The organism is Pantoea sp. F_5 (genome assembly GCF_008631595.1).
In the GTDB taxonomy this organism is placed as follows: Bacteria; Pseudomonadota; Gammaproteobacteria; order Enterobacterales; family Enterobacteriaceae; genus Pantoea; species Pantoea gossypiicola.
This window is the reverse complement of sequence record NZ_VWUO01000021.1, coordinates 1-54,899: the sequence shown is the minus strand read 5'-3', so window position 1 is coordinate 54,899 and position 54,899 is coordinate 1. Positions and strand designations below refer to the sequence as shown.

General features: G+C 53.2%; 67 protein-coding genes, 1 tRNA gene and 2 pseudogenes (1 of these 70 running past the window's edge). 31 read left to right on the top strand and 39 right to left on the bottom strand.

Going from position 1 to position 54,899, the window contains the following annotated elements; translation table 11 throughout:
• From malT to F3I44_RS20810, 4 genes are all read left to right on the top strand, one after another.
• A protein-coding gene (gene malT / locus F3I44_RS20825; RefSeq protein WP_150011401.1) for an HTH-type transcriptional regulator MalT crosses the window boundary here: on the top strand, positions 1-871 show its final stretch. 1,832 nt of this gene lie to the left of the window's left edge; 871 of the gene's 2,703 nt are visible here — the last part of the coding sequence; the start codon falls outside the window, past its left edge; the stop codon is at positions 869-871.
• Positions 872-1,231: 360 nt separating this feature from the next.
• The gene (locus F3I44_RS20820) at positions 1,232-1,792 is read left to right on the top strand and encodes a YfiR family protein (protein WP_150011403.1); all 561 of its coding nucleotides are present in this window, start codon (positions 1,232-1,234) and stop codon (positions 1,790-1,792) included.
• Between the two features lies 1 nt (position 1,793).
• Entirely contained in the window at positions 1,794-3,002 is a 1,209-nt protein-coding gene (locus tag F3I44_RS20815; protein ID WP_150011405.1) for a diguanylate cyclase domain-containing protein, read from the top strand.
• Positions 3,003-3,004: 2 nt separating this feature from the next.
• Positions 3,005-3,478 carry an OmpA family protein gene (locus F3I44_RS20810; RefSeq protein ID WP_150011407.1) on the top strand — a complete coding sequence of 158 codons (474 nt, stop codon included), beginning with the start codon at positions 3,005-3,007 and terminating at the stop codon, positions 3,476-3,478.
• Positions 3,479-3,612: 134 nt separating this feature from the next.
• Here F3I44_RS20810 and F3I44_RS20805 read toward each other — a convergent pair whose 3' ends face one another.
• The 4 genes from F3I44_RS20805 to F3I44_RS20790 form a co-directional block, all read right to left on the bottom strand.
• Entirely contained in the window at positions 3,613-4,623 is a 1,011-nt protein-coding gene (locus F3I44_RS20805; RefSeq protein ID WP_150011409.1) for a Gfo/Idh/MocA family protein, read from the bottom strand.
• A 10-nt stretch (positions 4,624-4,633) separates the two neighbouring features.
• Positions 4,634-5,461, bottom strand: coding sequence for a TIM barrel protein (locus F3I44_RS20800; protein WP_150011411.1), 828 nt, complete (start codon positions 5,459-5,461; stop codon positions 4,634-4,636).
• A 94-nt stretch (positions 5,462-5,555) separates the two neighbouring features.
• Positions 5,556-6,998 (bottom strand): sugar porter family MFS transporter, encoded by a 1,443-nt coding sequence (locus tag F3I44_RS20795; protein WP_150011413.1) that lies wholly within the window; start codon positions 6,996-6,998, stop codon positions 5,556-5,558.
• 320 nt (positions 6,999-7,318) lie between these two features.
• Entirely contained in the window at positions 7,319-8,221 is a 903-nt protein-coding gene (locus tag F3I44_RS20790) for a LysR family transcriptional regulator (RefSeq protein WP_150011415.1), read from the bottom strand.
• Positions 8,222-8,321: 100 nt separating this feature from the next.
• Between F3I44_RS20790 and F3I44_RS20785 the strand changes: the two genes are divergently transcribed.
• Positions 8,322-9,389: an SDR family oxidoreductase gene (locus F3I44_RS20785; protein ID WP_150011417.1), complete on the top strand. Its 1,068-nt coding sequence runs from the start codon at positions 8,322-8,324 to the stop codon at positions 9,387-9,389.
• An 89-nt stretch (positions 9,390-9,478) separates the two neighbouring features.
• Positions 9,479-10,135, top strand: a complete 657-nt coding sequence (locus F3I44_RS20780) for an NAD(P)-binding oxidoreductase (RefSeq protein ID WP_150011419.1) — start codon at positions 9,479-9,481, stop codon at positions 10,133-10,135.
• Positions 10,136-10,311: 176 nt separating this feature from the next.
• Here the strand turns inward: F3I44_RS20780 and F3I44_RS20775 are convergent, their stop codons facing one another.
• The 4 genes from F3I44_RS20775 to F3I44_RS20760 form a co-directional block, all read right to left on the bottom strand.
• Complete coding sequence (locus tag F3I44_RS20775) at positions 10,312-10,611, bottom strand: helix-turn-helix domain-containing protein (RefSeq protein WP_061060828.1); 300 nt, start codon at positions 10,609-10,611, stop codon at positions 10,312-10,314.
• Entirely contained in the window at positions 10,598-10,969 is a 372-nt protein-coding gene (locus tag F3I44_RS20770) for a type II toxin-antitoxin system RelE/ParE family toxin (protein WP_150011421.1), read from the bottom strand. Before F3I44_RS20770 ends, F3I44_RS20775 begins: the two co-directional genes overlap by 14 nt.
• Before the next feature lie 246 nt (positions 10,970-11,215).
• On the bottom strand, positions 11,216-12,862 hold the full coding sequence (gene fumA / locus F3I44_RS20765) for a class I fumarate hydratase FumA (RefSeq protein ID WP_135910840.1): 1,647 nt from the start codon (positions 12,860-12,862) through the stop codon (positions 11,216-11,218).
• A gap of 156 nt (positions 12,863-13,018) precedes the next feature.
• On the bottom strand, positions 13,019-14,527 hold the full coding sequence (locus tag F3I44_RS20760; protein ID WP_150011423.1) for an anion permease: 1,509 nt from the start codon (positions 14,525-14,527) through the stop codon (positions 13,019-13,021).
• A 589-nt stretch (positions 14,528-15,116) separates the two neighbouring features.
• On the opposite strand from F3I44_RS20760, the gene F3I44_RS20755 reads away from it, so the two are divergent.
• A complete protein-coding gene (locus F3I44_RS20755; protein WP_150011425.1) occupies positions 15,117-17,897 on the top strand; it encodes a flavocytochrome c in 2,781 nt (926 codons plus the stop codon).
• Positions 17,898-17,959: 62 nt separating this feature from the next.
• The gene (locus tag F3I44_RS20750; protein WP_150011427.1) at positions 17,960-18,922 is read left to right on the top strand and encodes an FAD:protein FMN transferase; all 963 of its coding nucleotides are present in this window, start codon (positions 17,960-17,962) and stop codon (positions 18,920-18,922) included.
• On the opposite strand, the gene dcuR is transcribed toward F3I44_RS20750, so the two are convergent.
• Together dcuR and F3I44_RS20740 are read right to left on the bottom strand one after the other, a co-directional pair.
• Positions 18,916-19,635 (bottom strand): two-component system response regulator DcuR, encoded by a 720-nt coding sequence (gene dcuR / locus F3I44_RS20745; RefSeq protein ID WP_033735650.1) that lies wholly within the window; start codon positions 19,633-19,635, stop codon positions 18,916-18,918. The genes F3I44_RS20750 and dcuR overlap by 7 nt on opposite strands.
• Complete coding sequence (locus tag F3I44_RS20740; protein ID WP_223811719.1) at positions 19,632-21,221, bottom strand: sensor histidine kinase; 1,590 nt, start codon at positions 21,219-21,221, stop codon at positions 19,632-19,634. The genes dcuR and F3I44_RS20740 overlap by 4 nt, the downstream gene beginning before the upstream one ends.
• 351 nt (positions 21,222-21,572) lie before the next feature.
• On the opposite strand from F3I44_RS20740, the gene mqo reads away from it, so the two are divergent.
• On the top strand, positions 21,573-23,222 hold the full coding sequence (mqo, locus tag F3I44_RS20735; RefSeq protein WP_150011431.1) for a malate dehydrogenase (quinone): 1,650 nt from the start codon (positions 21,573-21,575) through the stop codon (positions 23,220-23,222).
• Positions 23,223-23,291: 69 nt separating this feature from the next.
• On the opposite strand, the gene F3I44_RS20730 is transcribed toward mqo, so the two are convergent.
• Positions 23,292-23,603 (bottom strand): VF530 family DNA-binding protein, encoded by a 312-nt coding sequence (locus F3I44_RS20730; protein ID WP_150019607.1) that lies wholly within the window; start codon positions 23,601-23,603, stop codon positions 23,292-23,294.
• A 207-nt stretch (positions 23,604-23,810) separates the two neighbouring features.
• On the opposite strand from F3I44_RS20730, the gene F3I44_RS20725 reads away from it, so the two are divergent.
• On the top strand, positions 23,811-25,124 hold the full coding sequence (locus F3I44_RS20725; RefSeq protein ID WP_150011433.1) for an MFS transporter: 1,314 nt from the start codon (positions 23,811-23,813) through the stop codon (positions 25,122-25,124).
• A gap of 510 nt (positions 25,125-25,634) precedes the next feature.
• On the top strand, positions 25,635-25,757 hold the full coding sequence (locus tag F3I44_RS24155) for a hypothetical protein (protein ID WP_255467486.1): 123 nt from the start codon (positions 25,635-25,637) through the stop codon (positions 25,755-25,757).
• 367 nt (positions 25,758-26,124) lie between these two features.
• Here F3I44_RS24155 and F3I44_RS20720 read toward each other — a convergent pair whose 3' ends face one another.
• The 3 genes from F3I44_RS20720 to F3I44_RS20710 form a co-directional block, all read right to left on the bottom strand.
• Positions 26,125-27,591, bottom strand: coding sequence for an aspartate aminotransferase family protein (locus tag F3I44_RS20720; RefSeq protein WP_150011437.1), 1,467 nt, complete (start codon positions 27,589-27,591; stop codon positions 26,125-26,127).
• A gap of 14 nt (positions 27,592-27,605) precedes the next feature.
• The gene (locus F3I44_RS20715; protein WP_150011439.1) at positions 27,606-28,991 is read right to left on the bottom strand and encodes a diaminobutyrate--2-oxoglutarate transaminase; all 1,386 of its coding nucleotides are present in this window, start codon (positions 28,989-28,991) and stop codon (positions 27,606-27,608) included.
• A gap of 463 nt (positions 28,992-29,454) precedes the next feature.
• Entirely contained in the window at positions 29,455-30,039 is a 585-nt protein-coding gene (locus F3I44_RS20710) for a TetR/AcrR family transcriptional regulator (RefSeq protein WP_150011441.1), read from the bottom strand.
• A 104-nt stretch (positions 30,040-30,143) separates the two neighbouring features.
• Here F3I44_RS20710 and F3I44_RS20705 point away from each other — a divergent pair, with 104 nt between their 5' ends.
• Positions 30,144-31,037 (top strand): ABC transporter six-transmembrane domain-containing protein, encoded by an 894-nt coding sequence (locus tag F3I44_RS20705; RefSeq protein ID WP_150011443.1) that lies wholly within the window; start codon positions 30,144-30,146, stop codon positions 31,035-31,037.
• Positions 31,038-31,140: 103 nt separating this feature from the next.
• On the opposite strand, the gene F3I44_RS20700 is transcribed toward F3I44_RS20705, so the two are convergent.
• Positions 31,141-31,458 carry a hypothetical protein gene (locus F3I44_RS20700; RefSeq protein WP_223811717.1) on the bottom strand — a complete coding sequence of 106 codons (318 nt, stop codon included), beginning with the start codon at positions 31,456-31,458 and terminating at the stop codon, positions 31,141-31,143.
• Between the two features lie 311 nt (positions 31,459-31,769).
• On the opposite strand from F3I44_RS20700, the gene F3I44_RS20695 reads away from it, so the two are divergent.
• Together F3I44_RS20695 and cspA are read left to right on the top strand one after the other, a co-directional pair.
• Positions 31,770-32,966 carry an MFS transporter gene (locus F3I44_RS20695; RefSeq protein ID WP_150011445.1) on the top strand — a complete coding sequence of 399 codons (1,197 nt, stop codon included), beginning with the start codon at positions 31,770-31,772 and terminating at the stop codon, positions 32,964-32,966.
• A 423-nt stretch (positions 32,967-33,389) separates the two neighbouring features.
• A complete protein-coding gene (cspA, locus tag F3I44_RS20690; RefSeq protein ID WP_150011447.1) occupies positions 33,390-33,602 on the top strand; it encodes an RNA chaperone/antiterminator CspA in 213 nt (70 codons plus the stop codon).
• Between the two features lie 179 nt (positions 33,603-33,781).
• On the opposite strand, the gene F3I44_RS20685 is transcribed toward cspA, so the two are convergent.
• The 23 genes from F3I44_RS20685 to F3I44_RS20580 form a co-directional block, all read right to left on the bottom strand.
• Positions 33,782-34,798 carry a lipoate--protein ligase A gene (locus F3I44_RS20685; protein WP_150019604.1) on the bottom strand — a complete coding sequence of 339 codons (1,017 nt, stop codon included), beginning with the start codon at positions 34,796-34,798 and terminating at the stop codon, positions 33,782-33,784.
• 213 nt (positions 34,799-35,011) lie between these two features.
• Positions 35,012-36,304, bottom strand: a complete 1,293-nt coding sequence (locus F3I44_RS20680; protein WP_150019603.1) for a site-specific integrase — start codon at positions 36,302-36,304, stop codon at positions 35,012-35,014.
• A 55-nt stretch (positions 36,305-36,359) separates the two neighbouring features.
• Positions 36,360-36,593, bottom strand: a complete 234-nt coding sequence (locus F3I44_RS20675) for an excisionase family protein (RefSeq protein WP_150019606.1) — start codon at positions 36,591-36,593, stop codon at positions 36,360-36,362.
• A 2-nt stretch (positions 36,594-36,595) separates the two neighbouring features.
• The gene (locus F3I44_RS20670; protein WP_150019602.1) at positions 36,596-36,958 is read right to left on the bottom strand and encodes a LexA family transcriptional regulator; all 363 of its coding nucleotides are present in this window, start codon (positions 36,956-36,958) and stop codon (positions 36,596-36,598) included.
• A gap of 123 nt (positions 36,959-37,081) precedes the next feature.
• Positions 37,082-37,276, bottom strand: a complete 195-nt coding sequence (locus F3I44_RS20665; protein WP_150019601.1) for a hypothetical protein — start codon at positions 37,274-37,276, stop codon at positions 37,082-37,084.
• Positions 37,276-37,584 (bottom strand): hypothetical protein, encoded by a 309-nt coding sequence (locus F3I44_RS20660; RefSeq protein WP_223811720.1) that lies wholly within the window; start codon positions 37,582-37,584, stop codon positions 37,276-37,278. The genes F3I44_RS20665 and F3I44_RS20660 overlap by 1 nt, the downstream gene beginning before the upstream one ends.
• An 8-nt stretch (positions 37,585-37,592) precedes the next feature.
• Positions 37,593-37,778 (bottom strand): hypothetical protein, encoded by a 186-nt coding sequence (locus F3I44_RS20655; protein ID WP_150019599.1) that lies wholly within the window; start codon positions 37,776-37,778, stop codon positions 37,593-37,595.
• Complete coding sequence (locus F3I44_RS20650; protein WP_150019598.1) at positions 37,775-37,996, bottom strand: hypothetical protein; 222 nt, start codon at positions 37,994-37,996, stop codon at positions 37,775-37,777. The genes F3I44_RS20655 and F3I44_RS20650 overlap by 4 nt, the downstream gene beginning before the upstream one ends.
• Positions 37,993-38,118: a hypothetical protein gene (locus F3I44_RS24150; protein ID WP_255467316.1), complete on the bottom strand. Its 126-nt coding sequence runs from the start codon at positions 38,116-38,118 to the stop codon at positions 37,993-37,995. Before F3I44_RS24150 ends, F3I44_RS20650 begins: the two co-directional genes overlap by 4 nt.
• A gap of 52 nt (positions 38,119-38,170) precedes the next feature.
• Positions 38,171-38,998 (bottom strand): SPFH domain-containing protein, encoded by an 828-nt coding sequence (locus F3I44_RS20645; protein ID WP_150019597.1) that lies wholly within the window; start codon positions 38,996-38,998, stop codon positions 38,171-38,173.
• The gene (locus F3I44_RS20640) at positions 38,995-39,183 is read right to left on the bottom strand and encodes a hypothetical protein (RefSeq protein WP_150019425.1); all 189 of its coding nucleotides are present in this window, start codon (positions 39,181-39,183) and stop codon (positions 38,995-38,997) included. The genes F3I44_RS20645 and F3I44_RS20640 overlap by 4 nt, the downstream gene beginning before the upstream one ends.
• A 7-nt stretch (positions 39,184-39,190) precedes the next feature.
• Positions 39,191-39,586 carry a hypothetical protein gene (locus F3I44_RS20635; protein ID WP_150019109.1) on the bottom strand — a complete coding sequence of 132 codons (396 nt, stop codon included), beginning with the start codon at positions 39,584-39,586 and terminating at the stop codon, positions 39,191-39,193.
• Positions 39,583-39,801 (bottom strand): hypothetical protein, encoded by a 219-nt coding sequence (locus F3I44_RS20630; RefSeq protein ID WP_150019596.1) that lies wholly within the window; start codon positions 39,799-39,801, stop codon positions 39,583-39,585. The genes F3I44_RS20635 and F3I44_RS20630 overlap by 4 nt, the downstream gene beginning before the upstream one ends.
• A gap of 12 nt (positions 39,802-39,813) precedes the next feature.
• On the bottom strand, positions 39,814-40,032 hold the full coding sequence (locus F3I44_RS20625; RefSeq protein ID WP_150019595.1) for a hypothetical protein: 219 nt from the start codon (positions 40,030-40,032) through the stop codon (positions 39,814-39,816).
• Positions 40,032-40,376, bottom strand: a complete 345-nt coding sequence (locus F3I44_RS20620; protein WP_150019594.1) for a hypothetical protein — start codon at positions 40,374-40,376, stop codon at positions 40,032-40,034. The genes F3I44_RS20625 and F3I44_RS20620 overlap by 1 nt, the downstream gene beginning before the upstream one ends.
• A complete protein-coding gene (locus F3I44_RS20615) occupies positions 40,373-40,555 on the bottom strand; it encodes a hypothetical protein (RefSeq protein ID WP_150019593.1) in 183 nt (60 codons plus the stop codon). Before F3I44_RS20615 ends, F3I44_RS20620 begins: the two co-directional genes overlap by 4 nt.
• Entirely contained in the window at positions 40,548-40,772 is a 225-nt protein-coding gene (locus F3I44_RS20610; RefSeq protein ID WP_150019592.1) for a hypothetical protein, read from the bottom strand. Before F3I44_RS20610 ends, F3I44_RS20615 begins: the two co-directional genes overlap by 8 nt.
• Before the next feature lie 186 nt (positions 40,773-40,958).
• A complete protein-coding gene (locus F3I44_RS20605; RefSeq protein ID WP_150019591.1) occupies positions 40,959-41,345 on the bottom strand; it encodes a hypothetical protein in 387 nt (128 codons plus the stop codon).
• Complete coding sequence (locus tag F3I44_RS20600; RefSeq protein ID WP_150019590.1) at positions 41,342-41,545, bottom strand: hypothetical protein; 204 nt, start codon at positions 41,543-41,545, stop codon at positions 41,342-41,344. The genes F3I44_RS20605 and F3I44_RS20600 overlap by 4 nt, the downstream gene beginning before the upstream one ends.
• The gene (locus tag F3I44_RS20595) at positions 41,542-41,751 is read right to left on the bottom strand and encodes a hypothetical protein (RefSeq protein ID WP_150019589.1); all 210 of its coding nucleotides are present in this window, start codon (positions 41,749-41,751) and stop codon (positions 41,542-41,544) included. The genes F3I44_RS20600 and F3I44_RS20595 overlap by 4 nt, the downstream gene beginning before the upstream one ends.
• Complete coding sequence (locus tag F3I44_RS20590; protein ID WP_150019588.1) at positions 41,744-42,019, bottom strand: hypothetical protein; 276 nt, start codon at positions 42,017-42,019, stop codon at positions 41,744-41,746. Before F3I44_RS20590 ends, F3I44_RS20595 begins: the two co-directional genes overlap by 8 nt.
• Complete coding sequence (locus tag F3I44_RS20585; protein WP_150019587.1) at positions 42,016-42,567, bottom strand: helix-turn-helix domain-containing protein; 552 nt, start codon at positions 42,565-42,567, stop codon at positions 42,016-42,018. Before F3I44_RS20585 ends, F3I44_RS20590 begins: the two co-directional genes overlap by 4 nt.
• Positions 42,568-42,647: 80 nt before the next feature.
• Positions 42,648-43,316, bottom strand: coding sequence for a helix-turn-helix domain-containing protein (locus F3I44_RS20580; protein WP_190286039.1), 669 nt, complete (start codon positions 43,314-43,316; stop codon positions 42,648-42,650).
• A 97-nt stretch (positions 43,317-43,413) separates the two neighbouring features.
• Between F3I44_RS20580 and F3I44_RS20575 the strand changes: the two genes are divergently transcribed.
• The 9 genes and pseudogenes from F3I44_RS20575 (at position 43,414) to F3I44_RS20540 (ending at position 49,575) form a co-directional block, all read left to right on the top strand.
• Positions 43,414-43,656, top strand: coding sequence for a Cro/CI family transcriptional regulator (locus F3I44_RS20575; protein WP_150019585.1), 243 nt, complete (start codon positions 43,414-43,416; stop codon positions 43,654-43,656).
• A gap of 93 nt (positions 43,657-43,749) precedes the next feature.
• The gene (locus F3I44_RS23800) at positions 43,750-43,905 is read left to right on the top strand and encodes a hypothetical protein (protein ID WP_190286038.1); all 156 of its coding nucleotides are present in this window, start codon (positions 43,750-43,752) and stop codon (positions 43,903-43,905) included.
• Positions 43,902-44,610, top strand: a pseudogene (locus tag F3I44_RS20570) (Rha family transcriptional regulator). Before F3I44_RS23800 ends, F3I44_RS20570 begins: the two are co-directional and overlap by 4 nt.
• Positions 44,611-44,856: 246 nt before the next feature.
• On the top strand, positions 44,857-45,069 hold the full coding sequence (locus tag F3I44_RS20565; RefSeq protein WP_190286177.1) for a DUF4222 domain-containing protein: 213 nt from the start codon (positions 44,857-44,859) through the stop codon (positions 45,067-45,069).
• On the top strand, positions 44,987-46,039 hold the full coding sequence (locus F3I44_RS20560; protein WP_190285999.1) for a hypothetical protein: 1,053 nt from the start codon (positions 44,987-44,989) through the stop codon (positions 46,037-46,039). Before F3I44_RS20565 ends, F3I44_RS20560 begins: the two co-directional genes overlap by 83 nt.
• Positions 46,040-46,151: 112 nt before the next feature.
• Positions 46,152-48,026, top strand: a complete 1,875-nt coding sequence (locus F3I44_RS20555) for a toprim domain-containing protein (protein ID WP_150016016.1) — start codon at positions 46,152-46,154, stop codon at positions 48,024-48,026.
• Positions 48,023-48,805 carry an antitermination protein gene (locus F3I44_RS20550; protein WP_150016017.1) on the top strand — a complete coding sequence of 261 codons (783 nt, stop codon included), beginning with the start codon at positions 48,023-48,025 and terminating at the stop codon, positions 48,803-48,805. Before F3I44_RS20555 ends, F3I44_RS20550 begins: the two co-directional genes overlap by 4 nt.
• A 291-nt stretch (positions 48,806-49,096) precedes the next feature.
• Positions 49,097-49,312, top strand: a complete 216-nt coding sequence (locus F3I44_RS20545; RefSeq protein WP_150016018.1) for a hypothetical protein — start codon at positions 49,097-49,099, stop codon at positions 49,310-49,312.
• Positions 49,313-49,500: 188 nt separating this feature from the next.
• Positions 49,501-49,575 (top strand) — tRNA-OTHER (locus tag F3I44_RS20540).
• A gap of 694 nt (positions 49,576-50,269) precedes the next feature.
• Here the strand turns inward: F3I44_RS20540 and F3I44_RS20535 are convergent.
• Complete coding sequence (locus F3I44_RS20535; RefSeq protein WP_150016019.1) at positions 50,270-50,980, bottom strand: DUF4145 domain-containing protein; 711 nt, start codon at positions 50,978-50,980, stop codon at positions 50,270-50,272.
• On the opposite strand from F3I44_RS20535, the gene F3I44_RS20530 reads away from it, so the two are divergent.
• The 8 genes and pseudogenes from F3I44_RS20530 to F3I44_RS20495 form a co-directional block, all read left to right on the top strand.
• Entirely contained in the window at positions 50,979-51,179 is a 201-nt protein-coding gene (locus F3I44_RS20530; protein WP_150016020.1) for a hypothetical protein, read from the top strand. The genes F3I44_RS20535 and F3I44_RS20530 overlap by 2 nt on opposite strands.
• A gap of 96 nt (positions 51,180-51,275) precedes the next feature.
• Complete coding sequence (locus F3I44_RS20525) at positions 51,276-51,623, top strand: hypothetical protein (protein WP_150016021.1); 348 nt, start codon at positions 51,276-51,278, stop codon at positions 51,621-51,623.
• 9 nt (positions 51,624-51,632) lie between these two features.
• Positions 51,633-51,878, top strand: a complete 246-nt coding sequence (locus F3I44_RS20520; protein WP_150019583.1) for a phage holin — start codon at positions 51,633-51,635, stop codon at positions 51,876-51,878.
• Between the two features lies 1 nt (position 51,879).
• Positions 51,880-52,410: a lysozyme gene (locus tag F3I44_RS20515; RefSeq protein ID WP_150019582.1), complete on the top strand. Its 531-nt coding sequence runs from the start codon at positions 51,880-51,882 to the stop codon at positions 52,408-52,410.
• Positions 52,411-52,859: 449 nt separating this feature from the next.
• The gene (locus tag F3I44_RS20510) at positions 52,860-53,321 is read left to right on the top strand and encodes a lysis protein (RefSeq protein ID WP_150019581.1); all 462 of its coding nucleotides are present in this window, start codon (positions 52,860-52,862) and stop codon (positions 53,319-53,321) included.
• Between the two features lie 50 nt (positions 53,322-53,371).
• The gene (locus F3I44_RS20505; protein WP_150019580.1) at positions 53,372-53,887 is read left to right on the top strand and encodes a hypothetical protein; all 516 of its coding nucleotides are present in this window, start codon (positions 53,372-53,374) and stop codon (positions 53,885-53,887) included.
• Between the two features lie 67 nt (positions 53,888-53,954).
• A complete protein-coding gene (locus F3I44_RS20500) occupies positions 53,955-54,497 on the top strand; it encodes a hypothetical protein (RefSeq protein ID WP_150019579.1) in 543 nt (180 codons plus the stop codon).
• Positions 54,494-54,899: pseudogene (locus F3I44_RS20495) on the top strand (hypothetical protein); the annotation flags it as partial. The gene F3I44_RS20500 and the pseudogene F3I44_RS20495, both read left to right, overlap by 4 nt.

The following is a 54,899-nucleotide window of genomic DNA, read 5'->3' as shown; positions in this document are numbered from 1 at the left end:
TCTGGGATTGCTGGTGCAGTGCTCGCTGGCGCGCGGCAATCTGGATAACGCCCGCAGCTATCTGAACCGTCTGGAAAACCTGCTGAATAATGGTAACTGGCACAGCGACTGGATCGCCAATGCCGATAAAGTCCGGGTGATTTACTGGCAGATGACGGGCGAAAGCCAGAATGCCCGCGACTGGATGCGGCAGACGCCCAAGCCCGCCTTCGCCAACAACCATTTTCTGCAGGGACAGTGGCGGAACATTGCCCGCGCGCAGATTCTGCTGGGTGATGTCAGTCAGGCTGAAGTGGTGCTGGAGGAGCTGAATGAAAATGCCCGCGGCCTGCGCCTGATGAGCGACTTAAACCGTAATCTGCTGCTGCTCAATCAGATCTACTGGCAGACCGACCGCAAAGCGGAGGCACAGCGCGTGCTGATTGAAGCACTGAAACTGGCGCGCAGCACCGGCTTTATCAGCCATTTTGTCATTGAAGGCGAGATGATGGCGCAGCAGCTGCGGCAGCTGATACAGCTTAATACCCTGAATGAGCTGGACAGCCACCGCGCCCGCCGCATTCTGCTGGAGATCAACAAATATCACCGTCACAAGTTCGCCCATTTCGATGAAGGCTTTGTCAGCCGGTTGCTTAACCATCCTGACGTGCCGGAGCTGATCCGCACCAGCCCGCTGACGCAGCGCGAATGGCAGGTGCTGGGGTTAATCTATTCGGGCTACAGCAACGATCAGATTGCCGGTGAGCTGGCGGTGGCGTCTACCACGATCAAAACCCATATCCGCAATCTCTATCAGAAACTGGGCGTGTCACATCGCAGCGAAGCGATGAATCAGGTGCAGTCGCTGCTGAAAATGATGGGGTATGTCTGAGGGTATTGGGTGGACAGGTTAATTGCGGAATATCGCTGGCGATGCATTATCAGCATCACGTTATTACAGGCGTCTTAATTCAGTCTGCGCCTTAAAACGAACAGCTGAGCGGATTGCTTCACTAAAAGAGAGACGTAATCACCCACCAGAAAAAGCCGGTGAAGTAAGTTAATCCTCTCTCGGCCTTCGCTATCAAAAGCCGTTACGACCAACGAATATTCCGTGAATGAGCCTGTCTGAAAGTATAAGCAGAATGATCTATAGCTAAGAAAATTCTGTGTGCAAGCGTAACCCGCGCTATGTTAATATTTGCGCGCTTATTCAGCTCTCCTGCCGTGCGTAGTATTACCGGAACGCATTATGACCGATAAATATCACCTTCATCACAACGTAGATGTGCTGCTTCTGCTGCGCCGCATCTGCCAGATCGTCCTGACGCTATTTATTCTGCTGTGTCTTCATCCCACTATTGCGCTGGCCGGAATAAAGGATGACAAAGCTAATCGTATCGTCAGCGGCATCATCAGTTTCGCCCACTGGCAAAATTTAAATAAGCCGCCTGAATTATGTGTTTTTACTTCAGCACGCCATCTCTCTTTGCCGGAAAACAGCACCGCTGCGGCAGCGACATTCACCGTTGTCTATCTTGCGGGCGCAGGTGATTCTGCAATGCATCGATGCGATGCCATTTATTTTGGCGATCAGACACCGCAGCAGCAGGTGGACATTATTGAGAAGTTTAAAGGAAGAGCGGTGCTTACCCTTGCAGAGAACAATGCGGAGTGCACGCTGGGTGCCGCTTTTTGCCTGATTTTTCAACCTGACCATACGCACTTTTCCGTTAATCTCGATTCACTTGCCAGAAGCGGTGTCAGAGTGAATCCGGAAGTACTTTTGCTCTCCCGCGAGGGAAGTGAATGAAATGAAATTCGATAAACTAAAGCACGATAAATCATCCATCCGCAATAAACTGCGCAAAATAAGCACCATCAATTCGGCGGTGATATTACTGTTGTGCTGGCTGTTGCTCTCATCGACGTCGCTGCTTTTTATTAAAAATTATGAGAAACGAAACCTCGAATTAATCGGCTCGACCCTAAGTACTACGCTCACCGCGGCAACCGTTTTTGCCGACAGCTACGATGCGCGTAATAAAATCGAACGGCTTGGCAATGAAGGCATGTACGCTTCTGCGAAGCTGGTTACACGGGATCAGATGGTTCTGGTCCAGTGGATTGCACAGCGGGAACAGACGGGATGGTTTTCGCGGTTGCTGCGTGAGTGGATTTATCACAAACCGCTTAACGTTGATATTCTTCATGCTGACGCGGCTGTTGGCACGCTAATACTGGAAGGCACCGTAACCGGCGCGGTGAGTTTCCTCCAATACTCATTTATGATCCTCTCCGTTGGGATGCTCTGCGTGCTGATTATTTCACTCATGCTGAGTGAATTTCTGCATCGGGGTATCATTGCGTCGCTCCGCACCATTACCAGTTCAATTCACTATGTGATTCATTCAGGTGATTTTTCCCTGCGTATTCCGGGTGGCCCAATCAGAGAATTTCAGCTCTTTTCAGATGACCTCAATTCCCTGCTGATGGAAATGCAATCACTGAAGGCGTCGCTGATGCGTGACAATCGCTCGCTGGCAGCTAAAGCACTGTCCGATCCGCTGACCGGTCTTGCCAACCGCAGCGCCTTCTCTGCTCGCCTGACACAGCGTCTTGATCAGCCAGACAATCACGAGCGTTTTGCGCTGCTGTTTCTGGATGGCGATCGCTTCAAGAGCATCAATGATAACTGGGGCCATGCCGCCGGAGATGAGGTATTAAAAGCGATAGGATCGCGTCTTTTATCGCTGGCGTCTGAACAGGATGTCGTCGCGCGATTAGGGGGCGATGAATTTGCCATGCTGGTCAGCAGCCGGACGAGTGAGGCGCAATTACAGCAGCTCATGCAGGGCATTCATAACGCTCTCAGGGAACACATTCTTATTACAGATAATATGCCTGTTACGACCTCGGTGACCATTGGCTACGCCTGGTCACAGCCTGGTGATACGGTTGAATCGATTCTCGAACGTGCTGATATGAATATGTATAAAAACAAGCGAAAAAATAGGGCGTGAATATGAAAAAAAACCTTTCCCTGCTATTGGTTACGCTGGCGCTGGTCGGTTGTCAGTCAAAAGCGCGTTTTAGCGACGCGCAAATCGCAGCGATGAAAAGCGCCGGATTCACGCAGAACATGGAAGGCTGGGGATTAGGCTTATCTGATAAGATCCTGTTTGGTGTAAATGAATCAGAGCTGACACCCTCCAGTAAGCTCACCATTCAGGGGATGGCGAAAAGTCTGGCGTCGACCGGTATTGAGCATGTCCGCATAGATGGGCACACCGACAATTACGGCAAGACGGATTATAACCAGCAGCTGTCGTTGAAAAGAGCGAACGCGGTCGCGGCTCAGTGGGCGGAAGGGGCGGCAATACCGCGTGAAAATGTTGTGACGCGTGGATTGGGCATGAGTGCACCAGTTGCCAGCAACAATAGTGCGCAGGGGCGTGCGCAGAACCGGCGCGTGGCCATTGTCATCACCGCGCCGTAATTTTCAGCGGTCGCGTAATTTTACGGCCCGCCTTTAACATAGCGGATCGCCTGCTTATCCATAGCGGTTAGCGTCGCTGAAAAGGGGGCCGGGATAGCGGAGTGCACGGTGGGATCCACCGTGCATTTTGCCTGTCAGCGATAAAAGGCGGGTCTGGCTGGCATAGTAACCGGCACGATCCCGCCTGACGTTTGCGCCGCGACGCAGGCATCGGCGGCTACGGCAGCGGCATAGCCATCCCACGCGGAGGGACCGGTCATCTCACCGCTGATGACGTTGTTGATAAAGGCCTGCAACTCCACGTCATAGGCATCAATAAAGCGCTTTTTCCAGTCCGTCAGAATGGTCGTTGAGAGCTTTGCCGCGCTGCGCAGTTGCACCGAAACCGGTTCCGGCAGGCGGGCAATGCCGCTTTCACCCACTACTTCACACTGTATGTCGTAACCATATTCACAGTTCACGAAAATTTCGACATCAATGCGTGCGCCTTTGGTGGTCTCCAGCAGCACGATTTGCGGATCGCGCAGGTGGGACGACGCCTTACGGGTTTTGCGCGGGAAGATCACCTGAACGCTGGCATAGTCATCATTCAGCAGCCAGCGCAGCACGTCCAGTTCATGGATCAATGTGTCAGTGATCGCCATATCGGTGGTGTAGCTGTCGCCCACTTCCGGATTGCGGTGCGCGCAGTGCAGCATTAAAGGCTCACCAATTTCGCCGCTGTCGATCACCGCTTTCAGTGCACGATAGCCGCTGTCATAAGGGCGCATAAAGCCGACCTGCACCAGCTGCCGCCCTGCGTTGATCTCTGCTTCCACAATATTCATGCAGCCCTGTGCGGTAACGGCCAGCGGTTTTTCACAGAACACCGCTTTACCCGCCTCGATACAGGCCAGCACAAAGGCTTCGTGCGTCGGACCCCAGGAAGTAACCAGCACCGCGTTAACCTGCGGGTCGTTGATCAGATCAATCGCATTGTCATAAATGCGCGCTTCCGGCGTCAGTTCGTCAACAATCTGCTGGCAGTTATCGCGGTTGATGTCGTTGAGTGCCACCACGCGTGCATTCTGTAAAACGGTGCTGCAACGGCGGATATGTTCGCGGCCTATTGCGCCGGTGCCGATAACACCAATGTTAATTGTCATGATGATTACCTTACGCTGAGTGATTTAACAGCTGGATGCTGTTGCGAATTTCGCGGCTGATGTCCGCTTCCTGCCAGCTGCTCATCACGGATGAGAACGGCTCAAAGGCATAAAGGCCGGTGTAGCCCATCTTCTCCAGCCGCTCTACCTGTTGTTTGCTGCGCAATCTGTCATCTGCGGTGAGCATGATGCGCTCTTCGTCGGTGAGTTCGCTGACCGGGCGCGGATCGGTGACGCCGGAGAGGTGAACCAGACCGATTTGCTGAATGTCGATTTCCTGCTCAAAGGTCTGCTCCGCATCCTCAAACAGATGATGATGGAAGGTGTCGATCAGCAAGCGGAATGGCACGCCCGCTTCGCGGATTAGCGTCTGCGCCTGGGTTGCTGAACGCAGTGAGCTTTGTGGAAAGCCGAGCGGCTCAACCAGCCCCTGAATGCCTGCGTCTGCGAACAGCGGGGCCAGCGTTTTCAGCGCGCTAATAGTGTCGGCGGCGCTGATGGGCGTACCGTCATTAAGCGGGCAGAGCACCAGTGATTCTGCGCCGACAGCCTGCGCATCGCTTAACAGCTGGCGGGCGCGTTGCAGCACCTCTTCATTCAGTTGGTTAAACGGGTAGAGCGCATTGATGGTGACAATCCGGATGCCTGACTCGCGTGCCAGCGCTTTTACCTCATCACCGCTGAGATCGTCGGTGACGCGTCCGCTGGGCATATCATTGCGCAATTCGACGTTGTGAATGCCGAGCTGGCTGACCAGTTTAAAAAACTGCGGGATACTCAGGCTGGGCGCTATTTTACGATTGACGCAAAAGCGTGCATTGGGAATATTCAGGCTCATAACATTTTCCTTAAATTATGGGTGCAGTGCTAAGGGCGGTCGGGTCGTCATGCCTCATGACGCGGGCCGTTATTTAATACAGAGCAGGCAAAGATTATTTTTTGCCGTTATAGAGCGCATAGAAATAGTGCTCGACCTGCTCAAGACTTCTTCCCCGGGTCTCGGGAATAAGCTTCACAACAAATACAGAACCGCCGATGCCTATCAGGGCGAATATAAAGAAGGCACCGGCCAGACCGAATGCCGCTAATAACAGCGGGAAGGCCATTGAGATGGCAAAATTCGCAATCCACAACGAGAAGACCGCGCCGCCCATGCAGATGCCGCGCATCCTGGCCGGGAAAATTTCCGACAGCAACAGCCAGGTGACCGGTGACAGTGCGCCCTGCTGGAAGCAGAGAAACATCAGCATGCCCGCCAGCACCAGATAAGCCCGCAGCAGGTTGACCGCGCCATTGATGTATTCCGGCATCAGCCAGCAGACCAGCCCGATAAAGAACAGGCAGCAGGTGCAGCCCATTTGCCCGATTAAAACCAGCGGGCGACGTCCCGTTTTGCCGATTAGCCAGATACCCACCAGCGTCATCACCACCGAAATCACACCATTAGCAATGGTGGCAAACAGCGCGGCATCGTTGCTGAGTCCGGCGGCGGTCAGCATGGTGGGCGCGTAATACATGATGGTATTGACGCCGGTCAGCTGCTGAATCGCGGCGATACCCACGCCCAGCAGGAAGATTTTCATCAGCCAGGGCGTCGCGAGGTCGCGCAGGCGGCCTTTACCTTGCTGACGGTTCTCTTCGATGGTTTCTTCAATTTCTTCCAGTTCCCACTCCACATCTTCAGCGGCGCGGGTTTTTTCCAGCACCTCACGCGCAGCCTGACTGCGGCCTTTCATCACATGCCAGCGCGGGGTTTCAGGCATAAATATCATGCCGATCCAGAGCAGAACGGCGGGAACGATCGACAGCGCCAGCATCCAGCGCCAGGTATTTTCACCGCCCCAGATATCGTTAAAGGTGGCGTTTGAGATGTATGCCAGCAGCTGACCGCTGACGATCATCAGCTCCTGCAGGGTGACCAGCTGGCCGCGTTTATTGGCAGGGGCGATCTCTGCGATATAGACTGGCACGGTGGCTGCGGCACCGCCCACGGCAAAGCCCAGGAACAGGCGTGAGGCGATCATCCAGGTGACATCCGGTGCCAGGGCGGAGCCGACAGCGCCAAAGGCGAAAATCAGTGCCAGCGCAATGATGATGCGACGTCTGCCCAGGCCATCTGCCAGGTGACCGGCCGCCAGCGCGCCAAAGGCGGCACCAAACAGCAGGGAGCTGGTGACCAGCCCGGTCGTAAAAGGGGTGAGATGCAAATCGCCACGCATAAACAGTAGCGCGCCCGAGACTACGCCCGTGTCATAACCAAACAGCAATCCACCCAGGGTGGCGACCAGCGCAATAATCTTCACAAAAGGCTCGGTGCGGGTGGCGCTATTCGGACCGGAGGCCGGGTTCGACGAGATATAAAGTTCTTTTTCCATGAATACTCCTGGTAATAACAACAAAGACAAAACGTCAGAACATGAAGAAGCCATCACCCTACTGGTATTTTTATTTCGGGTTAAATTATATTTGAAACTTAGTTTTCATTATGTGAGCTCAAGCCTTCCGCCATTTTTATTTTGATGGGATTCCATCAAATCGAAAATAAACCCTTTAAACTTAAGGGGATTATTTGGGTTAATACCAGATTGAGGTATTTCAGACGGGGAAGAACGGAGAGGAATGCACGTCCGTAAAAAGAAAATAAAAAGGGCCAGAATGAAATATCCTGACCGCAGTAATCAGAAACAGGCCGGTGTCAGCGAATGGCGAGGACACTTAGCGCCGACAAGAGCGCATCGACTTTAGGCAGGAACTGTTTGCGTCGTGGCCACACCACGCTCAGCGTCAGACCGTCGGGCTGCAACGCCGGCAAAATAATCTCCAGTTCACCTGCTGCCACGGCGCGCTGAATCAGCCAGGAGGGCATCTGCGCGACACCCAGCCCGGCAATGACTGCCTGAAGCTGTGCATCGACGTCGCCCAGCGCCAGCCGGTAGGAAACGTCGCGCCAGTGGGGCTGACCATCTTCGGTAGTAAACAGCCAGGGTTTGGTTGTGCCATCCACGCGCTCATAAAGAATGGCGGGATGGTTCAGCAACGCTGACTCATTCTCCGGACGCCCCTCGCGGGTCAGATAAGCGGGAGAGGCGCAGAACTGCATCTTCTCGCGACCCATGTTACGCCAGCCCAGCGACGCGGGAAGGTCGGGCGCACCGCCAATCCGAACCGCCACATCCACGCCTTCCTCAAACAGGTCAACAAAGCGATCGGACAAACTCAGGCTCAGTGCCAGCTCCGGATTTTGCTGGCAGAAGGGCATCAGCAGCGGCATGACGTTGAGGCGGCCATAGGTGGTGGGTACCGCCAGGCGCAGCCGGCCGGAAGGAATGGTGCGCTGAGCCGCCAGTACCGCTTCGGCTTCGGCCAGATCCTCCAGAACCCGCAGACAGGTCTGATAATAGGCGCTGCCCGCGTCGGTCAGATTCAGGCTACGTGTGGTGCGCTCCAGCAGCCGCGAGCCTAAGCGCGTCTCCAGACGGCTGACGCTTTTGCTGACCGCCGAGCCGGTCACGTGCAGACGTTCAGCCGCGGCGGTGAAGCTGCCACACTCCACGCTGGCGACAAACGGCAGAATATCTTTGAGGCGATGATCGTGCATGGATTAGTGAACTCAGGTTGAGAATGCTGTGAATTAATGCCAGAGATAAGAACTGAATTCTCTATTAGGCTTAGCATTACGCAAAACGAGGAGAAATCAAATGAAAAAGCACGCTTTGATTGTGGGCATCAGCGGCGTTATTGGTCGCGCACTGGCAGATAAATTACAGCAGGAAGGCTGGCAGGTCAGTGGCCTGTCACGCGGACGTGGTGCCGTACCTGAAGGCGCAACCAGCCTGACAGCCGATCTGACCGATGCAGACGCTGTCCGTGACGCACTGAAAGAGGTTAAACCGGATGCGCTGTTCTTCAGCGTCTGGGCGCGTCAGGAAAATGAGAAAGAGAACATCCGCGTTAACGGCGGCATGGTTCGCAACGTGATTGAAGCACTGGGCGATCGTCTCAAAGGTTCGCACGTCGCGCTGGTGACCGGACTGAAACACTACCTGGGTCCGTTTGAAGCGTACGGCAAAGGTGCCGTGCCGGTTACGCCGTTCCGTGAAGAGCAGGGGCGTCAGCCGGTCGATAACTTCTACTATGCGCAGGAAGATGAAGTGTTCGCTGGCGCAGAGAAGTATGACTATCGCTGGAGCGTGCACCGTCCGCATACCATCATCGGCTATGCCGTAGGCAACGCGATGAACATGGGGCAGACGCTGGCGGTTTATGCAACATTGTGCAAAGAGAAGGGCTGGCCGTTTATCTTCCCGGGTTCGCCGGAGCAGTGGAACGGGATAGCAGATATGACTGATGCGGGTCTGCTGGCTGAGCAACTGCATTGGGCGGCAACGTCACCGAATGCCGCGAATCAGGATTTCAACGCGGTCAATGGCGATGTGTTCCGCTGGAACTGGATGTGGCCAAAACTGGCTGACTACTTCGGTATCGAAGCCGCAGATTACCCGGCGCAGATGATGCCGCTGGAAAATCGCATGCAGGAAGCTGAGAGCGCATGGCAGGCGATTGCAGAACAGCATCAGCTGCGTGAGGCCGATGTCACTAAGCTGGCGTCGTGGTGGCATACCGATGCCGACCTGGGCCGCCCAATGGAAGCTTTTACCGACATGAGTAAGAGCCGTAAAGCGGGCTTTACCGGCTACCGCAGTACGCTGGACTCCTTTACGCAGCTGTTTGATAAGCTGAAAGCGGAAAAAGTGATTCCGGAATAAACCCAGCAGGCGCCGCATCAGGCGCCTGTTTCGTTTCTGGCAGATAGCTATACTGTGACACCTGATCAGTGAATGGAGGAGTGGATCCTATGGCGACATGTTTCATTATCGGTGCGGCGGGCAAGGTGGGCCAAAAGCTGACCCGTCAGCTCAGCAGCAAAGGTCACACTGTCACGGCATTGCATCGCAAGCCGGAACAGGCTGAGATCCTGCAGGCCGCAGGCGCGAAGCCTGTCGCGGGCGATATTCAACAGCTGAGCGTAACCGCGCTGGCAGAGCTGATGACCGGTCACGACGTGGCGGTCTTTACAGCGGGTGCGGGCGGTGCCGGGATCGCGCTGACCAATGCCATCGACGGTGAAGGGCTGAAGCTGGCGGTTGCCGCCGCAGAGCAGGCTGGCGTGTCGCGCTTTATGCTGGTATCCGCTTTTCCGGATGCGGGCCGCGGTAAAACGCCATCAGAGGGATTTGAGAACTACATGCGGGTGAAACGCCTGGCGGATGCGGAGCTGGTGGCGAGCAAGCTGGAGTGGGTGATCCTGCGGCCGGGAACGCTGACCGATGAAGCTGGTACGGGCCGGGTGCATGCAGATCTGGCGATCCCCTATGGTGAGGTTCCGCGCGAAGATGTGGCAGCGACGCTGGTCGGGCTGATTGAGAATCCGGCGATTAAGTATCAGATCATCGAACTCACCAAAGGTGATCAGCAGATCGATGTGGCGTTGCAGCGGTTGCAGCGCGGTTAACAGGGTCTGATAGCGGCGCTTTCATTTAGTGACTGCAAATGAATGTTAGCGTCGGCTATTTTTAACTCTCTAAATCAAGGACATTTCTGTCGTTAATCTCAGCTTGTCACCTTATGAGGGCAGCCATTATAAACCCCACCGTAGCGGGGTCAGGATGTGGCCTGAAGCAGAGTCTGTTAAAGACTCAGAGCAATACGCTTGCCGTCGGGTAACGTGACATCAAGAGTCAGCTCTCCTCCCAGACCTGCAATATAGCGTCTCAGCGTTGAGAGCTTAGGATCGTTATCAACGTTTTCTATTTTAGCAACAGAAGGTTGTTTGACGCCTAAAACTTCAGCCAGATGTGTCTGCGAAACAGATAATTCCTCACGCAGTCTGGCAAGTGTGATCTCCTGACGGATTTCAGCAGCACGAGATTCTATACGCGCACGGCTCTCCGGGGAGCGTTTAGCCATCATTTCTTTAAGCGTTGCCATCGTGTTTAATCTCCGGTGATTCCAGATGCGAGGTGAACTCAGCATCTGCAATTTTAGTCATACGTTTGTAGAAGAGTTTTTCATCTTCACCTTTTTTATCTCCTGCACACAGGACAATCGCCTTGCGTTCAGGATCAAAGGCGAAGAATGCGCGAAATGGATGTCCGCCAATCTGTATACGCAACTCTTTCATGTTTTTATATTCAGACGCTTTAACCTGATCTACATGCGGACGCCCTAATTGGGGGCCAGTCTCTTCAAGGATCAGGAAGTAGGCTGCAATCTCTTCCTGAACATCGTCGGTTTGCTTTTCATACCAGACATCAAACAGCGTTCTTGTGATGACTTCCCATGTCATTAATCCATCTCCATCTATAACCTGCGAGCTATGATTAGATTATAGCCTGCGAGGTATAATGGCAAGGTATCATGGGTGCTGAATGGAGGGGATAGTGCCAGTTTGTCTGGACTGACAATCAAGTTTGAGCTTCAGACATGTCACCACGATGGGCAGTATGTGCAGGATCTCTGACAGCTCAGTGGCCTGATTTTGCTCATAAAAAAAGCCCCGAAACCGGGGCTTTTTTCTTATCTGACGCAGTTTCTACTTCACGCATTTTGCGCAGTGCGCGCGCTCAATATGCTGGAAGAAGTCATTACCTTTGTCATCGACCAGGATAAACGCAGGGAAGTTCTCGACCTCGATTTTCCAGATCGCTTCCATTCCCAGTTCAGGATACTCCACGCATTCCAGACTCTTGATGCTCTGCTGCGCCAGTACCGCGGCCGGACCACCGATGCTGCCCAGATAAAAGCCACCATGTTTATGACAGGCATCTGTCACCTGCTGGCTGCGGTTACCTTTTGCCAGCATGATCTTGCTGCCGCCGTGAGCCTGTAGCAGATCGACGTAGGAGTCCATGCGGCCTGCGGTGGTCGGGCCGAGTGAACCGGACGCATAACCTTCAGGCGTTTTGGCCGGACCGGCGTAATAGACCGGATGATCTTTAATGTACTGCGGTAATCCTTCGCCGTTATCGATGCGCTCTTTGAGTTTGGCATGAGCAATGTCGCGTGCCACGATAATGGTGCCGGTCAGTGACAGGCGGGTAGAGACGGGATACGCAGAAAGCTGCGCCAGAATCTGCTCCATTGGGCGATTGAGGTCAACCTGTAACACTTCACCTTCGCCCTGCTGACGCAGCGCTTCCGGGATCAGGCGGCCTGGGTTGGCTTCCAGTTTCTCAATCCAGATACCTTCGCGGTTAATTTTCGCCTTAATATTACGGTCAGCCGAGCAGGAGACGCCCATGCCGATTGGGCAGGAGGCGCCGTGACGCGGCAGACGCACCACGCGGATGTCGTGCGCGAAATATTTGCCGCCAAACTGCGCGCCAAGGCCGAGCTGCTGCGCCGCTTCCAGCAGTTCCTGCTCAAGCTGAACGTCGCGGAAAGCCTGACCGTGCTCGTTGCCTTCGGTTGGTAAGCCGTCGTAATAGTGCGTCGAGGCGAGCTTAACGGTTTTCAGTGTGCTTTCAGCCGAGGTGCCGCCGATAACAAACGCAATATGATAAGGCGGGCAGGCTGCGGTGCCGAGGGTACGCATCTTATCCACCAGGTAATTTTTCAGCTTGCCGGGGCTGAGCAGCGCTTTGGTTTCCTGATAGAGATAGGTTTTGTTAGCGGAGCCGCCACCTTTGGCGATACAGAGGAATTTATACTCATCGCCATCGACGCTGTAGAGGTCGATCTGCGCCGGCAGGTTAGTGCCGGTGTTCACCTCTTTGTACATATCCAGCGCGGCATTCTGTGAATAGCGCAGGTTGTCTTCGATGTAGGTGTTGTAGATACCCTGTGACAGCGCGGCTTCATCGCCGCCACCGGTCCAGACGCGCTGGCCCTTTTTGCCCATGATGATCGCGGTGCCGGTATCCTGACAGGTTGGCAGCACGCCTTTGGCGGCAATTTCAGAGTTTCTTAAAAACTGCAGGGCGACATATTTGTCATTGTCGCTGGCTTCCGGGTCATGAAGGATGGAGGCTACCTGCTGCTGATGGGCCGGACGCAGCATGAAAGAGGCGTCGTGAAAAGCCTGCTGGCTCAGCAGGGTCAGCGCCTGCGGGTCGACTTTCAGGATCTCCTGACCCTCAAACTCAGCGACCGAGACATGCTCGCGAGTCAGCAAATAGTATTCAGTATCTTCGTGGGACAGCGGAAAAGGGTTCTGATAGACAAAAGGTTTGTTCGACATTTTTTCTCACTTAATGACCGGCTGAACCTCCGCGGGCAGGCTGCGGGGCGCAACATCATAGGCGAATTCATTGTTTATTATGCTTTCCCGCCGCGGGTGCGGCGGGGAAGTGAAGGAATGGTATCTTATAACGCGTTGATCTGCATGTTGTATCCGTCAGAACATCCACACCATCCACGGATAAGCAATCACCATCATAGAAACCAGGAAGATGGCACCGAAGATGGTACCCAGACGCCAGTAATCTTTTGTCGGCAGATAACCGCTGCCATAATAAATCGGGCTTGGGCCAGTACCGTATGGAGTGATGATGCCCATCACACCCAGAGAGGTACACAGCATCAGACAGAAGACTGGCATATTGATGCCTGGGATTGACGCTGCGATGGTCAGCATGGCCGGTAACAGGGCAGTGGTATGTGCCGTGGTACTGGCAAACAGGTAGTGGAGCAGGAAGAAGGCGATCAACAGCACCACGGCTGAAATCTGCGGGTCATAACCCTGAAGCAGCATGCCACCTTCTTTACCTAACCAGGCGATAAAGCCAACGCGAGCCAGGCCATCAGCCAGCGCCACCAGCGTTGCGAACCAGGCAAAGGTGTTCCAGGCCGGTTTGTTGCTGGTAATGTCGTTCCAGTTCAGGACGCCGGTCCACAGCATCAGTACCACCACCAGCAGCGCAGCCATCGCAGGCTCAATCCACGAGGTGGCGAAGATCCACATCAGCAGGGCACAGACCACAAACACCAGCAGCAGGATTTCGTTACGGGTCAGGCGGCCCAGTTTCTCCAGTTCAGCGATAGCCCATTTCGGCACTTCATCGTTGATTTTGACTTCAGGGGGATAGAACCAGTAAGCCAGCAGCGGCATGGTCAGAATCAGCAGCACGCCCAGCGGCAGGAAGGCCAGGAACCACATACCCCATGAAATATCAAAACCGATGATGCTTTTCACCAGCGCCAGTGCCAGCAGGTTAGGTGCCAGGGCAGAGAGGAACATTGAGCTGGTAATACAGGCTGCGGTGATGGCGACCCACATCAGGTACGAACCGATCTTACGGGCGCTCGGGTCGTTGGGTTTAGAACCGTAAAGCGGAGGCAGGTTAGCGATAATTGGATAGATAGTACCGCCACTGCGCGCGGTATTGGAGGGAGTAAACGGTGCCAGAAGCAGGTCAGCGAAGGTAATGGCATAACCCAGCGTCAGGCTGCGGCGACCCAGATATTTCACCAGAATCAGAGCCAGACGACGACCAAACTGCGTCTTATCATAGCCGGCGGCGAACATAAAGGCACCGAAGATGAGCCAGACCGTGGAGTTACCGAAACCGCTGACTGCCCACTTAAAGGACTCACTGGCGACTTTGAATTTTGGGTTAGCCAGTTCCGCCGGGCTGAAGAGGACAAACTGACTGAACAGCGCAATGGCCACGACGCCGGTCAGACCGATAACGGCACCGGGCAGCGGTTCAAAGATCAAGCCGACAATCACGCCGACAAAGATGGCGAAGAAGTGCCAGGCATAGGGTTCAAGACCGGCCGGTGTTGGCACCAGCAACAGCAGCACGGCAACGATGACTGGCAGAGCCAGCATGATAGCTTTCTTTTTACCCGGAGCCGCAGGAGCGGCTTTAGGGGGTTCAGTTACAGCTGAGAGTGGTTTCATAGTATTTTATCTGCACGTTGAGAAGAATGCGATTTGCGCCCCGGACCTTCACTGATGGCTTTCTTATTTATTCTTAATAGTGTGAATAAACCGCGATGCACTGATTTTTTTAATCTGCTGCTGGACTATTGAGCAGCATTTTTAAATCCATGTAAATATGATGCGATTTTTGCAAATATAGATTTTGATCCAGATCAAAGAAATTTATTCATTATTCCCCGTTTTTAACATTTATTTTTTATTTATATTTCTGACATCGACATTCTGACAGTTTTGTGAAGCTGATCGACAAATCCCAGGAAGACCTCAGCCGAGTTTTTCATCTTAACACCATGATCATGAAGGGTAAATTATTTATGTGAATCAATGGTTGATTTTTAGTTACCTATAGTTAACAATTAATATAGCTTTACTCCCTGAATTCAGCAAATAAAACCTCTGAATCGTTTAAAAGTTAAAAAAGTAAATTTATCGCTTATGTAAGCAAAGAAAAAGGTATATTAGACACATGACATCGGACCACTTAATTAAGCGATAATTTGCGTCCGCTAAAAAATTTCCAGACTTTTAAATCTTGGAGTTTATCGCAATGAAATCTCTCACCCCCATCCTTAATCCACTTACCCTGCCTGGCGGCGCTGTATTAAAAAACCGACTGGTGATGGCCCCCATGACCACCTGTACCGGCTTTTATGACGGAACGGTCACCAGTGAGCTGGTCGAGTATTACCGCGCACGTGCAGGCAGCATCGGAACCGTGATCGTCGAGTGCTGCTTTATTGATAACCGCGGCCCGGCGTTTCCGGGTGCCATTGCTATCGACAGCGACAACAAAATCCCCGGTCTGAAACGCATCGCGGATGCGATTAAATCTGAAGGCTCCACGGCCATTCTGCAGATCTATCACGGTGGCCGCATGGTCGAGCCGGAACTGATCGGCGGGAAAACACCGGTTGCGCCGAGCGCCATTGCCGCACCGCGTGAAGGGGCAACTAAACCCCTGGAAATCAGCGCTGAAGAAGTCGAAACCATGATCACCAAATTTGGTGATGCGGTGAACCGTGCTATCAAAGCCGGTTTCGACGGCGTCGAAATTCATGGTGCTAACACCTATCTGATTCAGCAGTTCTATTCTCCGAACTCGAATCAGCGTGATGACAAGTGGGGCGGCAGCCGCGATAACCGCGCACGCTTCCCGCTGGAAGTGCTGGAAATCACCCACAAGATGGCGGAGCGCTTCGCCCATAATTCGTTCATCATCGGCTATCGCTTCTCGCCAGAGGAGATCGAAGTCCCAGGCATCCGCTTTGATGACACCCTCTATCTGCTGGAAAAACTGGCCGCACGCGGACTTGATTATGTCCACTTCTCTGTGGGGCAGTTGCTGCGCCCGTCCATTGTCGATACGCAGGACCCGACGCCGCTGATCGAGAAGTTCGTTGCGATGCGTTCGCCTGTGCTGGCAAAAGTGCCGGTGATTGGTGTCGGCGGCGTGGTGAATAAAGCCGATGCCGAGCTGGCGCTGGAAAAAGGCTACGACCTGGTGGCGATTGGTAAAGCCTGTATCGCCTATCCGAACTGGGCTGACCGCATCATCAATAACGAACATCTCGAACTCTACATCGACAGCAATAAACGCGAAGAGCTGCAGATCCCGGAACCGCTGTGGCGCTTCTCGCTGGTTGATGCGATGATCCGCGACATGAGCGAATCGGGCCGTAAATACAAAGCGGGTGTTTACCAGGAGAAAGTGGAAGCCGAAGCGCTGAAGCTAAAAATCAACGTCACACTGGATACCGACCGTATTACCGACATCTCGCTGGTGCCGGACGACACGCTGGATGTGGACTTCACCACCACCTTTGAAAGCCTGCGTAACCGCATTCTTGTGGCTAACAGTCCCCACGTTGATGCGATTACCGGCGCGACCACCCAGAGTGAAGCGCTGAAAAAAGCGGTTTCCCGTGCGCTGACTACCTCCAGCAAAGAGCATGTGATTGAAGAGGGTGGTAACCCTAACGCACCGCAGAACTACGATGTGGTGGTTGTGGGCAGCGGCGGTGCCGGTCTGGCGGCCGCGATTCAGGCGCACGATGAAGGCGCACGTGTAGTTATCATCGAGAAGATGCCGACCATTGGCGGCAACACCATCAAAGCATCTGTGGGCATGAACGCGGCTGAAACCCGTTTCCAGAAACTTAAAGGCATCGAAGACAGCAAAGAGCTGTTCTATGAAGAGACGCTCAAAGGCGGACAGTTCAAAAACAATCCGGTGCTGTTGCGCGAGTTTGTGGACCTGGCGCCTGAGGCGATTGAGTGGCTGGCCGGTAAAGGCATTGAGCTTAACGACATCACCATTACCGGCGGAATGAGCATCGACCGTACGCACCGTCCGGCTGACCGCTCAGCGGTGGGTGGCTTCCTGATTAGCGGCCTGGTAAAAAACATCAACAGCCGCAACATCGAAGTTCTGCTGGAAACCTCTGTGGCGGAAATTCTCTATGAGAACGGTGCGGTAACGGGTGTGAAAGTGGTCGATGAATATAACGACAGCCGTATTCTGAACGCTAAAAGCGTGATTGTGGCAACCGGTGGCTTCAGTGCGAACCGTGAGCTGGTGGTGAAATACCGTCCTGAACTGGATGGCTTCGTGACTACCAACCACGCAGGCGCGACCGGTAGCGGCATTGCGATGTTGCAGAAAATTGGTGCCGATACCGTGGATATGAAGGAAATCCAGATTCACCCAACGGTTGAGCAGACCACCTCTTATCTGGTCTCTGAATCGATTCGCGGCGGCGGTGCTATCCTGGTCAGTCAGGCTGGCAAGCGTTTCTACAACGAAATGGAGACCCGCGATAAAGTCTCGGCGCAGATTATTGCCCTGCCAGAGAAGAGTGCCTGGATTGTGTTTGACGAGCAGGTGCGTATGAATAACAAAGCGGCTGATGAATATATCGCCAAAGGCTTTGTGGTCAGCGCGCCAACCGTGGCAGAACTGGCGGTGAAACTTAACATGAGTGAGCATCACACGCTGGAAGCGACGCTGGCCCGTTACAACAACTTCGTCATTATGCAGAAAGACGAAGACTTTGGTCGCCAGACTGCGCTGCGTCATCCGCTGAGCGAAGCGCCATTCTACGCGATTCGTGTCGCTCCGGGCGTGCACCACACCATGGGCGGCGTCACCATCGACACCACCACCGCGGTGCTGGACAGCCAGAAACAGGTAATTAACGGTGCCTGGGCGTGTGGCGAGGTGGTTGGCGGCATTCATGGCGCGAACCGTATTGGCGGTAACGCCGTTGCAGATATCATCATCTTCGGTATTCTGGCTGGCGGTAACGCCGCTGCCTACGCCCGACGTTAACGGCAGTCTCCGGCATCCGCATCCTGCGGGTGCCGGTTTTTCCTTTTAAAGCAGAGTCGCCTATGTTAACTGATGCGCGTGTCTATGCTTACTCCGCTGTATTAATGGGTTCGCCCATCCTGCTCAAACTCTTCGAAGACAACCAGACGCTGGCCAGGCAGGTTTTTCGCCTGATCAAACAACAGGAGAATCTCTTCACCGTCAATCGCGCGGCATCGGAAGTCATGGCGATTAACCACGCGGCAGGGGAGCATGCGGTGGTCGTCAGTCAGCCGGTGTTTGATTTGATCGCCTGTGCGCATGCGGTGAGCCTGTTGCCTGACAGCCTGTTTAATCTGGCTATCGGTCCGCTGGTGAAGTCCTGGAAAATTGGTTTTCAGGGCCACAGCGTTCCATCAGAAGCCGATCTTCAGGCGCGCATGACGCTGATTAATCCGCAGGACGTCATCCTTGATGCTGCCACCCGCAGCGTGATGCTGGCTCGTTCAGGAATGGAGATTGACCTGGGTGCCATCGCCAAGGGCTATATCGCCGACGTAGTCCAGGCTTTTTTGCGCCAGCAGCAGGTCAGCAGTGCGTTGATTAATCTGGGCGGCAACGTCCAGACGGTGGGCGCACCGCCAGAAGCTCCAGGCTGGGCAATCGGTCTGAAAAAGCCGTTTGGTGAGGCCGATGCGCTGATCGGTGTCATCGGTGTCAACAATCGCTCGGTCGTGACGTCCGGTATCTATGAGCGCTATTTCGAGCTGGATGAGGTCTGTTATCACCACATCCTGGATCCACAGACCGGTTATCCGCTGGATAACGAGCTGCTGAGCGTGACCGTGATTTCCGATCGCTCGCTGGATGGCGACATCTACACGACGCTGCTGTACGGACTGGGCGTAGAAAAGGGTATCGCCTGCCTTGCCGACAAACCGGGCATTGAAGCTATCTTTGTGACCCGTGACAGGCAGATCATCTGCTCGTCACAACGTCACTTTTCGTTTCAGTTACTCGATACGGACTACCGGCTGGTTCACTGACAGTATTGTTTGAGTAAGGTGTGATACTCCGGCTGCAGACGATAACGGTAAACCGGACGGCCCGTGACCCCATAATGAATGCTGGTGAACAGAATATTAATCTGAGCCAGCCAGATCAGGTATTTACGGCACGAAACGCGCGAAATATTCACTTCGGTCGCCAGTTCGTCGGTAGAGAACTCAGTGCCGGGATGGGCGTCGATCCACAGGCACAGCGTACGCAGCGTCTGCGGCGTTAACCCTTTCGGCAGGCGTTTCTGTTCGCTGGCACCAGGCGGATTACCATGCAACAGCTGATCAACGTCCGACTGCTGATAGAACTGATGATTATCCATCAGCGATTTTTTCTGCCGCCAGCCGGTCAGCGCCTCTTCAAAGCGGGCAAACTGGAAAGGCTTGATCAGGTAATCCACCACGCCATAGTTGAGCGAAGTCTTGATCGTGGCGGCATCTGCCGCTGATGAGATAATAATCACGTCAACCGGGCGTCCTGCGCTGCGCAGCTCTGGCAGCAGATCAAGACCGTTTTCCTGCTGCATATAGATGTCGAGCAGGATCAGATCAACCTGTGGTTCAGCCTCGGCCAGCCGCTCTTTGGCCTGCTGTAAGGTTGAGGCCGTGCCGCAGCAGGTAAAACCTGGGATCTGCCCGATATAACAGCGATTCAGCTCGGCTACCATGGCGTCATCATCGACAACTAACACATTGATCATTGGGTAATCATTCCTCTCTCCCACGGAAGTTGCACTAAAAATTGGGTAAATACACCGGGTTCCGACTCGACACTGACATTGCCGCCCAGGCTTTCGGTCTGCTGCTTAACCAGAAACAGTCCGACACCGCGATCGTCACCTTTTGACGAGACGCCGCGCTCAAAAATGGCGCTGAGCTGCGAGCTGTCTATACCTGGCCCGTCATCACTTACTTCGCAGGCCAGCCAGCCATTCTGATAATGCAGCATGAGGTGAATTTCCCCTTCGGTTTCCGGGTCCAGCGCCTCAAGGGCATTTTCAATTAAATTGCCCAGCACGGTAATCAGAACTGCGCTCTGCTCCTCGCTGCCGCAGTCAGGCAGAAAACTCGCCTCATCGATAATCAACTGATGACCTTCATCGGTTACCCGGTTGATTTTGCTAAGCAGGAAGCCGGCAATGATCGGCGATTTGATCTTTTGCAGCAGCGAACCGATCTCCGTCTGATAGGCGTTAGCGGTTTTCAGTATGTACTCTTCCATCTGTGCATAATTTTTCATATGCAGCAGGCCCAGAATCACATGCAGCTTGTTCATGAACTCATGGGACCGCTCACGTAAAGCATCCACATAGTTTACCATGCCGTCCAGACGCTGCATCAGCTGGCTGATTTCGGTCTTATCCCTGAAGGTGGTTACCGCGCCGATAATGCGGTCACGACTTCGCACCGGAACGGTGTTGCTAATCAGGATACGATTACCCAGCGTCAGCTCCTGATCGTGCCAGGCTTTGCCCGCATGCAGCGCATCCTGCTGATGACGATGCATGACGCTCTCCTCAGCAATCCGATCACCGTTTAACGGCATCCTGCGGGTGGTCTCATGCAGCAGCTGCTGAGCCGCGTGGTTAATCAGGCTGACGCGTGACTGATCATCGACCGCAATCACCCCTTCTTTAATGGAATTCAGGATCGCCTGACGCTGTTCAAACAGGCTGGAGATTTCGTGCGGCTCCAGGCCAAGCAGTATTTTCTTGAGTCGCCTGACCAGAATGAGCATACCCAGTAACCCGACCACGCCGCCAAACAGGACGGTCCAGACGATATTCCAGCGGCTCTTCGCAATCTGGGCCGCCACATCATTCAGCGCAATGCCGATTGCCACCACGCCAATCTGCTGATGCTGCGCGTTATAAACCGGCGTAAAGACCCGCAGTGCTTCCACCAGCACGCCATGATTGACCGCCACATTTTCCCGGCCACTCAGCGTGGGATAGATGTCATTGCCGACAAAATGTTTGCCGATCACCGCGGCATTCGGATGTGAAAAGCGAATACCGCGCATATCCGTCACCACCACAAACAGCAGGCCGTTGCGTTTGCGCGCAGCTTCCGCCAGCGGCTGAATCTGGCTGCTGCCGTCTGGCAACAATAACCCGCGCTGCACTTCCGGGCTGTCTGCCAGCGTACGCGCCACTGCCATCGCTTTATCTTTAAGATGCGACTGTGCAAAGTTATCGATCTGAACGAAATAGAGCAGATGGACAGCGAGCAGCACGGTAACGATCACCGCAGTCATCATCAGGGTGGTCAGGGTACTGAGTTTCATGGGTTGTTTAGTCACGGCATGTCGGTTCTGTGGTTGGCTTGTCATCGCTGTTCAGCACGGGTAGGGAATCGGCTTGAAACATACGCTAACTCACCGCTTCAGTACAGTTTTAGCGGTCTGCGCACGGGCAACAGAGCAATAACAATATTTGGGTTAGGGGATTGTATAATTCAAAGGACACCCTTAATGTGTGGTTAAAATATGTGAGCAATTCAGTAAGCCTTTTGTAATTAAATTAAGGCTAAATTGCTATTTTTAATTTTATAACTATTTTCACATTAACTCACAAATAACATTATTTTAAACTTTAAGGACTTTTTTTAACCAGTACCGTCCGAGCTGTAGATTAAAATGATGAATTCAAAGAAAGTTATTCCCACTCTTTCCCTCGCGGCCTTGTTAGTTTCTTCAGCCCTCCACGCTGAGACCTCACCAGAGAAAACCGATGTCCTGTTGATTGGCGGCGGCATTATGAGTGCCTCCATGGGCACCATGCTGGAAGAGCTGCAGCCTGGCTGGAAACAGATCATGGTCGAGAAGCTGGATGGCGTGGCGCTGGAATCCTCTAACGGCTGGAATAACGCCGGTACCGGTCACTCTGCCAACATGGAGCTGAACTATACGCCTGAGCGTAAAGATGGTTCGATTGACGTGTCCAAAGCGCTGGAAATCAATGAAGCGTTTATGGTGTCTCGCCAGTTCTGGAGCGCTCAGATTAAAGAGGGCGTACTGCACGACCCGCGCTCTTTCATCAACTCAACGCCACACATGAGTTTTGTCTGGGGCGACAACGTCGACTTCCTGACCAAGCGCTATGCGGCACTGCAGAAAACGGCGCTGTTCCAGGGCATGAAGTTCTCTACCGATCACAAACAGATCGCGCAGTGGGCACCGCTGGTGATGGAAGGTCGTGATCCACAGCAGAAAGTGGCTGCCACCTGGACACCAGTGGGTACCGACGTTAACTACGGTGAAATTACCCGTCAGCTGATCGGCAGCCTGAAGAAGAATGACAACTTCCGTCTGGAAACCTCCTCTGAAGTTACCGATTTCAAACGTAACGGCGACAACTCCTGGCACGTCACGATTAAAGATGCCAAAAACGGCAGTGAACGTGCGGTTGACGCGAAATATGTCTTCATCGGTGCAGGCGGCGGTGCGCTGAAATTACTGCAGAAGACCGGCATCCCGGAAGCAGATAACTATGCAGGCTTCCCGGTCGGTGGTTCATTCCTGGTTACCGAAAACAGTGCCATTGCCGATCGTCATCTGGCAAAAGTTTACGGTCAGGCGTCAACCGGTGCACCGCCGATGTCCGTTCCGCATCTGGATACCCGTTATCTGGATGGCAAACGCGTCGTGCTGTTTGGACCGTTTGCGACCTTCTCAACCAAGTTCCTGAAAAACGGCTCGCTGTTTGATTTGCTGAGCACCACCACTACCCATAACATCGTGCCAATGACCGATGTGGGTATGGATAACTTCGACCTGGTGAAATACCTGATCGGACAGGTGATGCTGAGTGATGAAGATCGCTTCGAGTCGCTGAAAGAGTACTACCCGGACGCGAAGAAAGAGGACTGGAAACTGATTCAGGCCGGTCAGCGTGTGCAGATTATCAAGAAAGATGCTGACAAAGGTGGCGTGCTGAAGCTGGGAACAGAAATTGTGACCGATCAGCAGAAAACCGTGGCGGCTCTGCTGGGTGCTTCTCCTGGTGCATCAACCGCAGCGCCAATCTCTCTGAGCGTTATGCAGAAACTGTTCCCGGAAGAGTTCAAATCACCGGAATGGCAGGCGAAGATCCACAAAATGATCCCAGGCTACGGTCAGAAACTGAATGACAACGTGCCGTTGCTGCAGCAGGTCTGGAATGAGACCGCAGCGACCCTGCAGCTGACCACGCCGCCCGTGATCAACATGGAAGGCAAAACCGCAGACGCGCCGGCAGCACAGCCGCAGCAGGCTGCGCCTTCAGCGAAACACGACATGGCGCTGTAACAGCAGCCTGATGTAAAAAAACCCGCCCAGGTTAGCCTGTACGGGTTTTTTATTGCTTCGTTGTCAGTGTTACTCCGGCGTATTACCGCGCCACTTGCTCCAGGGATCTTCAGCGGGTGCCTGTTCGGTTTCTTCAGCCGGTTCGTCGCGTGCTGCCGGTTGCGCGTTTAACGAGGCCAGATAGAGCGCTTCCACTTCCGCGCGCGCCCAGGGCGTACGGCGTAAAAACTTCAGGCTCGATTTAACGCTGGGATCGCTTTTAAAGCAGTTAATGTTGATCCGTTTTGCCATCTCTGCCCAGCCATACTGTGCGACCAGACTGTTTATCTGCATCTCCAGCGTGACGCCATGCAGAGGATCTTTTGAGGTGTGTGCGTTCATCATCTATCCGCCTGATTCATTTAATGCCGCACATCCTGACGCTCGCAAAGCGGTTGTGCAAGAACTGAAGGTGAAAAAGAGCGTGTGGGGGTGTGCAACCGCAGATTTATGTGCCTGAAGTAACGCGACGGGCAGAAGTTTGCGCAGATGAGCAGCGATTGTGGTAATCATAAGCGGCTGATGAGGCTTTAAAAAGGATCGCCTGTTATGCCTGTCCCTGCTGATAATCTGCTCTCCTCCGCCAGCCGAAAACGTGCTCTGCTTGCCGGTTCGGTCGGTAATTTCATTGAATGGTATGAGTTTGCGGTCTATGGCTTTCTTGCCACCGTGATTGCGCAGAACTTTTTCCGGCTGGAAGGCGACTCCGCGCTGACCGGGCTGCTGCTGACCTACGCGTCGTTTGCCATCGCTTTTTTCTTCCGTCCATTGGGTGCGATTGTTTTTGGCCGGATGGGGGATCGCATCGGGCGAAAACCCACGCTGATTTTTGTATTGATTATGATGACGCTGGCGACAGCCGCCATCGGTCTGGTTCCGACCTATGCTCAACTGGGTATCCTGGCACCGCTGCTCGTTACCGGCCTGCGTATCCTGCAGGGCCTGTTCGCAGGAGGCGAGTATGGTGGGGCGGTGTCGCTGATGACCGAGTTTGCACCACGCGGAAAGCGCGGCCTGTATGGCGCGTGGCAATCCTTTACCGTGGCGCTGGGATTACTGGCAGGCGCGGGCATAGTGGCGTTGCTCTCAGTGCTGCTGACGCCAGAGCAGATGCTGAGCTGGGGCTGGCGCATCCCATTCTTTATCGCACTGCCGCTGGGGGCGCTGGCACTCTGGCTGCGGGTGCAGATGGAAGAGACGCCCGCATTTGTTCAGCAGCAGGCACAGCCCCAGGCAAAAGTGAACGCCAGCCTGGGTGATACGCTGAAAACGATTCTGCTCGGTATCTGCCGGCTGATGGTGTGGTCGGCGGCAGGTTACACCTGGCTGGTGATTATGCCGACTTATCTGCAGGCATCACTGCACACCGGCTTTAACCAGGCTCTGCTGATTGCCGTGATATCGAACCTCGGTTTTGCCGCCACCATCATCCCGGCCGGAATGCTGAGCGACAGGATTGGCCGCCGCGCCGTGATGGTCTCAGCAGCGGTGTTGCTGCTGGTGCTCTCTCTGCCGCTGCTCAACGTTTTGCAGGCAGAGAGTTCCGGACTGCTGCTGAAGGCGCTGGTAGTCTTTATTGCTGGTGGCGTGGTCGGGTTGCTGGCGGGGCCGGGGCCCGCAATGCTGGCTGAGATGTTTCCGACACGCGTGCGTTACACCGGGCTGGGCCTGGCCTATTCGCTCTCCAACGCGGTCTTTTCCGGCTGCGCCGGATTGATTATTACCAGCCTGATTAAAGAGACCGGTAACCCTGATATTCCCGCCTGGTATGTGATGGTGACTGCGCTGGTCAGTATTGTTGCGTTGATGACGCTGAATAAAAATGATCATCTGCGGCTGCTGGATGAGCCGCCGTCGCGCTAAGTTCTGGATGGGGAATAGAGCGGCAGAGAGTAATCCGACAGGCTGCCTGTGCATCCGGCAGCCTGTTAGCGTTACCGCCCGCAAGGGTGCAGGCGTTGGTTATTCAGAACAGATTAGCGATCCTGCGATGACGATAAACTGAAAACCTGATCGCGCGAGCGGACTTTATCAGCATGGTTATCGGCAATAATAATCACAGCCGCCATAACCAGGCCCATAATAATGATAATTAATTTACGCAGCAGCATAAGTCATTACTCCTGTTGAATGAACTAACCCAGGCGAATAGCCGATATTTGGAGTTAATCAAAGAGTTAATTTGAATATTGGTCAATTATGGCTGAAAGATAAACGTTATTTTTTGATCGCGATGCGGTTTCTCAATATCACATGAAATAAAAATGTTATGCGGGTTCAATATTAAACGCGGGATAAACAGGTTCATTAAATCCGCCGGTTTCTCTTGCGCGCGCGTTTGATCCGTTAAAATTGAACATACAGGGGTACGCCGTGATGGCATTGCTAAAAGCAACAAGCAGGAGACCAGAATCTGGCTGGCTGGCTGGCTGGCTGGCTGGCTGGCTGGCTGGCGGTGACGAGCTGATCCCGGTGCAGGCAATTTTCTATAAATGATTCTAATACGGTGCTGTTTTTACGGCTGACTATTCCGGGATCGGGAAGCGCATTAATTAAAACCCTCATCAACCTGCTCATCAATAAGCATTTCAGCCGCTTCGTGTTTTGAATGTGATCCTGCATGCGACCCAGCGCATCGACGCGTGACTCGGATAGAGCATCATGCCAGACATCCACGCCATGACTCTGACATATCTCGATTTTTGCACCGAATGGATCGGTCAGTGCAAGACCAGTGATGAAGAGGCCAGGTAACGGATCGGAGGGTCAGGGATGAACAGGTCATCATGATACTGAAAGCAAAAAGAGCGGCAGAAAAAAAGGCGCCCGAAGGCGCCTCTGTGGTGTGAAACGATGTGATGAATTACACCAGCTGCTGTGCCGTTTTTTCCACCAGCGTCAGCAACACCTTAATATCTTCCAGCGTTACCGTTGGGTTCAGCAGGGTCATCTTCAGACAGGTAACGCCATCGTGCTCGGTCACGCCGACGTTAGCGCGGCCTGACTCCAGCAGGGCATCTCCGATGCGCTGGTTCAGCAGGGCGATATCCGCGCTGCTGAGGTGCGCCAGATGCGCCGGACGATAGCGGAACAGCACGCTGGCCAGCTGCGGTTTCATCACCAGCTCCAGAGCAGACTGCTCTTCAACATACTGTGCTACCTGCTGTGCCAGTGTCACACCGTGATCGATAATTTCGGCGTACTGCTTCTGACCCAGCGCTTCCAGCCCCATCCACAGTTTCAGTGCATCAAAACGACGGGTCGTCTGCAGCGATTTGGAGACCAGATTCGGCACGCCCTGTGCTTCATCAAACTCCGAGTTCAGGTAGGCCGCCTGGTAGCGCATCAGCTCATAGTGACGCGCTTCCTTCAGCAGGAAGGCACCACAGCTGATGGTCTGGAAGAACTGCTTGTGGAAGTCCAGCGTAATGGAGTCGACCAGCTCAATGCCATCCAGATAGTCACGATACTTCTCTGACAGCAGCAGCGCGCCGCCCCAGGCCGCATCGACGTGCACCCAGATGTTCTCTTCCGCCGCCAGCGCCGCGATTTCACGCAGCGGATCGATTGCACCGGCATCGGTCGTTCCTGCCGTGGCAACGATCGCCAGAATGTTTTCGCCGTTAGCTTTGGATGCGGCCAGTTTCTGACGCAGGTCATCCATGTCCATGCGGGCAAACCGATCACATTTGACCTGTGTAACGGACTGATAGCCCAGACCTAGCAGAGCCATATTCTTCTGTACGGAGAAGTGCGCGTTCTCTGAGCAGAAGACTTTAATCTTCTTCAGATCGCCGGTTAAACCATCCTGCTGAACAGAATGACCCTGACGCGCAAACCAGGCGTCACGCGCCAGCATCAGACCCATCAGGTTACTCTGGGTACCGCCGCTGGTGAAGACGCCCGCATCGCCAGGCTGATAACCCACCTGGGTGCGCAGCCACTCAATCAGCTTCATCTCAATCAGGGTGGCAGACGGTGCCTGGTCCCATGAATCCATGCTCTGGTTGGTGGCGTTGATCAGCACTTCCGCCGCCTGGCTGATGACCAGGCTTGGACAGTGCAGGTGCGCCACACACTGCGGATGATGCACCGACAGGCTGTCTTTGAGGAAATACTCAATGGCGCGTTCAATCGCGGCCTGGTTACCCAGGCCCTGAGGATTGAAGTCCAGCGTGATGCGCTCGCGCAGCTCTGCGACGGTTTTTCCCTGATACATCTCAGGTTGTTCCAGCCACTTAACGACGGCCGCGCTACTCTGGGCAATCGCCTGCTGGTAGGCCTCGGTACTCTGTGCTGAGGCCGCCAGAATCGGGTTTAACCGGGACATTGCATTCACTCCACTTAAACTGCTTTCACGCCAGCGGACAGCAGGGCGTTTTCAAATTTATCCAGGAACACGTCCAGTTCTGCATCTGTGATCAGCAGGGAAGGCAGCAGACGTAAAACGCTGCCGTGACGTCCGCCACGCTCCAGAATCAGGCCGTTCTCAAAACATTTTTTCTGTACCAGTGCAGACAGTTCGCCGTCGGCCGGGAAGCTGCCCATATGGTCAGCAGGCTCATCGGGTTTTACCAGCTCAATGCCGATCATCAGACCCAGACCACGCACGTTGCCAATAACCGGGTAACGCTGCTGCAGCTCGCCCAGTTTGCCTTTCAGCCATTCGCCCTGTGCCGCGACTTTGTCAGCGATGTTATTGTCTTTCAGCAGCTTCAGCGTGGTCAGGCCGGTCGCCATTGCCAGCTGGTTGCCACGGAAGGTGCCGGTGTGGTGACCAGGAGACCAGGCGTCGAACTCTTTCTTAATGCCCAGTACCGCCAGTGGCAGACCGCCGCCGACCGCTTTAGACATCACGATGACGTCTGGCTCAATACCCGCGTGCTCAAAGGCGAAGAATTTACCGGTACGGGCAATACCCGCCTGGACTTCGTCGATGATCAGCAGAATACCGTGCTCTTTGGTCACTTTGCGGATGCGCTGCAGCCACTCAGCTGGTGCCGGGTTAACCCCGCCTTCACCCTGAACCGCTTCCAGAATCACCGCCGCAGGTTTGCGAACGCCGCTTTCAACGTCATTGATCAGGTTTTCGAAGTAGTAGGTCAGCGCTTTCACGCCTGCTTCACCGCCAATGCCCAGCGGGCAGCGATAAAGATGCGGATAAGGCATGAACTGCACTTCCGGCATCATGCCGTCTACGGCTTCTTTCGGTGACAGGTTGCCGGTGACTGACAGCGCGCCGTGGGTCATACCGTGATAGGCACCTGAGAAGCTGATGATACCGGAACGACCGGTGTGCTTTTTCGCCAGTTTCAGCGCCGCTTCAACGGCATCTGCGCCGGACGGGCCGGTAAACTGCAGGCAGTACTCTTTGCCCTGACCCGGTAATAACGAGAGCAGGTACTCAGAGAACTCATCCTTTAACGGCGTAGTTAAATCAAGAGTATGTAACGGCAAGCCGCTGGTAATGACATGTTGAATGCTCTGCAGAACGTCTGGATGGTTATGACCCAACGCCAGCGTTCCGGCACCGGCAAGACAGTCGAGATACTGATTATTCTCGACGTCGGTGATCCAGACACCCTGAGCTTTCGCAATCGCGAACGGCAATTTGCGAGGATAACTTCGAACGTTTGATTCAAATTCAGCCTGACGGGCTAAATAGGTTTCGTTGGTTGCGTTTAAGTTCTGTGCATTCAAACTATCAATACGGACTTTATCCGTCATCATATCTCTCCTACAACCGGGACGGGCGTAGCGTCACAGTTGAATAAATGAATTAAAATGGGTGGCTATGTGTAAAGCGCGGCCAATATAGGTGTTTTTCAGGTCCGACTCAATGATTAATTTTATCGGAAGATAACGGATTCTTTGTTATAGGAATCAATCAGTTGGTGGGTTTATGACCGCATGCATTATTGCCGCTACGTTAACGACTTTCTAATAAATGGCGTAAAAACACCAGCTTACCCGTTTCACCAGGCGCTAAGTCAATGATAATAATCTGTGTAAACAGCTGTTTCCGGCAAAAAACGCTATCAAAAAGGGAGCTTTTCAGACGTAAAAAGCATAAGTCAGCTTAACTGACGAACTCGCATTTATAGCCGCTTAAAACTGCACGCTAATTAAAATAATAAACCTTTCTTTAACATTTAATTAATGTATGGCGAAAGGTAAACCGTATTAACCGGGATTAACGGCATGGCCCCAGGGCAAATTCAACAAACTGGTTGAGGTCTGCCATAGCTTCGCGAGCTTTAGATTCTGAAGGATTTATCGTCAGTAAATCCGCATAACCGTTCAGCATAGCGCTAATTTGCCTGGCGGTGCGGGGAACATCATCACACCGTAGTGTGCCGTGGGTGACGCCGTCACGGATAATCCCCTCCATCAGTGCCTGCCACACTTCAGTCATCTCTTCAGCCAGTGCAGCATATGCGTCATTGTGCGCAGCCATCTGCCAGAAAGAGGCATAGAGCTGCCAGGTAGCATCCGGTGCACTCGGCAGATGGCTTTCAAACAGGGTATTCAGCCGCTGACGCGGTGTGAGCAAGGCCAGTGTGTCGGCAAAATTTTCAAAATCAACCCGCATAAAGCGTTCCAGCGCCGCCAGGCAGAGTGTCTGCCAGTTGCTGAAGTAGTGGTAAATATGACTGCGTGAAATACCTACCGACTCGGTGAGTTCACGGGTGGTCACTTTTTCGATCCCTTTCTCAACAAACAGCACTATCGCTGCATCCAGGATTTTGGTTCTCAGTACCTCGGCCGACTCTTTCATTATTCTCTCTATCACTGCCACGTTGACTTTGAGCAACCGCTCAAATAGACTGTTTTTCGTACTTGAGCAACCGCTCAAGAGTGACTCTATCAGAAACAGAAACTATGTCTTCCTCAAAAACGATCCTGCCCGTTGCGGCTCCCCGCAGCGCTATTCTGACATTAAAAATGCTTGGCCGCCGCCATAGCCGCAAGCTATTCCTCACGCTGCTGCTGGTAGTGGCGGAAAACGTCATGTACCTGCTTTATCCGCTGCTGGCGGGCTTCGCTATCAACGCCATACTCTCCGGCAGGACCTGGCATGCGGTGCTCTATGCGGCGATGGTCTTTACCATGTGGGCCATCGGTGCAGCGCGGCGCAGTGTCGATACCCGTACCTTTGCCCGCATCTATGCTGAGCTGGCCGTGCCGGTGATTGTGGCACAGCGCAGCGAAAAACAGAGCGCGTCGACGATTGCTGCGCGGGTGGCGCTGTCTCGCGAGTTTGTCGACTTTTTCGAGAAGCATCTGCCTGTGCTGATTACTTCGCTGGCATCAATGACCGGTGCGTCAGTAATGCTGCTGGCTATCGAGTTCTGGACCGGCGCAGCCTGTCTGGGGATCCTGCTGTTCTTCGCCTGTTTCCTGCCGGGGTTTACCCGCAAGAACGATGCGCTGTTTGGCCGTCTTAACAACCGGCTGGAGAGAGAAGTAAGCTTTGTCAGCAACGCGAACGCCGCGTCACTGGGCCGGCACTATGGCGTGCTGGCCAGTCTGCGGATCCGCCTCTCGGATCGGGAAGCGTGCGGTTATCTGGCCATCGGTAGCGTGGCGGCACTGTTGTTCGCAGTCACCATCGCAGTCATGTCGGGCCGTGGCGGCACCGATGCGGGTCATATCTATTCGGTAATGACCTATATGTGGATGTTTGCCATGAGCCTGGATGATGCTCCTCAGCTGCTGGAGAAATATTCCCAGCTCAAAGACATTGGCCGTCGGGTAAATACCGGCATGCACTGATTTTGCCGATCTCAGGCACAGAGCTGAAGCAACCGCCGGACTGCCCGGCGGTTGTTGAGATCAAGCGCCAAAACCCGGCACCGCAATGACCGCGAGAGCTGGGTTAATAATCCAGTTCACCCGGTGTAAAGGTTCTGAACGCGTTATCCGAGGGCGTGTAGCCCAGCACCTCGCGCGTCTGCGTCAGATCGAAGCGCTTGAAACGGTTATCGGAAATGCCGTAGCCAATAAAGAAGGTGATGTTCTCTGCCTCGACTGCCCCGGTCATCAATCGGACAGCATCATCCGGACTCAGCCAGGCGCTATAATCCCGCGCTGTGTGCAGGCAATTATCCAGTTTTGCTTCAAACGCTCCGATTCTCAGTGCCACGCAGCTCAGACCGTGCTGACTGGCATAGAAAGCGCCATAACATCTGGTCACGCGATATCTGCTGATTCCTGTTCAGTAACCTGTTAAATAAAGACGCGTTAACCGGTCAGTTAAGCAGACATAACCGACTTAAGCCTGCATGGCCTTTCCGCATTGTGAGCGGGCACATAACGATTCGCTCCAGAACTGCACAGTGCAAGCGTGCCGCTGGCGCAGACTTAACTGTGCGTCAGATCACAAAATGGGTTGCTTAGCGCGGCATGACTTTCTATAGTCAAACCGCTTCATCCGGACGGGAACACGTTATGCTTTCTCCCGCCGGCTCACGTCAGCTTTTCAGTTCAGGCCATTGGGAATCCATTTTGTTAAGAAAAAATCATAAAACCGACGATGCCGGTTTTGTCCGCTGGGCATTACTCGCTCTGGCGCTGGGCGGCTTTGGTATCGGAACCGGTGAGTTCATCATGATGGGCCTGCTGCCTGATGTTTCACGCTCTCTGGCGATCACCGAACCGCAGGCGGGTAACGCCATCGCCAGTTACGCGCTGGGTGTGGTGGTGGGCGCACCGTTTATTGCCGTTCTGGCGGCCCGGATGGCGCGTAAATCGCTACTGCTGATCCTGATGGCGCTGTTCAGCATCGGCAATGTCGCCAGTGCGATGGCCGACAGCTATCACGGCCTGCTGGTGGCGCGCTTTCTGACCGGCCTGCCGCACGGGGCTTACTTTGGCGTGGCATCGCTGGTGGCGGCTTCACTGGTGCCGCTTGAACGGCGCGGTCGTGCGCTGGCGTCCCTGATGCTGGGACTGACGGTCGCGACGCTGATTGGCGTGCCGCTGGGCTCATGGATTGGGCAGCTATTCAGCTGGCACGTGGTGTTCACCTTTGTGGGCGCGATTGGTCTCCTGACCTGCCTGCTGATTGGTCGCTATGTGCCTTACACGCCAGGCGATGCGGATGCACATCCGCTGCGCGAACTGGGTGCGCTGAAAAACCCGCAGGTGCTGCTGACCCTGCTGGTGGGCGCGGTCGGCTTTGGCGGCATGTTCGCGATCTTCAGCTATATCGCCCCGACGCTGATTAATATTGCTGGCATCTCTCCTTCGCTGATCCCATGGGCGATGGTGGCGTTTGGACTGGGAATGATCATCGGTAACCTGGTCGGTGGCCGTCTGGCTGAGGGTTCGGTGCTCAACATTATTGGCTGGACGCTGTTATGGAACGTGCTGGTGATGCTGGCCTTCCCGGTACTGGTTCAGCATGTGGCCACCGGACTGCTGGCGACCTTCCTGATTGGCACCTGCGCGGTGCTGCTGCCGTCGTTACAGATTCGCCTGATGGATGTCGCCAATGATTCACAAACGCTGGCGGCTGCAATGAACCATTCGGCGCTGAATATCGCCAACGCGATGGGCGCTTATCTCGGTGGCCTGACGGTATCGCTGGGCTATGGCTGGATCTCCACGGCCTGGGTCGGCGTGGCGCTGGGTGTGGCCGGTTTGATGGTGTTTGTGATGACGGCGCGCCATGCTGCCCGTCAGCAGGTTCAGCCAGCCTGACCAAATAGTGCAGGGCGCAGCGGCAGACATGGCCGCTGCGCAACATTTGCCCGGACCTGCCGTATTATTTTTCTGAAACGCTAATCACTTCGTTTTTAATTAATCTGACCATTCAGAAATCATTCTCCATCCGACAGCCCTGAAAATTGAAAAGGCTTCAAAAATCAATCAGGGCGCTCCGGACGTCTGGATGTTAAAATTAAATTAAAATAATGTTTGCTAAAGTCGTTAATGGATGGCTTAATGGCGACCTCGGTTTGGAACACAGACCTTATCAAAGCAGTTTTAGTAAAGCAGTCCTCAGTGCAAGCGATATCTCAAGATACCCCTTCTTCGTGAGTCTCCTCCTAAAATCCTGGTAAGTAACCTTCTGGAAGACAGGCCATCTTCGCCACTTGTGGCTCATAAATTAAGGAAATATCAATGTCTGATAAAATGACTGGTTTAGTAAAATGGTTTGACGCGGGTAAAGGCTTCGGTTTTATCTCTCCTCAGGATGGCAGCAAAGATGTATTCGTACATTTCTCTGCAATCCAGAGCAACGATTATAAAACCCTGGACGAAGGCCAGCAGGTCGAATTCACGATTGAAAACGGCGCTAAAGGTCCTTCAGCGGCAAACGTAGTTCCTATGTAAGCCTCTGTTATCAATGACGCTTACAATCGCGATGACGGCAATAGCCTGAGCAGATAAGCCTGAATTGATAATAAAAACCCGCCTTGTGCGGGTTTTTTGCGTTTATGTCTGGCTGAAACTTTCACGATGTTTTTGCACGCGACAGCGTTTCGCGCGGGCCAGCATCAGATTGAGCCTGTTCACCTCACGCTTGCGATCAGCCATTGCTGCAATTCTGTCAGCTCCGCCTGTTGTGCCGGGAAATCGGCTATCAGCTGATTCAGAACTTCCTCCAGTGCATCGGGCCGGTAAGTGACGTTCTGCATCCGCTGGGCCAGCGCTTCGAGCGGCGCGGGATTGAGGCTGTCGCTAAAAATCTGACAGCGGCTGATCACGCCGCGTTCGACATCGAAGTGAATCTCCACACCGCCCCAGACAAATCGCTGGTCCAGCAGATGCGAGAAGTCAGGTGCCTGACCGAAATTCCACGCCCAGCTACTCTGCTTTGCGAACTGCTCAGTGAATCCAGGCAGGTCGGGCAGGGCATCGGGAGAGATCCTCTCCGGCTCACACTGCTCGCCGAAATGTTCAAAAAATGCGTCCGTCACCGCGGAGCAGATCGCCTGATAGCTGATACCCGGCGTTAACTCCGTCAGATTGGCAACCCTGGCGCGCACTGACGTAATCCCTTTGGCCTGCAGTTTCTTCACATCAGGATTAAGGTAATCTGCCAGCCGGGAAAGATCGGCATCCATCAAAATAGTGCCGTGATGAAAACCGCGATCGGGTGTTTCACGATAGGCAGATCCGGAGATTTTGCGCGGTCCGTCAGCGGTGTTCATCACTAAATCGTTACGACCGGACGCCTCCGTCGGCACACCCAGCGCGTTCAGTGCGCGCAGGATAATGGCAGTTGAAACGCTTTTATCGTACTCCGGCTTGCCCGCCATAAAGGTAAAACAGCAGTTGCCGAGGTCGTGAAACACTGCGCCACCGCCGCTGCTGCGACGCGCCAGACGGATACCGTCTTCCGCCATGCGGCGGGTGTTACACTCTTTCCACGGATTCTGCGCCCGTCCAATGACCACCGTTTCCGCATTCCGCCACAGGAACAGCACCCGCTGGGTGGCGGGCATCTGCCGGAAAATGCACTCTTCGACAGCCAGATTAAACCAGGGATCATTAGATTCAGATAACAGTAAGCGCAGCGTGGACATCAGTAACTCCCGTTCCTTATGAGAAGCGGCCCGTAAAACAGGGCAGAACGCAGAGTCTATCAGCACGGGCACGGAGCCACATGCCTCTTCATGCCGTGAGGCTGCGGCAAAAAAAGATAATATGCCGTCTGGGGCGCAATCACGGCAGATTGCTGAACAGCATTATGCCAGTATGCTTATATCTAGAACATAAACATATGATTTAAAAGGTTTTTACCCGGGTAAGCTATGGCTGTGGGGCATGGATGGGACACAGCCAGTCAGCTTCTCGTTTAGCAAGGCCACCTGCCCGGCGCTGCTTTCGGGCATCCAGCTCCCATAAACGCTGTAAACCATCTGAGCGCTGGAATGGCCCATCTGTGTTGCAATGAATGATGGGTTGGCCCCGGCGCTCAGCATCCAGCACGCATAAGTATGGCGTGTTTGATACGCTTTGCGGTATCGTATTCCCGCCCGTTTCATTATTGATGCCCACATGGTACTCAGTGCCCCGACTGCATAGTGGTGACCGATACTGGCACCAGAACGGGTAAGCTGCGGGGTGAATAAAAAAGTGCAGGGGTGAGTGCTTGTCCGGCCATACTCCCGCAACTTTACTTCCGTCAGGTATTGCTTGCCCAATCGGGTAAGCTCTGCCTGATCCCTGAGCGCTTCCCGTGCCGGTTCCAGCAGGTGGATCAGCCGGTCGGTGCCCGCCTCAGTCTTTGGCAACGTAAACTCACCCAGCGAAGTGAGATTTCGCCTGACTCTCAGCGTGCCCGCTTTCAGATCCACATCTTCCCATGCCAGTGAGACCAGCTCGCCATGCCGCACACCCGTATAGACCGCCAGTGTCCATAAATTCCGGGCCTGCCTGTTACGGCACGCAAGCGCGAATCGGGTAAATTCATCCCTGCTGAGCGGGTCAGGTATAGCTCTGGCTTTTTTCAGCGGCGATATGCTGTTGAAAGGGTTCACGCTCAGATAGTTGTGATCCGCAGCAAACCGAAACATGCCGGCAATGGTCGTCATGTAGTAATTGACGGTTGGCACCGTTCGCCCTTTAACCGGTATCTTTCGGCCCCTCTCCAGCACCTGATAGCCTGTCAGTAACTCTTTCCTGATAAACAGCATCTCTTCTTTTGTCACCGAAGACACCATTCTCCGGGCACCGATTCGGGCAATCATGTTTTTCACCACTGAGCAATATCGGTGGTGAGCATTGGCGCTGATTTCCATTTTCTTCAAATCCAGCCACATCTCCGCCAGGTCACCGACGGAAATATCTTTTTTATCCAGCCCGAAGCGCTTCAGATTAGACGAAGCCGGGAACTGGACCGCATAGTTAAAACTACCCATCTTTATTGCAAAGCAGACCGAAGCGCGAAGCTCTCCGGCTACCTTGCGGTTTTTTGCAGAGTCAGGCACGCCAAGATTTTCCCTGACGCGCTGACCCTGATACAGAAACCAGATGCGGAGTGATCCGCCATGGTTTTCGACGCCTGTCGGGTACGATGCTTTACTCATTATTCCCTCCTGACGTCCAGGAGCCTGATAAGCTTATCGCGTTCATTTCTTACGGTCATCCGATTGGTTGTTTCTGCGATGCGATCCATGCATCGACCGCTTTCCGGTTGTAGACGCATTCGCTGGTGGGCTTTGGATCGCCTTCGGGTGACATGTGTTTATATTCCCGGCCCAGTAGCCAGGCCTTTTTACGTGCGCGGGTGATGGTTCCCGGCTTAAGCCCGGTCACCGCGATCAGCAACTGTTCTGTAACCCATTCATTGGGCTCAATCATGATAATGGTGTTCATTTTTACGCTTTCGTCAGTGAACATGATTTGCTCCTCCCCTTCAGTCCCGCCGCCTCGATAACCTTATACACATCCCGCTCGTAGCGCAGATGCTGAAATACCCCGTCAAACCAGTATTCACCGCTGTTAACGTCGGGAATATCCACGATGGCGCTGCCGGTGAGCACGATGCCCCGGCTTACGCCACGCCGTATCTTAAGCCAGCCTTTGCGCTGCAGTGCCTGCAAATGAGACTGTGCATTATTGGCTGAAGCCCATCCCATACCGACAGTGATCTCCTTGTTTGTCGGTGCCATGCCGTTTTCACGGATGTATGCCCGGATAAATTCCAGCGTTGCCTGCTGTTTATCTGTCAGCGGTTGCACGATGGTTCCCCCTTACACTTACACCACACCTCAAACATGCGTTTCACTATCTCCCGGCTGTAATAACCGAGCATATCGCGGGTGAGGTCGTAGCGGTTCCCATAATGCCGCCGCATCATCATCTCAAAGGTTTTGTTCATGGTTATCTTCGCCATTTCGCTTGAAATTGACCTGCTCCAGCTCTTTTATTTGCACTTTGCAGACGACAAAATCCTTGCTGTCTGAGAGAAACCTGCATCGCTTGATGGCATTCTCAGCGTCAACAAACAGCCCAACAGGAACGCCGGTTGGCTTGTAAATCACAGCGTACATTTTCATCACGCCATTCCCCTTTTCTTTAAACGTTTCCACGCCTCTTTGAATTCTTCATCCGTTGCACCTGACTTTTTGTCCGTGCACATCAGGCATTCAGAAATATTTCCCCAGCTTTTCGGTCTGCCGGCATCAAACAGATCATCCCACTCAAAGACCCAGCGATCGGTTGCCCGGTAGTGATAGATGGTCAGCCAGGTCTTTTTGTACCGTGGGTATCCGTACATGACGGATACCTTTTCATCGTGCAGGGGTTCACGTGCGGTGGCGATACAAATCCAGGCCACAAGCAGCAGAAACAGAACAGCCAGCATGTTGGCCACTACTCACCTCCGCCGTTGGCAAAGAACGCGGCGACAGCAAAGACCGCTGCCGGGATCAGCGTCATTAACGAACCCATACCACAATCTAACGTGCCCCATCTGACACCACCTGCGATGCAACAGAAGAAGCCCGCCGCGCTGATGAGGGTGAAAATGCTGACTGCGATTTTCAATGCCTTGCTCACTTTGCCACCTCCCGTGCTGCTGCTTTGTACGCACGCATGCTGCGATTAACCGGTCCGCTGATTACCGTCCGGCGAATGAACAGACCAGACGCCCTGGCGCGAACATCAGCAGAGAGAAGGGCGGCATCGACCGCCCGGTTGTGCCGGCGCAGCTCGAGCAGACTGCTGGTGATGGTCAGCGTGGCCACAGCACCATGATCCTTAAATTCAAACTTCATGACGCCAGCGCCCTCCAGAGTGCCTTGATGATTAATGCAACTATCATCAGAACGCAGGAGCCCAGCCCTGCAACCAGCAGACCAACGAATGCCATCAGCGCGATGTCGAGTAGCTTATTCATCTGATTCGATTCCTTTTCTGAAGCCCGACTCTCGCCGGGCAATCGAAAGTGATTACTTAACCTGGATAAACGGCGTGCTGGTGCCGCTGGTCATATACTGGGGCAGGGTGCCGTTCCATTTGTTGATGGCTTCCAGCTGCATAACCTCCGGATTCTGGCGCAGGGCATCACCACGGATTTTGATAGACTCAGCCTCTGCTCTGGCCAGCTTCATTTTTGCGTCTGCCTGCCCGTCGGCTTCCGCCCGGAGCATGTTGGCCTCAGCCTCGCGCTGCTTTACTTCCTGCTCGCGCTGCAGCGTTTTCTGGTTGGCCGTCACTTTGGCATTGATGCTGGCGATCACCGTTGGCGGGTACTCCGGTTTACCGACCCAGGACAGGCTGATTACCTGGATACCGATCGGACCCATCTCCTGCTGAATCTCAGACAGCGCGGCGGTGAGCAAATCGGCTTTGCCGCCATCAATGAACTTATCCGTGCTCATCCGGCTGGCCAGACGGTTCAGGCTGTCGGCAATTTTCTGGCGCAGGTCAGTGTCGGTGATGTCATCGACGCCTTTGCGGTAGGTCTGGAACACCGTGGTAACCTTGGTGGGATCCACACGGTAGGCCACGCCGATGTGGTAGCCGATGGTGGTGCCGTCGCTCATCTGGAAGTTAAACGCATCTTCGTAGGTCTTCATCTGCTTAAAGGTCGGGAAGATGTAGATCTCGGTGTTCCAGCCGGTCCAGTAGCGGCCAACGCCCACCACTTCACCTACACCTTTGTCATCACCCAGCTTGTTGACCTTGATGCCCACATTGCCAGGCTCTACGCGATCGCAGCCCGCGACACACAACACGGCAACGGCCATCAGTGCAGCAAAAATTAACTTCTTCATTTTTTATCCTTAGTAACTTTCAGACCCTTCAGAATGATGCAGAGGCATGGCGGGGTCAGGATCGCCAGTGCCAGTCCGGACAGAACGGTTAATGTCTCTTTCGCCGATACAAGGAACGGCACGATCAGGCCGTACACGCCCGCAGCAATAACCAGCGCAACGACGATTTGCAGATAGGTTTTCATGGGCACCTCAGTAAGGTTTTTCGCTGAGCAGCTGCGCGATCTGCTGTGTGGCCATATCGTAATTTTTCTGCCACGCCTCAATCTGCCGGCGGCGGACGAGGATCCGGCGCAGGCGGCGAAGTGTGCGCTGGTGGGCCCGGTGATACTCGTTTGTGACGTCCCCACGCTGCCATGCCTGGCCGTGCACCGGATGGTCCACCAGCGTGTCCGGATGGCGCTGAGGAAACCGTGAACGAGCGAAGGCACGGGTCGTCATAAAGAAAGCCAGATAGCGAAGGGCAGTATCCCGGCTGAAGCAGCGCTTCATGCGTCCGTGGCGCATGGCCACATAGAGCACGCCGACCGGTGTCGGGTATTTCTGGAATGCCAGCTCGGTTGCGCTGGTGGTGGGTTTATCTTTCACTTCTCAATCTCCGCGTTATAGGTTGAATGACTCATGAGCTGCCAGTCTCTGCCGCCGTTCCGCGACAGCAGACGCCAGCGCGGATTAACTGCCAGACTGAGATAGCCTCTGCGGTAAGTCCGGCGGGCAAACAGGCGGCCCCGGCGGTACTGAGTGAGTTTTCTGGCTGCCTGTGCTAATACCCATTCAGGGGCTTTAAACGCTGTCAGTGACATGCCATCAGCCCTCTAATCCAGTGGAGGATGGGGGGGGGGGCAGACCGTCCATCCTTCCGACTTAGCGAATTCCAGAAAGCCATCGAGCGTTGCGGTGAGTTCATCTTTGCGCAGGCGCATATCCGCTTTCAGCTCACCTTTCTCGAAATAAGCAATTACACGGCCGGTAAAGTCAGGTGCGACGTGCAGCTTTGCCGTCAGCGTTGCGTCTTCGAAATTAATCGCGCTCATCACTGCTGTTCCTTTTCTGCAAAAGCCTGTTCAGCAAGGTTGCTGATAAGCGAATTCATAAAACCTTTTCCGATGTCAGAAAGTTTTCCGGATTTAATCTTTATGCAGTCACCGTAGGTTTCGGCTATTTCACGGTCAGCGGCCTCGCCGGAATAAACTTTACGAACTGCGGACTCAAATAATTTAACCAGGGCCTTGCTCACAATATCGGCGTCAAGTTCGACGGTTGTGATTTTGCCGCCCGGCAACTTAACAGGCGTCATCATTACCCCTGTTTTATTAATAAGGTTCGCAAGGTAGATATTCACCAGACGGGTCCGGTTACGTTCAACTAAGTTACTCATTTCTTTTTCTCACCTTCAGCGATTAACCATGATGAAATGCCGCAGGATAAATCGAGTGCGAGATAATGAAGCGCACACAGTTGATCCTCGTCCGGCCAGTCTTTTGTTTCGCTTATTAACAGAAGCAGGGCGCTGAGTTTTTCCGCCTGTGAAGCGCAGCTGTGCAGATCTTTAACCATGATTACCCCCCCCCAGCCCGCAAAGGCGATCTCTGGTCTTATCCAGTTCCTGCTCACGAAAAAAATTGTGAATATATGCGCTGAGGTTAAGAGCATTCCCTATCAACGGGCTGTTTTTATGAATCCCTTCAGATTCATTTTCATAAATGATTAACAGCAGCACGTTGAGCTGTTCGGCACACTCTGCCGTGCGTTCAGATTTAAATTCAGTGCTCATACCGCGACTCCATAAGCTGCGCGCAGGAACAGATTGGCCAGGACGTCATAGCCGCACTTATGCAGCAGAACGGCTTTGCGATAATTTTGCGTATTAATGATCGAAGTTTTCATTTCATCCTCAAAAAATTTCGGGTGCAGTTATCCCCAGCGCAGGCGCTGTAATTTACTTCTATCTAGTGAGTAATCAGCAGAATATGTTTTCTATTTTTTTCAGTCTTTTAAATAACTCATTGGCGAAGTCTGATATTACAGCTGTCATTACGCACTGGATGTTGTCTGCGTCATCAGGGCCAAAACACCCCTGGAGATATATTTGCGTAGTGTGTTTTATTTTTCCGGCCAGTAGAGTGACATCAAAAATTTCGTCACTAAGATCTGTATTGCCGGTCCTCTTTTCAGAAGCAATATTACTGGTGAGGTTATCATCGATGTTTACGCTAAGCAGCAATGACTGAATCTGGAATAAAAGGCTTTCCACGTCATTATCGGTAAGTTGCTCACGAGAATTAATAAGTGCCCTGGTGGTTGATAAAGCCCGTTCGATTAAAATACTGTCTTCATGGTTGCTCATTTTACGTCTCCGCTCTCAGTGCATGCGGCAGCATTAGCGTAGTCATGGGCAATATCTATTACATTACTGCCCATCATTTTTAATTCGTCGTCATCCGACATCTGCAATACCCTGACCGCACCCAGCAGGCAGGCAATATTTATGGCGAATGAGTCAGACGCAAGGTCAATACCTTTAAAGGCAGATCCGATGTTGTTCACTTCGCACCTCCGGTATTCTGCCGGGCCGCCTGGAAGGTGGCGGGTTCATCCGAAATAATGCCCATACGATTTTTAATGAGCTTATTTCCATTGATCACGATATGTGCCATATCAACTTCACGCTGAACGTCTTCGTGTAAAATTCCCGGCCCCACAAAGTCAGAACTTTCAAGAAGGATTACGGTCATGTCATTAAGCTTATCCATGCGCTTCCTCGTCATCCGAATAACTGGAACTAATCTGAAGGCCAGTGAATAAATTGCTGGCATCCTCAAAGTCATCAAAAAAGAACAATATGTTTTCCGGTTCGGGCCATCCCGCTGGCACTCCAAATACGCCACCAGCAGGCATAAGGCGAATCACAAATCGACTATGCATTATGACCTCCTCGTATGGTCCTGTGGGGGATAGTTCGGACTCAAGATGAATCTCACCAAACTCATATTCTCCGGTTTTTAGCGTTACTTGTGTCATTCTGGTGTCCTCTGGGCATCTGCCTTATCACCAGTAAGCAGCCACATCGGATCGCAGTTCAGGGCATTAGCCAGGGGGATGATTTTGTCGCTGGCTGGAATGGTGGTGTTTTCCTCCCAGGCTTCGATGCAGGAACGGGTAACGTCAACGCTGCCGGCTAAATCAGACCAGCCGAACTCACGCAGCATGCGCATGGATTTGATGCGGGTGCCAATGGTTTCGGCGGTTGGGTAGTAGAGCGGGCCAAGGGGTGTTGAAGATGAAGACGCTGCAGGCGTATTTTTTTCGTTGAAGTTTGAGGATTCTTGCGCGGATGGGGAGGTTGCAATATTCGAAACATAAATACACAGCTCAACTAGATCCAGTATGTTACCAGCATACAAAGCTATTTTTTCCGCTTTGCATTCACTTCGGTCCGATTCATTGAGAATTCTGCATGAAAATCCTTCAATTGCTTGGAGCATGGTAATTAACTTCGCTGCGGGATCAATGAGACTGCTGCTCGCTGAAATGGCAAACCGAGAAGCTTTAGAAGCTGATATGTTCATACTTATAGACCTCAGGTTTAGTAATCTGAGGCCTAGTATTAGAGAACTTACATTGCGTGTCAAGCTTGAAGTAAGTGATCTTACAAATCTATTATTATCTGTCTAACAATGCCTAATACAATCCACGAATCATCTAATTTATAAGCAGCCAATCCATCAGATGGCGCTTCTAAAAAAAGCGCCATTCCATCATCGATAACCCTTCTGATCACAGGGATAGATTCTGGCTTGTTAGCCTTAACTAAAACAAATTTTCCATTTTTAATATCCGATTTCCCTGTCTGTGAACAATCGATGACCAAGCTGCAATCGTCGGGAAACATACTTTCGAACTTGTGAGGAATATGCTCTTTTTTTGCTTTTAAAACATATTCATAGTCGCCGCCTGTCGTTGTTAGGATATGAGTGTGTTTCTGGCTTGTTGTTAGCGCATCAAACTTATCTTTTGTTTCCCCGGCCTCTTCCCATGTGAATATAGGAGTTGGTATGGCGCCTGCTGTGGACCAGTCGTCGTAATCAATGCCCCACTTATTGTCTTGGTAATCTCCGCTAAGTATCCATTGCGCATCAGTCTTTAAGATTTCAGCAAGCTTCACTAGATTTTGCCCGTTAGGGTATGTTGCCCCGCTTTCCCACTGGGTTACTGCTGACGCAGACCTGCCAAGGTGTTGTGCTATTTCTTTTTGAGTCAAACCCAACTCCCGCCTTCTCAATCTGATTCTTTCTCCTATTCCACGTGTGATTTTCATAGTCATCCTCATTTAGTGTTTAAAGATAAGCTATCTTACATTGAAGGTAAGTAAGATATCTGATTTAATGAGGTAAGAAAACTTATTTTGAGGCGTTATGCATAAGATAGATGTTCTTCGTTTTTATGGTTCGCGCGGGGCAGTAAAGAAAATTGCTACACTTCTTGGCGTTTCACACAGCGCTGTATGTCAATGGGGTGGCATTATCCCCAAAGGTGCCGCCCTCGAACTCGAGAAGATCACCAACGGTGCGCTCAAGTGCGACCTGTCGCTGTACCGTGCCAATCCCCGCAAAAATAAACATATCCAGCCTTCTGATGTGACGGAGGCTCAACCATGAAGCCCACCCCCGATCGAATCTTCAACGCCATGCTGCTGGTCTGCATTGTACTGGACGCTATCACGCTTTTCTGGCTGTACAGGAGTGTGTGACATGTCACGAAAAATTATCGGTCGTTCAGCCATCGACAGACGTTATCGGCTGGATCCGCGCTACTTCAAACCGCTGCTGCCGGATGGCATTCGCTATGACCCGGTAGATGACGTGTATGTGCTGGTGGCTAAACCAATTTTGAGGAACAAACCATGAATAACCTGATCACCAATAAACCATCGATGACCAGCCTGGATATTGCCGAGCTTGTGGGGAGCCGTCATAGCGATGTGAAGCGCAGTATCGAACGTCTGGCCGAACGCTGCACTATCCGACTACCGCCAACGGCGTTTGTCGAAAGAATCAATAACTTAGGTCACGCAGTTAAAGGCGAGGTTTACAATTTTTGAGGGCGAAGAAGGCAAGCGAGACAGTATTGTCGTCGTTGCCCAACTGAGTCCTGAGTTTACCGCTCGCCTGGTTGATCGCTGGCGTGAGCTGGAAGAGGTTGTCAGCCGTCAGCCGCTCTCCGAAATGGAGATGATCGCTGCGATGGCCGCCGATGCCGTTCGTCAGCAAAAGCGCATCTCGCATGTCGAGGAAAAGATCGAGTCCGTTGCTGAAACCGTTGAGAGCATCAAGCGCGGCACCGTTCCGGCTGGCTGGATTGGCTTTTCAGAGCTGAAAACGAAGTTCGGCATGTCGCCGCTGAAGTGTAAAACGCTGGCCAGCGCCTTTAACGTTCCCACCGATACCCATAAGTTCCTGACGCCCGATGGCCTGCTCGGCAGTCGCGGCATCGTCAATCACGCGTCTTTCATGGCTGCGCTTCGTCAGATGATGTCCGAGGCGGAATGCCGCGGCACTCGCTGGTGGCATCCAAAAATGGGGATTTTCCAGATCCTGAAATGGGGTGAGTAACCATGCATCCGCATGACTTCATCCGCAAAAACATCATCAGCACGCTGCTGGCTGAAGGCGTGGCGGCAGAAGATGCCAGGGGGGGGGGGCAGAGGCTGCGTTGTCTTACTACCGCCGCTGCTCTCAGGCAAGCCGTAAGGGCCGCATGTTCGACGATCTGCTTCATGAGGCCCGTCAGTGGGTGCGGTTCCGTTCGTGCAGCGGTGGACGCCGTAAAGCAGCACGTTCGCGCCAGGGGAGTCTGCTGTGAGCACATCTGAGAATGTCATTCAGGTACTTGACAGGCATTACCGCGATCCCCGTGGCGTGGTGGTGCACGTCACGGGGTATGACCGGGAAAAGTCACAGGTAATTTTCTTACGCGCCGGATACGAGCATGAGTGTATGCGCCCGGTCTGGCAATTCCAACAGTTTTTTAAGAGGGTTGATGATGGCCCGCATCAGAACCATAAAGCCTGAATTCTGGACAGATGAAAAGGTCGTTGAGTGCTCTTTTGAGGCGCGACTGATGTTCATCGGTATGTTTAATTTTGCAGACGATAAAGGAAACCTGGTTCGCTCCCCAAAACGTATCAAGATGCAGATTTTCCCGGCGGACATGATCGACTGTGAACCGCTGATAAAAGAACTGTCATGTGTCGGATTACTCCGTGAGTACTCAGTGAATGGTGTTGACTATATCCACATCGAAGGCTTTTCGAAACATCAGAAGATAAACCGCCCGTCTGCCACAACCATACCTGCTCCGGGAGTGCTTAATGACGACTCAGTGAAAGAGTCCGGGCTGGATGGTGGCTGCTCACTGAATGGATGCCCGACTGAGCATACCGACTCAATGAGTACTGATGAATCACTCCGTGAGCACTCAGTGAGTACTCATATCGGACTCACTGACGGAAAGGAAGGGAAGGGAAGGGAGAAGGAAGGGAATAAAAACACTGTGTCCGATTCGGATCGGACTGGCGGTGATCCGGATTTCGACGATTTGCCTGCACAAGCCGAACTGGAGCCTGCGTCGGATGACGGCATGCATCCGGACAAACCCGATCCGGTCTCTGAGGCCTTCGAGAATATTTTCTGGGGTGCAGGGCTCCGCAAGGACGCCAAGGTGAAGGCCAGAACGGCCTTTGGCACGAAGTTCAGGGCGTGGCGTGCGGTGTCGAAGGGGACGCCGGGCGAGTTTGCGTCGATGCTGGCGCAGGATATCAAGTCCCGCCTGGCCGTTCAGCAGCTGGGGATAGACCGCATGCTGCCGACCTCGTACCTGAACGGCGAGCGCTGGAACGATGAACTCAGAACTGAGCAGACTCAGACACAACGGGGGGCCGGAGGAGCCAACCGGCCCTACGCCTACCAGGACACCGAGAGTTCCGAAGTTTTCCTGAACTTCGATGCCCTGCGTTCCGACAGTGGCGGGCGGAGGCTGTGACATGCGACAGCGACTTAAGCGTGCCCTGGTGGCCGGATACAACCATGGGTGGCTGGGAATGGATTTTGTGATGTGGTGTTTTGATAAATTTGATTTGCGGAGCGTGTGAATTATGACACCGGCTGAACTCTCAGAAAAACTCTGGAATAGCGCCGACCGGGTGGCGAAATACCTGCTGCCAAACGGCCACAGGGAGGCTAACGAGTGGTGTGTGGGCAGCGTCAGCGGCGAGGAAGGCAAGAGCCTCAAAATTAACCTGGCGGGTAAAAAGACCTGGGCTGACTTCGCCAGCGGCGACAGTGGTGACCTGCTGGATTTATGGGTGCTGGTGCGCAACTGCGGTCTGCACGAAGCTATGCGGGAAGCGAAAGAATTTCTCGGGCTGAAGGATGACGATCATCATTTCACCGCCAAAAAACAGACCTTTGCCCGTCCCAAAAAGCAGGGTGTGAAAAAAGCGTCGCAGTGCTATGAGTACCTGGCCTCACGCGGTATTACTCAGCAGACCGCTGAGCGATTCAGGATCAGCGATGCCGTAGTCTGGTATGGCGACGAAAAGCGCGAGCTTCCTGCACTGGCATTTCCGTATATCCGCAATGGCGAGCTGCTGCAGGTCAAGCGCATCAGCACCGAACGGCCGGGCGGAAAAAAAGTGATCATGGCCGAAGCCAACTGCGAGCCCTGCCTGTTCGGTTGGCAGGCTCTGGACCCGAAACAGCGGCTGCTCATCCTCTGCGAGGGTGAGATTGACTGCATGAGCTATGCGCAGCTGGGTTACCCGGCCCTGTCGGTTCCGTTCGGTGGCGGAAAGGGGGCTAAACAGCAGTGGATTGAGTACGAATATCATAATCTCGACCGTTTCGATGAAATTCTGCTCAGCCTCGACAACGACGATGTCGGGCGGGAAGCAGCCAGAGATATTGCCCGCCGCTTGGGGGAGCACCGCTGTCGCCTGGTTGAGCTTCCGTACAAAGACATCAACGAGTGCCTCACAAAAGGCGTCAGCGATGATGATATTTTTGGCTATCTGGAGCGATCAACCTACTTCGACCCCAGTGAGCTCTGCTCGGCATCCGATCTGCTGCAGGAAACCATCGACGCCTTCGAACACCGTGATGCCGGGCTTTTTACAACACCCTGGACCTCGCTGAATTACAATTTTAAATTTCGCGCTTCGGAGCTGACGCTGGTGAATGGCGTCAACGGGCACGGTAAAACGGAGCTGGTGGGCCATATCGCCATTGAAGCCATGGCACAGAACACGCGCGCCTGCATCGCTTCTCTGGAGCTCAAGCCGGGTAAGATGCTGGCTCGCCTGACACGGCAGGCCATCTGTACGGCAACGCCAACACCACAAGAGATTACGCTCTGTAATGCCTGGTTCAGCGAGAACCTCTGGGTATTCAAGCTTACCGGTACAGCCAAAGCCGACCGCCTCCTTGAAATCTTTGCTTATGCCCGCAGGCGGTATGGCATCGAGCTGTTCATCATCGATAACCTGGCAAAGTGTGGCTTTGATGAAGAAGATGCCTCCGGGCAGAAGGCATTTATTGATGCCCTGTGTGACTTCAAGAACGAGCATAACTGCCATGTCATTCTGGTTACACACGCCCGTAAAACCGACGAGTCGGTACCCACTGGCAAAATGGACGTCAAAGGCACCGGTGCTCTGACCGATATGCCCGATAACGTAATGTCGGTCTGGCGCAACATCCCGCGTGAAATGGCGCAGCGCAAGCTTGATAAGCAGGGGCCGCAGGGTTTGGATGAGAGGGAGAAACGCGCCCTGGATATGCCACCGTCGATTATTCGTCTGCTCAAGCAACGTGAAGGTGAGGGATGGATTGGCGATATAGGCACCACCTTCGATCCCCGCTCACACCAGTTTCTGGAAAACGGGAAGTCAGCATTCAACTATCTTGCCGCCAAACCGCAAAGCGATATTGATGCGGACTGGGAAATGAACAACGTAACGAGGTGCGCATGAAACTGGAATCAGCACTGAAGTATTTCAATCCGAAAAGCCAGAGCTTCACCGACTCTTCACGCGCAACCGGAAGCGAATCACTGACCGGCACAGACCTGATGGGTGCCATCGGATTCTGCCAGTCTAAAGCACCGTTTGGGATTTCTGCTGTTCTGGCTAAATCGACGGGCAGCAACGAAGAGACCTTCCGTACCGTTGAGCAGCTCCTGCAGTATGCCCGTCGGAATGCACCAAAGCTTCTCCGGAAAGCGGCGGGTGCAAATCTTGGTCGCTGCTTGGTCATACTGTCAAAGCTGGCATTCGATGAATATTCACGCTCAGCCTCAACGACAGCACCATGCCGGCACTGTAAAGGGACCGGATTCCGGGAAGTTATGCGCGATGTTGTTAAGTATCCGGGTTATATCAGTGCTGTAGATGGTGAAGAAAAAATACCGCCACGCATTGAATCTGAACTGGTCAGAGAAAAATGCAGTCACTGTGATGGGAAGGGGTGGGAGTCTGCACGCTGCCGGTGTAACGGAACGGGCCGGGTACGGGATCTGGAAGCATCAAAGCGCGCAGGTGCGCCAGTAGACAAGGATTGTGAGCGCTGTTCACGCCGTGGATATCGCCGAATGCCTTCCAGTACTGCATTCAGGGCTATCAACGTGCTGGTGCCGGACCTCACTCAGTCGTCATGGTCACGGAACTGGAAGCCGTTCTTTGAGAAGCTGGTGGCGAAGTGTGAGATTGAAGAGAGCCATGCAGATGCAATATTCCGGCAGGCAACAAAATAATTGACTTTGCATAAAACTGGCGTATTCTGGCTAAATAGTGGCGGTTCTGTACTCATGCGCCACTCAACGATATTAAGAACCCGCCGTCGTGCGGGTTTTTGTGTTTCTGCACCACATAAAAGCGCATTCCCTGACGCCGGAGCCAGCGGGTACGCCCGGAAGGCATGGGATATATGAGAGTGCGCTTCTCTGCGGTGAATGCGTGCTATTTGTTAATAAATGTTTGCATTGCGCTGTTTTTGTTCACAATGTGCTATACCAGTTATTCCTACCGAAGCGGGAAAAACTGGCATGACTCTGAAGCTCGACAAAGGTTTACTCACCGGCGCTGTATTTGTAGAAATCCTCAGGCAGCACCCCGGCTTAAAAATCAGTTCATCCATGGTTGAAACTGTTCTGTCTGTGGCTGACGACATATGTGAAGCCTTCCCGGCTTCGGCAGAACCGATTGAGCACTTACCCGACACCAGCCTGAATCATACTCAGCACACAATGTATAAGCGTTGACGATGAGTTGAGCTACGTGGCGCTAATATTACACCGCTGCGGTGAATCCCCCTGTGCGGCGGGGCCCTTAATTTTCATTTGTTCAGCATGAAAGTCCTTGTAGGGCGGATCAGGTTATGTTGCTGCTGATCCACCGGGAGGCACCCGGCACCGCAGCGCTTATTTACTGCTAAACTGAATGGCTTAATCCGCCGTTAGCTTACTGGACAGAGCACTGGCTTTTTGATGCAGGGGACGGGGTTAAAATCCCTGACGGCGGTCCATTCAATTCTTCAAAATTACTTTTATTGACACTAAGTTGACATGGCAAGCGGTATAAAAAACCTGCTGCGATGAATCCCTCTATGCGACGGGGCTAAGCCAGAGTTTTCTGAAGGAACAACGGGCGGGCCAGATTCTGGCTTTTCTGACTCACCGGGAGGCACCCGGCTCGCAGCAACTTACTAGTCACAATTTAGGCAGCTAAGGCTCACCTTACGGTGGGCCTTTTTTATGCCCTGTGCAACATGATTATAAATAGTTAGGCGGCTAATCGATTGATCGTCCATAACGATCAATTGCTCCAAAACGATCTGTATAAACGATTATCAGGGCGCAGGCGGCCGGTGATAGTATTTCTGAGGCAAAAAAATCCCCGCCTCATAAGTCGTTAGCGAATGGTGAGGCGGGGTAGCCAGTATGGCCAACACCAGGGAAATCCGTTAAAAATAGTACCCCTTCAGGGGTATGAAATTAATTATTTCAGGACCTGAAATAAGTATTTATAAGATAATTTATTGTTCTGATTCAGGGTTCTTACGTCGTAAATGTAGTACCAGACTTAACTGGAGCTAACGGTTGTCATCCTTTTGCTAATGAGCAAATACTTATCAGACACAGCCAGGTCTGCTTCGGCAGGCCTTTTTTGTACCCAAAATTCGCCGGTTTAGCTCAGATGGCAGAGCGTAAGGACAGTTATCAGGCTACAGGATCAGTTTTATGCATTTCACTGTCTACACGCCTCGGCAGCACAAATGCGATCTCCAGAAATAACCTGATGAAAGCAACAAGCTCCTTCGCTTGTTCATGTGTCGCGCTCAGTTCATGGACCGCTTCGTTACCATTTATGCGGACGCGGTGCGCCCAGTCTTTCATGGACTCAGTGAGAATGCCGTCGTTTCTGGCCATCTCAATTCGGGACAGCAGGTTTCCTTTTTCATATCCCAGCTTCCTTAATGCCACCTCCATAACGCTACGACATCCAACGATGATGCGGGCTGGACTGCGATCACGCTGAACATCTTCCTGCAGCTCGATGAAGATTTCTCTTATTTCATCCGGGTACCAGGGGGAGCTATCTGGCATCTGTGGCTTAGGAAAAGAATCGATGACTTTGGGTGGCTCGCCGTTATAACGCCATTCACTCTGGGTGCCGGAGGTTTTACAAAGCTGGAGCTGGCCGTACCCACACGAAAATCTCACCAGAATAGGCGACTCGCATTCCGGACAGGTCGAAACACCAAATGCTTCAACCGGGGTGTCCTGAGAGTAAGACCGCACCTGTACAGATGGCCCGCTATTCACGGCCCCTGCCGGTGCAGGCTGACGGTGCCTGTATTCACTAATACTGTATAAACGAAAATTGACCTCGCGTGCGCAGTGAGGGCAAGTTTGTCTGAGGGTGAACATGTCAAATTCCTTATCTGAACTGGTCAGTGATTATGAAGGCTGCATAACTGATTCTGCAGTGGATTCTCTTGCTGCAATAGAGAAAAAATTCTCTCTGACGCAAGGGCGTCAGGGCTGGGATACTGCTGTAAAAGGACTCGCCATGGCGCTGATTATCGCTGAAAACCGCCGGCGCTTTCTTGAGACAGATTCAAAATAGCCAGTTGATTTATAACCCAAGCCACGATCAGCAACTTACCGCGCACCCTGCGCACGGCTGGCGCGTGGCTTTTTTCTTTTCCAACCGGTAAATGCCATGAATAAAAAATATCTGTATCTGGCGGGCGCAGCAGCTGTGTGCCTGCTGCTTCTGCACGCCTGCAGTCATGATGATTCGCCTGTTTCGGTTGCAGATGCACCGCCTGTTCAGCCGCCGGTAGTGGTTCAGAATCCTGCTCCTGTCGTGGTGCATGACAGCGACAACGGTGGATTTTTCTCAGGCCTGATGATGGGGCATCTGATGAGTGGTGGTAGCGGTTACAACCATCACACTACGGTCGTGCATCACTACAGCACACCGCGATATTTAGCACCGCGCTATTCCCGCTCTCGCACGGTGACGACCTACCGTTCAACCCGAGGCTATTACGGACGCAGACGTTAAGGAAAAAATGTGCACGCTCATCACGTTACCACTTCCGCATCTTACGGCGTTGCGGCGGGTTCATTCTTTATTGGCCTGCTGAACTACCTGACGCCTGAGCAGTGGAGCGCCATCGGCGTTCTGGCAGGTGCGGTCATCGCGCTCATCACCATGGTCGTTGATGCCTACTTCAAGCGGGCTAACGCCCGGGCTTACCGTGCCTGGCTGAATTCACATCAGGGTGCTGTATCGCCGGACGACATGCCGGGGAAATGATATGGCCAGAGTATCAAAAGGTCGCGTTGCCGTTGCCGCCGCTGCCTGTTCGGTCACGCTCATCATTAATATCATACTGTCTCATGACCTGGTGCGCACGAACCGGGCCGGGCTGGAGCTTATCGGCAATGCTGAGGGCTGCCGTCGCGACCCTTACACCTGCCCGGCAGGCATCATCACCGACGGGATTGGCAACACGCACGGCGTGAAGCCGGGCACACGAAAAACCGACCAGCAGATAGCACAGGATTGGGAAAAAAATATCCAGGCAGCTGAGGAATGCGTTAATCAGTACGCAGACGGTAAATCCCTGAGCGACGACACCTTCTCCGCCGTCACCTCCATCACGTTCAATGCCGGCTGCGCAGCAATGAAGAAATCCACACTTTTCGCGCTGCTGCGTCAGAGTGAGATAAGGCAGGCCTGTGATCAGTTCCCGCGCTGGGTTTATGGCGGCGGAAAGTTACTGCCCGGACTCGTTCATCGCAGGGATCAAGAAAAGGCGCTTTGCCTGAAGGGGGTATACCAATGAAATATTATAAATATGATTTTATATGCCTGGGGATATTAGTGAGTACTGCTTTCATCAATGAAAAGCATGCTTTACTGAATGGCATGCTTTTTCTTCTCGCTGGCATGATGTTGAGCGCTGGAGTATTAAACAGGCGGCGAACTACTTATCGGACTTTCTCCTGAAATCTGACTCATATTTTTTAACTTTTTTCTCATAATGTTTTTTAATCAGGATATTCATTGTCCAGATTACAGCAGAACCTGAATAGCCAATGATTTTCCAGGTGCGCGGGGAAAACATATCAAGAAAAGCTTTAAAGTGAATACTAAAAGAGTGGAGCATTTCAACCCTCGTTAGTTACAGCCTGGCAGCTAATGTGAATAACAAGGTTATATGTTCCGCTTTTTTCCCAGCATTAGCAAACAGCGGTGTCTGTGCTTCGCAAATTCTTAATGTCACTCCTGAATATGAATATTTATCTTACGGCTCCACTTATTGTTACCGTGCTTGCCTTAGGCTGGGCCGCCGACCATTATCACAGTAAAGCCATAGCCTGGCGCACCACCGCCCGACAGTCTCAGCAGCTGGCGAAACGGCAGGCTACTACCATCACCGACATGACCCAGCGCCAGCAGCAGCTGACCGCACTCGACAAAACCCACACGGAGGCGCTCAGTGCTGCCGAATCTGAAAATGATGCTCTTCGCCGCCAGCTTGCCGCTGGTACTCGCCGGATGTATGTCCACGCAAAATGTCCCGTGTCCGGTACCGGCACAACCACAGCAGCCAGCGGCCTGGTCAATGGAGCCGCCGTCGAACTCGCTACAGATTCTCGACGAAACATTCTCGACATCCGCGCCGGCATCATCCGCGACCGGGAAAAGCTGAAGTATTTGCAGGACTACGTGCGCACCCAGTGTTTGAAATAGCCAGGTGGGCAGCAGTAAAATGCATTCACCTACACTTTAAGGGGGTTAATATGTCTCTTGCCAAACAAATGCGCCTTGCTGAACTGAAGGCCAAAGAAAAAGAATATCTTAACAACCGTGCAGACCGCCATTTTGCGATGCTGCCTTCACTGGCCATGGATCACCTCAATAAAGCTCGCAATTATTTCAGCGATAAAGGCTTCTCGGTTACTGAGCATCGCGAGGGTTTCGATGCGACTTATCATGGGCTGGTTGTAAAAGCATCATTGTCGGGGCTTGATCCACGAACTTTTATAGCTGATTTTCTCATAAATTTTGAGATTAATAAGCGTGAATGGTCTGTTGGCGTTGTTCTTACGTCACAGACAATTCCAAACTATTGCGGTAGCACCGAGGCAGACCGACAAATTGCGTGGTATGAAAATGTATTGTTGCCAAAACTTGCGTCAATGGGGAATTCTGATATTGATGGCTCATGCAGGTATTTTGTGTTCAATAACATACCACCCATTGAGCACAAAAAAGCCGATGATTTTGATCAGGCTCTGAGTCTGATATTCGATTAAACCTCGTTTTATTACATACCCTAAAAAGCCTCATCAACTGGTGAGGCTTTTTATTGTGAGGGTGTTAATGCAGGAAAAAACTTTCATTTGCATCGCCAGCGGCCCCTCACTGAACGCCAGTGACTGCCGCCTGGCGACAGCATCCGGACATCCTGTCATCGTCGTTAACTCCTGCATCAGCCTCGCTCCGGATTGCGATCATCTTTTTGCCGCCGACTGCAGCTGGTGGGACAAATATCACAGCACGCTGAAGACCCGGGCTCAGTGCTGGACGGTAAGCGGCCGGGCGCACCTGCGCTACGGCGTGAACCTGTTCCGGCCGCCCGATAACGACTCCTTCAACTCTGGCCAGCGTGCCATACAGCTGGCGGCACATCTCGGTGCTGAGCGGATCATTCTGCTGGGCTACGACTGCTCGCTGGCAAACGGCACCCACTGGCACGGTGAACACCCGGACGGTCTGAAGAATCCAGACGGCGAAAGCATCCGGCGCTGGCAAAGTGAATTTCAGCGTCTGGCCAGCAGCCTCCCATCTGTCAGCATCATCAACTGCTCGCGCCGAACGTCCCTGACCTGTTTCCCGCGCGCGGCACCCGAAGAGGTTTTATGACGCAGTATAATTTTCAGGGCATGCTGGGCCTGGGCGACTCCATCTACCAGCGCCCGTTCCTGCGCCAATTCCCCGGCGCTTACGTGCGCACCTGCTGGCCGGAGCTGTATAGGGGCCTCGATATAAAGTGCGTGCGCAGCGGAACACATCTCCGCACACAGGAAAAACACGAGCTCCGCACCCGGTACGCATATCACCCGGCCCCGCGCGGCGGCGTAATAAAGCGCATTGGCTACGGTCCGAACGACCTTGCCAGTGGTGGCATTATCCCGGCATTCCGGCGTCAGTTTGGCGTCAGCGGCCCGCTGCTGTTCGACCTGCCGCAGTTTAATGACCTGCATCCGCGCGTACCGGTTGATAAACCCGTCGCCATTATCCGGCCGGCCACCCTGCGCACGGAGT

Coding starts and splice junctions, on each gene's coding strand:
- F3I44_RS20820 (WP_150011403.1), top strand. CDS start 1,232: ATGACCGATAAATATCACCTTCATCACAACGTAGATGTGCTGCTTCTG.
- F3I44_RS20815 (WP_150011405.1), top strand. CDS start 1,794: ATGAAATTCGATAAACTAAAGCACGATAAATCATCCATCCGCAATAAA.
- F3I44_RS20810 (WP_150011407.1), top strand. CDS start 3,005: ATGAAAAAAAACCTTTCCCTGCTATTGGTTACGCTGGCGCTGGTCGGT.
- F3I44_RS20805 (WP_150011409.1), bottom strand. CDS start 4,623: ATGACAATTAACATTGGTGTTATCGGCACCGGCGCAATAGGCCGCGAA.
- F3I44_RS20800 (WP_150011411.1), bottom strand. CDS start 5,461: ATGAGCCTGAATATTCCCAATGCACGCTTTTGCGTCAATCGTAAAATA.
- F3I44_RS20795 (WP_150011413.1), bottom strand. CDS start 6,998: ATGGAAAAAGAACTTTATATCTCGTCGAACCCGGCCTCCGGTCCGAAT.
- F3I44_RS20790 (WP_150011415.1), bottom strand. CDS start 8,221: ATGCACGATCATCGCCTCAAAGATATTCTGCCGTTTGTCGCCAGCGTG.
- F3I44_RS20785 (WP_150011417.1), top strand. CDS start 8,322: ATGAAAAAGCACGCTTTGATTGTGGGCATCAGCGGCGTTATTGGTCGC.
- F3I44_RS20780 (WP_150011419.1), top strand. CDS start 9,479: ATGGCGACATGTTTCATTATCGGTGCGGCGGGCAAGGTGGGCCAAAAG.
- F3I44_RS20775 (WP_061060828.1), bottom strand. CDS start 10,611: ATGGCAACGCTTAAAGAAATGATGGCTAAACGCTCCCCGGAGAGCCGT.
- F3I44_RS20770 (WP_150011421.1), bottom strand. CDS start 10,969: ATGACATGGGAAGTCATCACAAGAACGCTGTTTGATGTCTGGTATGAA.
- fumA (WP_135910840.1), bottom strand. CDS start 12,862: ATGTCGAACAAACCTTTTGTCTATCAGAACCCTTTTCCGCTGTCCCAC.
- F3I44_RS20760 (WP_150011423.1), bottom strand. CDS start 14,527: ATGAAACCACTCTCAGCTGTAACTGAACCCCCTAAAGCCGCTCCTGCG.
- F3I44_RS20755 (WP_150011425.1), top strand. CDS start 15,117: ATGAAATCTCTCACCCCCATCCTTAATCCACTTACCCTGCCTGGCGGC.
- F3I44_RS20750 (WP_150011427.1), top strand. CDS start 17,960: ATGTTAACTGATGCGCGTGTCTATGCTTACTCCGCTGTATTAATGGGT.
- dcuR (WP_033735650.1), bottom strand. CDS start 19,635: ATGATCAATGTGTTAGTTGTCGATGATGACGCCATGGTAGCCGAGCTG.
- F3I44_RS20740 (WP_223811719.1), bottom strand. CDS start 21,221: ATGAAACTCAGTACCCTGACCACCCTGATGATGACTGCGGTGATCGTT.
- mqo (WP_150011431.1), top strand. CDS start 21,573: ATGATGAATTCAAAGAAAGTTATTCCCACTCTTTCCCTCGCGGCCTTG.
- F3I44_RS20730 (WP_150019607.1), bottom strand. CDS start 23,603: ATGAACGCACACACCTCAAAAGATCCTCTGCATGGCGTCACGCTGGAG.
- F3I44_RS20725 (WP_150011433.1), top strand. CDS start 23,811: ATGCCTGTCCCTGCTGATAATCTGCTCTCCTCCGCCAGCCGAAAACGT.
- F3I44_RS20720 (WP_150011437.1), bottom strand. CDS start 27,591: ATGTCCCGGTTAAACCCGATTCTGGCGGCCTCAGCACAGAGTACCGAG.
- F3I44_RS20715 (WP_150011439.1), bottom strand. CDS start 28,991: ATGATGACGGATAAAGTCCGTATTGATAGTTTGAATGCACAGAACTTA.
- F3I44_RS20710 (WP_150011441.1), bottom strand. CDS start 30,039: ATGAAAGAGTCGGCCGAGGTACTGAGAACCAAAATCCTGGATGCAGCG.
- F3I44_RS20705 (WP_150011443.1), top strand. CDS start 30,144: ATGTCTTCCTCAAAAACGATCCTGCCCGTTGCGGCTCCCCGCAGCGCT.
- cspA (WP_150011447.1), top strand. CDS start 33,390: ATGTCTGATAAAATGACTGGTTTAGTAAAATGGTTTGACGCGGGTAAA.
- F3I44_RS20685 (WP_150019604.1), bottom strand. CDS start 34,798: ATGTCCACGCTGCGCTTACTGTTATCTGAATCTAATGATCCCTGGTTT.
- F3I44_RS20680 (WP_150019603.1), bottom strand. CDS start 36,304: ATGAGTAAAGCATCGTACCCGACAGGCGTCGAAAACCATGGCGGATCA.
- F3I44_RS20675 (WP_150019606.1), bottom strand. CDS start 36,593: ATGAACACCATTATCATGATTGAGCCCAATGAATGGGTTACAGAACAG.
- F3I44_RS20665 (WP_150019601.1), bottom strand. CDS start 37,276: ATGAAAATGTACGCTGTGATTTACAAGCCAACCGGCGTTCCTGTTGGG.
- F3I44_RS20660 (WP_223811720.1), bottom strand. CDS start 37,584: ATGCTGGCTGTTCTGTTTCTGCTGCTTGTGGCCTGGATTTGTATCGCC.
- F3I44_RS20650 (WP_150019598.1), bottom strand. CDS start 37,996: ATGAAGTTTGAATTTAAGGATCATGGTGCTGTGGCCACGCTGACCATC.
- F3I44_RS24150 (WP_255467316.1), bottom strand. CDS start 38,118: ATGAATAAGCTACTCGACATCGCGCTGATGGCATTCGTTGGTCTGCTG.
- F3I44_RS20645 (WP_150019597.1), bottom strand. CDS start 38,998: ATGAAGAAGTTAATTTTTGCTGCACTGATGGCCGTTGCCGTGTTGTGT.
- F3I44_RS20640 (WP_150019425.1), bottom strand. CDS start 39,183: ATGAAAACCTATCTGCAAATCGTCGTTGCGCTGGTTATTGCTGCGGGC.
- F3I44_RS20630 (WP_150019596.1), bottom strand. CDS start 39,801: ATGTCACTGACAGCGTTTAAAGCCCCTGAATGGGTATTAGCACAGGCA.
- F3I44_RS20625 (WP_150019595.1), bottom strand. CDS start 40,032: ATGAGCGCGATTAATTTCGAAGACGCAACGCTGACGGCAAAGCTGCAC.
- F3I44_RS20620 (WP_150019594.1), bottom strand. CDS start 40,376: ATGAGTAACTTAGTTGAACGTAACCGGACCCGTCTGGTGAATATCTAC.
- F3I44_RS20615 (WP_150019593.1), bottom strand. CDS start 40,555: ATGGTTAAAGATCTGCACAGCTGCGCTTCACAGGCGGAAAAACTCAGC.
- F3I44_RS20610 (WP_150019592.1), bottom strand. CDS start 40,772: ATGAGCACTGAATTTAAATCTGAACGCACGGCAGAGTGTGCCGAACAG.
- F3I44_RS20605 (WP_150019591.1), bottom strand. CDS start 41,345: ATGAGCAACCATGAAGACAGTATTTTAATCGAACGGGCTTTATCAACC.
- F3I44_RS20595 (WP_150019589.1), bottom strand. CDS start 41,751: ATGGATAAGCTTAATGACATGACCGTAATCCTTCTTGAAAGTTCTGAC.
- F3I44_RS20590 (WP_150019588.1), bottom strand. CDS start 42,019: ATGACACAAGTAACGCTAAAAACCGGAGAATATGAGTTTGGTGAGATT.
- F3I44_RS20585 (WP_150019587.1), bottom strand. CDS start 42,567: ATGAACATATCAGCTTCTAAAGCTTCTCGGTTTGCCATTTCAGCGAGC.
- F3I44_RS20580 (WP_190286039.1), bottom strand. CDS start 43,316: ATGAAAATCACACGTGGAATAGGAGAAAGAATCAGATTGAGAAGGCGG.
- F3I44_RS20575 (WP_150019585.1), top strand. CDS start 43,414: ATGCATAAGATAGATGTTCTTCGTTTTTATGGTTCGCGCGGGGCAGTA.
- F3I44_RS23800 (WP_190286038.1), top strand. CDS start 43,750: ATGTCACGAAAAATTATCGGTCGTTCAGCCATCGACAGACGTTATCGG.
- F3I44_RS20560 (WP_190285999.1), top strand. CDS start 44,987: ATGAGTGTATGCGCCCGGTCTGGCAATTCCAACAGTTTTTTAAGAGGG.
- F3I44_RS20555 (WP_150016016.1), top strand. CDS start 46,152: ATGACACCGGCTGAACTCTCAGAAAAACTCTGGAATAGCGCCGACCGG.
- F3I44_RS20550 (WP_150016017.1), top strand. CDS start 48,023: ATGAAACTGGAATCAGCACTGAAGTATTTCAATCCGAAAAGCCAGAGC.
- F3I44_RS20545 (WP_150016018.1), top strand. CDS start 49,097: ATGACTCTGAAGCTCGACAAAGGTTTACTCACCGGCGCTGTATTTGTA.
- F3I44_RS20530 (WP_150016020.1), top strand. CDS start 50,979: ATGTCAAATTCCTTATCTGAACTGGTCAGTGATTATGAAGGCTGCATA.
- F3I44_RS20535 (WP_150016019.1), bottom strand. CDS start 50,980: ATGTTCACCCTCAGACAAACTTGCCCTCACTGCGCACGCGAGGTCAAT.
- F3I44_RS20525 (WP_150016021.1), top strand. CDS start 51,276: ATGAATAAAAAATATCTGTATCTGGCGGGCGCAGCAGCTGTGTGCCTG.
- F3I44_RS20515 (WP_150019582.1), top strand. CDS start 51,880: ATGGCCAGAGTATCAAAAGGTCGCGTTGCCGTTGCCGCCGCTGCCTGT.
- F3I44_RS20510 (WP_150019581.1), top strand. CDS start 52,860: ATGAATATTTATCTTACGGCTCCACTTATTGTTACCGTGCTTGCCTTA.
- F3I44_RS20505 (WP_150019580.1), top strand. CDS start 53,372: ATGTCTCTTGCCAAACAAATGCGCCTTGCTGAACTGAAGGCCAAAGAA.
- F3I44_RS20500 (WP_150019579.1), top strand. CDS start 53,955: ATGCAGGAAAAAACTTTCATTTGCATCGCCAGCGGCCCCTCACTGAAC.